Source organism: Streptomyces sp. NPDC002994 (assembly GCF_040611155.1).
Lineage (GTDB): Bacteria > Actinomycetota > Actinomycetes > Streptomycetales > Streptomycetaceae > Streptomyces.
On record NZ_JBEXNQ010000036.1, the window covers coordinates 1 to 57,335 of the forward strand.

Here is a 57,335-nt window from a genome sequence, read left to right on the forward strand (position 1 = left end):
GCTGTGGTACCCGCTCCGCGGGTACCACAGCGCTGCGCGCTGTGCAAGCGAAACGCTTCGCTTCGCTCAGCAGAAGCGAATTGCTTCGCAATTCGTTAAGGCGCTTCGCGCCTCAATTCCCTTGCTCCGCAAGGGAATTCGGAATTACGCTTCGCTTAAATTCCGAAAAGCAGGAATCTCCGCTTCGCTCCAATTCCCGATTCGCGCACAGCGCGAATGGCTGGCTATAGAGAAGGTGGGTGCATCGCTGCGGGCCTGTGTAGGATCCCGAAGAACAAGCCACCCCCAGGTACTGACAGACCATCACCCCGAACGAGCGGCCGGCCCTCGAAGCTGAAGGGCTCGAACTCCGCTTCGCTCCATCCGACCCCTGACGCACACTCACCCCCTATAGGGGGTGCAGCACATGAACGAGTCTACGCGAAAACCGCCACGAACGCAGCCCGTTGCGCTAGAGTGAGACCCTCGCATCATCATGGCAAAGCTGTATCAGGTGCCATGCGATGCGCTGTGTAGCATCCCGAGCGAACCGCTACCCCCTCCGCCAGGGCTGACCGCCCCCTCTCGCGACTTCTGGAGTCCGGAATGCCGAATGCCGATGAGACCCGTCTGTTTCCGCATCAGATCGAGGCGGTTGACGCGGTGGTGCGTGGTCTCGATATCCCTCCAGGGAAGCGGATTCCGCGTAATGGGCTGCGGGCCACGGTGGTGGCTGCGTGCGGTACGGGAAAGACTTTCATTGCCGCGCATTCTGCGTTGCGGCTGGCGCGGAATGGCCGGGTCTTGGTGTTGCTCCCGACCTTGGATCTGCTGACCCAGACGGTGCGGGAATGGCGTTCTGTCGGGCATACAGGTCCGGCGGTGGCGGTGTGTTCGCTGGATGATGACCCGCATCTGTGGAATCTCGATGTACGCTCCACGACGAGCCCGCCGCAACTGGCGTTGTGGCACGGCCGCGGGCCGGTGACCGTCTATGCCACTTACGCGTCTCTGCCCGTGCTGGCTGAAGCTCACGAGGGGGCGTACGGGCTTCCCATGGACGTTTTCGACCTCGTGGTGGTCGATGAAGCCCACCGCACAAGTGGCTCGATGGGGAAGGCCTGGGCGGCGATCCACGACCAGGACGTCATTCCGGCGATGCGCCGGCTGTATATGACGGCGACGCCGCGGATTTGGAAGGAGCGACCGCCCCGGAAAGTCGAGAGGGCTGTGTCGGAGAGCGGGGAGCCGTTCGAGGGGTGGGACCGGCTGCCGCGTGAGCTGGCCTGTTCCATGGACGATCCGAAGATCTACGGCCCCGTGGTCTACGAGCTGTCGCTGGCATCAGCGGTCTCGCGGGGGCTTTTGGCGCGGTATCAGATCGTGGTGGTCGAGCTGACCGACCCGGTGGTCACCCCAGCCCGCCTGGCCGGCCAGGAGAAACGGGAGGAAGAGGTACGCGGCCAGCGGATGGGCGCCTTGCAGGCCGCGCTGCTGGAGACGATGGCGGTGCACCAGCTCCAGACCACCATCACCTTCCACCACCGGACCATAGAGGCCAGCGCGTTCGCGAAGGGCCTGCCGCGGGTCGCGAAGCGCCTGCGCGCGTCGGATCCGGAGCGGTACCCCGCGCGGGTGTGGGCCGACTGGCTGTGCGGTGAGCACGAGGCCGATCACCGCCGTGCAGTGCTCTCCGACTTCGGGCGCAGGGCCGGGCGGGCGGTGCTTTCAAATTGCCGTGTCCTAGGTGAGGGCGTCGATATTAGGGCGGTGGATTCCGTAGCCCTCTTGGACCCGAAGGGGTCTGCGGTAGATATCGTGCAGGCCATCGGGCGGGCGTTGCGTCAGAAGCCGAATCAAGGCAAGATTGCGACGCTGATCGTGCCCGTATTTTTGGCCCCTGATGAGCAGCCAGAAGACATGTTCACTTCTGCTTCGTATCGCCCCTTGGTGAAGGTCCTTGAAGGTCTTCGGGCGCATGATGAGCGTGCCGTGGAAATGCTCGCTATTCCGCAGGAGAACCAGAAGCACGTTGTTGATCCGTCGGAAAGCATCGGTGAGGAGCCGGAGGAAGGTGAGGAGGAGTCGCGGCTGCTGCTGCGGTTCGCCGCCCCGAGGGATCCGGTGATGGTCGCCAAGTGGATCAAGTTCCAGATCTTGGACACCGAACGCCAGGACTGGACCCGCGGCTACGACGCCGCCCGCCGCTACCGCGACCGGGAAGACAGTCTCGATGTGCCCTACGAGCACCAGGAAGGCGCGTACCCGCTGGGCAGGTGGCTGTCCGATCAGCGGCGGGCGTACCGGGCCGGGACCATGCCCAGCACCCGGGCGGACGAGCTGGACGAACTCGGCATGATCTGGGACACCGCCGATGCCCAGTTCGAGGAGAACCTCGCCGCGGCCCGCGCGTACTACGCGGAGGCCGGCACCCTGGCCGCGCCCCGCCACGCCACCATGCTGGACAAGCCCGTGGGGCAATGGCTCACCAACCTCCGCCGCCCCGGAGGGCTCGGGAAGGACCCCGAGCGCGCAGCACGGCGTGCCGAGCAGCTCGCGGCAATCGATCCGGACTGGAACCCCGGCGCCCTGGGATGGACCGTCGACTGGCAGCGCCACTACGTCGGCCTGCGTGCCCTCCTGGAAGCCGGCGGGACGCTGGAGGAGCTCCTGCCCGGCGTCACCTACCGGGGCGACGACATCGGACGCTGGCTCGCCCGGCAGGTCCGGGACTGGGCGCGGCTGAACGAGGAGCAGCAGCGGCGGCTGGGTGAGCTTCGTGTGAAACCGGCTGAGCGGCCCCACAAAGCTTCGGCGCGAACCAGCGCGAAGGCTGGGGCAGCGAAGGGCTCCGACGCGTTCACGCGGGGTGTAGCAGCCCTCACGCAGTACATCGCCCGGGAAGCCCGCACCGTCGTACCCAGGGCGCACACCGAACACCTCGAAGACGGCACCCCCGTACGGCTCGGGGTATGGCTCTCCAACCAGAAAAACCGACGCGACCGGCTGAGCGAACAGCAACTGGCCACGCTCGCCGAACTCGGACTCGACTGGGCATAGATCCCGGTGGTTTCGGGTGGGGACTGTTGCAGATCGGTTGCGTACAAGGGGGGTTGCGGAGCGGAGGCCTTCGGGATGATGCCGGTATGACGCTGTGGCAGGTTTTGCGCTGGGTGGGTGCCGCTGTCGGTTTGGTCGCTTTGATCGTGTTCCTGTCCGGCCCGTGAATTCCAGCCAGAAACTTGAAATGCCCCGAACGATTACGCGCCCGGGGCATCTCAAATCGCTGGGCTTTTAAGGGCCGGTCCTTGATTCGGCCGGGATGCCAGGCCTCGAGGTCGCCTCGGACAGTGGACTCCCTGGGCCAGAGGTCGGCTGCTGCGAGCTGTCGATGCCTCCTCCAAGGAGGAGAAGGAGGGCCGTGATCACGGCGACAGCGGAGACGATGGCGCCCACCACGTCCCCCTTGGTGGCCGGGCCGGGCGTGCCCTTGGTGTGCGCGAAGACGAGGTAGCCCACAAAGCAGCCGACCACAAGGATCGCGGCTCCGAGGGCGCTGATGTGTACGGTCATAACGGGCCTCCAGGTCCTCCGGGGGCCTGTCCGTCTGCGACCGCCAGATCCGACGGACAGGCCCCTGTCCGGGCCCGCCGCGGATACGGGAGCCCTGCACCCCTTCTGAGGAGTCACAGAGCCCCGGACAGCAAAAAGGCCCCAACTCTCCTTAAGGAGTTCGGGCCTTACTCGCGGGACGACTTTCAAGACGCTGGCACCAGCGCCTAACCCTTGTCAAAAGGCCCCCGACCTGCAAAAATCCACAGTTTCCGCAGGTCAGAGCCCCTTTCGCCGCACATACTCTTGTGACCCATGTCACTATCGGAGTGTTGTGGCTGGTCAGACGGCCGGGCGGGCGGCCGGGCGGCCAGGCGCGGCACACACTCGCCGCCGCACACGAGGCGGTCCTCCAGGCCGCCGTCGACACACAGCAACGCCCAGCGCAGCGCCGGCCGATCCCTCCGTGCGCCGCGCACCTCTGCCCCAACCCACCACCCACCACCAGGGCCAGGGCAGGGAAGCAGCGTACGGAGGGATGTCGGCATTCTTACCAACCTGCTCTAGGGGCTGTGACCTGCACAGATAAGGCGGCACTACAGGGAGTGATGCAGCCCCTGGTGCAGTCGGTAGTACAGGGCGTACCGCAGGGCATAGCGCAGCCACGGCGGCGGCCACCGGCCGACGCTCCACCACCCGTTGAACACCGAGCAGCAGCGGCGCCTGGGCGTGCTGGGTGTGAACCCGGCTGTACGGCCGCAGAAGGCCACCGTGCGAACCAGCGCGAAGGCTGGGGCGGCGAAGGGCTCTGACGCGTTCACGCGGGGCGTGGCGGCCCTCGCGCAGTACATCCAGCGCGAAGCCCGGAAAATCGTGGATGGCACCCCCGTACGGCTCGGCATCTGGCTCTCCAACCAGAAAAACCGACGCGACCGGCTCGACGAACAGCAACTGGCGGCGCTCGCCGAACTCGGACTCGACTGGGCGTGAGGAGCTGACTCTCATTCCGGCGACCCGGGCATTCTCAACGGCATGTATGGATGCTTCCCACACCGTGCCAGCCGAGTTCCAGGTCAGCCCTGACCGAAGCCGACATCGAAATGAGATGAAACCAGGGCAGCGGAGCGAGAGTCAGCACGTGCCGCTGCCGCCGGAGCAGGAAGCGCCCGCGAAGCCGTCCAAGGCGGCCTCTGGGGCCTTCGAACGGGGCGTTGCGGCCCTGGGGGCCCAGTACAAGGCCCGCACGGGCACTGTGACCGTCCCCAGGGCCCACGTAGAACGGCTGGAGGACGGGACAGAGGTCAAGCTCGGAGTGTTCCTGTCGAACAGCAAGAGCAGGCGCGCGAAGCTCACCGCCGTAAAGCTCCAGCAGCTCGCCCACCTCGGACTCGAATGGGCGTAGCGCCGCGGGAAGGAAGGCCGCGCCGGTGAGCCTGTGTTCGGATGGGTGGCCACCGAGTACCCCTGCTCCACGGCCCCGGAAGGTGCCGGCCCGCGGCCAGCGCCGGGCCGACCCTGGCGAGTCACGCGGGTCCAGGGTGAGCCGACTCGGATACGCGGTGCGAAGTTCGTAGCATGGCAGTATGGCTGTCTTGTCACAGATGGTGCCCCTGGGTACGCCCGCGCCGGGCTTCGCGCTTCCCGATCTGGTCGGCCGGACTGTCCGCCGTGACGACTTTGCCACCGCTCCTGGGCTGTTGGTCGCATTTTTGTGCAACCACTGCCCCTACGTGCGCCATGTCGAGGCCGGGCTCGGCAGGCTGCTTGCCCGGTACCCGAACCTGGCGGTGGTGGGCGTCTGCGCCAATGACGCCGACGCCTATCCGGACGACCGGCCCGAACGCCTGGCTGAGCAGGCCGGGCGGGCTGGCTGGCTGGCTGGACCTTCCCGTACCTGGTGGATGCCGACCAGACCGTCGCCCGGGCTTACCAGGCTGCCTGCACGCCGGACTTCTTCCTGTACGACACCCAGCGCCGGTTGGCCTACCGCGGAGCGATGGACGAGTCCACACCGAGAAGTGGCAAGCCGGTCACCGGTGAACTGCTGGACGCCGCGATCACTCACGTCCTGGCCGGTGAACCGGTCCCTGAACCCCACCGACCAAGCATGGGCTGCTCCATCAAGTGGCGACAGTGATCACCGCTCTCTTCGAGGAGACGCCCAGGGGACATCGTCACCATGGGAAACGCCCGCTCGACCCACCGAGTGAGGTGGACTCGCGGGCCTCACAGCTGCAGTCCCGCGGAGCAGGCAATTCGCAGGCCGAGCCGGCCATCCGTGACAGGAAGAGACTCAAAGGTGGGCGGGCTTCATCACTGCCCACACCGCCCACCTCATCGGCGCTGGTCCAGAGGGGGTCTCAGGAGCGGACCAAGCGCCTCCCAACGGGCGCCCGGACACCGACACCGCTACCTATCAACGATCAGCAGAACTGATCAGCCCAGGCCACGCTCGCAGGCCCGATCACACCCACTGATACTGGACAGCAGCACGGCGTGCCGAACAGCTCGCGGCAATCGATCTGGACTGGAACCCCGGGCAACGGGGCTGGACCGTCGACTGGCAACGCCACTACGTCGGCCTGCGCGCCCTCCTGAAAGCCGACGGGACGCTGGAGGAGATCCAGCCCGGCGTCACCTACCGGGGCGACGACATCGGACGCTGGCTCGCCCGGCAACAGCGGGACTGGGCACGCCAGAACACCGAGCAGCAGCGACGCCTGGGCGTACTGGGCGTGAAACCGGCTGTACGGCCGCAGAAGGCCACCGTGCGAACCAGCGCGAAGGCTGGGGCGGCGAAGGGCTCCGACGCGTTCACCCGGGGCGTGGCAGCCCTGCGGCAGTACATCGCACGGGAAGCCCGGACCGTCGTACCCAGGGGGCACACCGAACACCTCGAAGACGGCACCCCCGTACAACTCGGCATCTAGCTCTCCAACCAGAAAAACCGACGCGACCGGCTCGACGAACAGCAGCTGGCAGCACTCGCCCAACTCGGATACCACTGGGCGGCGTGACTGTGTGGGAAGTACTCGGTGTTGCCCGCTTTACGGGCGTGGCAGGGGCAGGGCGTTGCAGGTGAGGGAAGGCGTCACGGTGCTGCGCCGTCCGCTGGTACAGCCGCACGTTTGCGGCTGTACCAGCGTTTCTCTTACGCCGCCGTGTCAGGCCTGGCCCGACAACTCTTCGACAAGGTGGTAGCCGCCCGCCAGGTCCATGTCGGTGTGCTCTCTGAGGAGTTTGATAGCGGACGTATTTTCGTCGTTGTCCAGGAGCGTCAACATCTCGTCGACCAGCCCTGGGGAGAGCGACCTCAGGGTGTCCAGCGCCTGCTGGTAGGACGTGGGCAAGGAGTTACCCTCGTTCAGCAGGTCCAGTGCCGCCGAGGCGGTGTGGAGCCCGAGTCCCGAATCCTTACGCAGACGTGACACTGCCTTGGACGCGCGGCCAGCCTGGGCCAGTGCCTTCGCGTCGTTCTGAGCTTCTTGCTCCACCGGTGTGATCAGCGCTGTCAGACGCGCCTTACTCGTGGTCACCCTGTTGGCCCCTCTCTTTTCAGCGGCAGTTCTTCTGGATCATGTCGATCCCAAGAATGACGGAGGCCAGGCCACCGAGGGTGGCGCCCAGCTCGCTGATCTTTTCCTCGCCCTTGGCCACGCGGATCAGGAGGGAGGCGGCCTTCTTCACTGAGCCCACCTTGCTGATGAATGCCTTCAGCTTGAGGATCTTGGCCACAGGTACGGCCCCACCCGCGATCGCTGCCGTGATGGCCGCCCCGCACTTCAGCTTCTGCATCCAGCCGAAGGCCTGGACACCGGCCGGCGCCGGCAGATTCTCCTTCAGGTATGCCTGCACAGCAGCGTCTCCCTGCGCGACCACGCCGTCCGGCATCGCTTCGATGACGCTCAAGGTCTGGATGAGCTGCTGCTCGTCCGAAGAGACGGCAGTGTCGACCGCCGCCGTGCGCTCTGTGCCGGAGCTTTCCGATGCCATAGCAGTACCGGAAAGGCCCGTGCTGAATATCGCAGCTGTGGCAAGAGCAGCGGTCAGCGTGGTGAACTTGGTGATCTTCAAGAGGTTCCCCCAACAACTTCGGTCGTACCCGGCTGGTCGAGCCGGGAGTCGGCCGTCGGTGCAGCTGGTCAGGCTGCGCATCGGCGACGGCAAAGTGATCTTCACAGTTAATGGGGTGAGGCCTCAATAGACTTGAGGATCTTCTGAGGTGAATGAGTTCTTAGAGGCTGGAAAGCACCAGCATGGCGGGAATCTGGTAATCCCGGGCGACATCGCAGGCTACTGAACTTGATTGGGTGATGTCGGGCTGTTTGCCTGACAGCGGCTGAGCCGGGTCGGTAGCTGTGTGGTGTGAGATACGCGCAGGGCGGCGGTTTGACGGCACGTACGTATTCACCAAGAAGTTCAAGATCATGGACTGCGCCACCAATCTTCCTCGCGACCCGGAGACTCTCTCCGGCGGTGAAACCTTCCAGACCTCCCTCGCTCTGGCACTGGCGCTCGTCGAGCTCAACAGCCGCAGCTGCGGCAACAGGCCGGAAACCCTGTTCCTGGATGAAGGATTCGGCTCCCTGGACTCCGAACGCCTGGAACAGACGCTCTCCGTCCTGCGCGGCCGCAAGACACCGGACAGCACGATCGCAGTCGTCAGCCACATGTATCCGGTGGCTGACGCGGTCGACGATGTTCTGTTCGTCAACAAGGCCACCGCGGGCTCTACGGCCGTCTGGCTCACGCCTGAGGACCGCACCCGAATCATCCACGACGGAATCCAGAGAATGCTGGAACACGTCTGAGTGGTAGCGGGGCCGGGCCAGCTGTGACACCGGGGGCCCTCCACCCGGGAAGATCAGGGATCTCTCCGGCCGCGGGCGGCACCCCTCTCCAGTGACCGTCCGGCCCCGCGCCCTTCTTTCAGTGCTCTTCCAGGACCCGCCGGATGCCGGCGGGCGGCTCTGACGTGCTCAGCCGGCCCCTCCGGGGCCGCAACACCTTCCATGTGCACCGGGGCCACAGTCGACAGCGCCTTCAATGCCCTCGCGCCGAACGCTTCACCAGACATCCCGGCCTTCCATGAGCGCCACCTGGCACGACGCTGCGTCACGCCCTGGCGAAGGCCGGTGATCACCCGGGGCGCCTGAACATCGCTTCACCCCCGCGCTCTTGCCCATTGCCTGCGTCCCCCTCGTCTCCAGAAAGAGCCCCTATGAGTGACTCCATGGATGGCACGTCCGGTGCCGACAGACCGCTCTTCACCGCGCATTCGGGGCGGCTGGCCGCCATGCCCCGGCTCATCGCGCTGGACCAACTCGGCGAGCTGAACAGTGCGCATGTGCGGCTGGTCGCCACGGCCGTGGGCCGTTCGGAGCGGGCGGTGTGGCGGTGGCTCGCCAAGGCGCGCGCCACCGGCCATGTCGACGCAGCACCCCGGACACGGTTCACCATCACACCGGAGATCCGGCAGCTGTTGGTGCTGTGGGGAGGCAATGCCTCTGCCGTGCACCGTGAGCTCGAACAACAAGCCCTGACGGACCCTCGACTGCCCAGGGCTCCATCACTCTCGGCACTGCACCGGGCGCTGCGACGGGACCTTGCGCCCGGGGACCGGGCCGGCCTCGCCCAGGGGGAAGCCGCCCGGCGGGCCTTCGACGTGTTCGGCAAGCGCCCTCCCGGGCACCGCAACGAAGCGTGGGAGGGGGACCACAAGTGCGTACCCGTGCGGGTGTGGGTCGAGGACGAACTCGTACAGCCCTGGCTGACCTGGTTCATCGACTGTGCCAGGAAGGTCGTCATGGGTCTGGCCGTGACGCCCCACGCGCCGAGCAGGGATGCGGTCCTGGCGGCCTTGCGGATGGCGTTGGACCGCGGCGATCCCTTCGGCCCGGCCGGCGGACTGCCCGGTCTGATCCGCGTGGACCGCGGCAAAGAGTTCCTGTGTGACACCGTGGCCTCGGCCCTGGGTGCTTTCGCTGTGCCGGTCGTCGATCTCCCGGCCTACAGCCCCTACCTGAAGGGCACTATCGAGGCGCTCAACGACGCGGTCGAGCAGATGCTGTTCGTCTCGATGCCGCGCTACGTCCACCAGCAGACGCTCACCGGCGGGCGGACGGCGGATCCGGATGAACCAGCGCTCACGTTCGAGGCGTTCGTGGACCTGCTACTGAAGTGGGTCCACTGGTGGAACAACGAGCACAAGCCGAAGGCGCTGGGCGGCCTCACCCCGACGGAGGCGTGGCGGGCCGACCCCACACCCCTGTACGACGCTCCCGCCCAGCAGTTGGCCCACTTCGGGCTCGAGGACGACGGGAAGACCCGGACCATCACCACCCGGGGTGTGCAGTGGCGCAACCGCCACTACATCGGCCCTTGGATGGTCGGTCAAGGCGGCGTCCGGGTCGCGGTGCGCTACCTCCCCCACCACGACGCGACCATCGAGGTCTTCGGCCTTGACGGCGCCTACCTGGGCAGCGCCGTCCTTTCCCAGGCAGCCAGCGAGGAACAGATCCGCGCCGTGCGCAACGCCCGCAAAGCCAAAGCGCGCCGGCTTCGTGCCGACATGAAGGCCGCCGCTCGGTTGCGCCGTGGCCGCTTCGAGGCTGTCACCTCGGCGACCCCGCCCCAGCGCCTTGGCTCTCTGACCGAGGCGGAAGCCGAAGCAGAACTCGTCGAATCGGTCACCACAGACCTCCGGCGCGCCGATCCCCACTACATCCCGCACCAACCGGTCCCCGACGGCTGGGCACGGCCGATCCCGACGACAACGCCCCCGCCGGAGAACAACGCCCCCGAGGAGAACAAGTGAGCGACGACATGGACTACGGCACCCTCCCTCCGGAGAAGGACGACCACTTCCACCGGCTGGACGCGCATCTGGTGGCCACCGGCACGCTCATGGCGACGCTGGACAACATCCAGGCGACGATCGAGGCCAAAGGCATGATGGTCGCCTACGGAGCGGCCGGCTGCGGCAAGACGATGTCGGTCAACTCGGCGCTGCGGAACGTAGCCCCCGACATCACCTACCGCCTCGAGCTGCGTTCGGGCCCCACACCCCGCGACATCCGCCACGGACTGTTCCGTGCCCTGGGACTGCCCGGAGAACCGCCCACCCGCCCCGTCGAGTTCGACACTCTCTTGAAGGACGCGCTGTCCCAGTCATTTCGGGTGCTGGTGTGTGACGAGGCCCAGTGGATGGGGCGCAGCTCGTTCGAGTACTGGCGTCACCTGTGGGACGACCGGCACACCGACATGGCGGTGATCTTCGCCGGCGGGGACAACTGCTACAGGGTCCTCAAGCGCGAGCCGATGCTGGCCTCACGGATCTACATCTGGCAGAGGTTCACGCGCATGCCCGAGGACGAAGTCGTCGCCACGCTGCCCGCGTTCCACTCCCTGTGGGCCGGGGTTGACCAGAAGATGATCCTCGACATCGACCGGGCTGCGGCGCACGGCAACTTCCGTAACTGGGCCACCATCACCAAACACCTGCTCAAAGGCATGCAGCAGAAAGGACTGACCGAGATCAACCAGGACCTCATCAACTGGGTGTACAGCAAGCTGGGCGGCATGTAGCAGCGGCCCCACGCGCGGCGGCCCCCACCCAGGGACAGGCAGCCGTCGGTAGTCACGCATGACCGAGCGCCAGGCCCGTCCGTGACCGGATGGTCAACCGGCCGGCAGCAGGAACGAGGGCGAGATGGCAGCAGCGGCATACGGCGACGTGACAGTCGTGGTGGATGAGCGCGACGACCTGTTCTACACCCGGGCGGCGTTGCGGGCGCACCGGCCCGCGGAAGGCCGCATCACCGTGCAGCCGACGCCTGCAAGCGGCAGCCCGGCCGCGCTGGCGCACGACATGCTGTACGCGCTGGGGAAGCGGTTGGCCTCTGGTCCCGGTTCTCCCGATGTGTGGCTGGACTCGGTGAACGCGGCGTGGCTCTCTGCGGCTGCCTGGGGCGTCGCGGCCGGGGTTCGCCACGTCGTGGTACCCCGTGCCCATTTACTGACCATCCGGCGGCTCGACCAACTGCTCGCCGGCGCACGACGACGGGAGCCCAGCTGACACTGCTGTGGCAGAGGGCCCCACGGGGGCTGCCGCCGGCGCTGGCGGCAGTGGAGCGCCGTATCACCGCCGGGGACCAGTTCGAAGCGCTCCTCGCCGAGCCGGGGCCGATCCCCGCACGACCCTTCTCCTCCTCCACTCCCCCATCGATGACCGGAGCGGCGGTTCCGGCACCGTCGCCGCCCGCCCAACCGGTGGGAAGTACCCGGTCGGCGTCGATGAGGCCAGGGCGTCGGGCTCATCCTTGCACCGGCGCAACGGCCACATTGCATCGGGCCCAGGCCGCCTCTGCGCTCGAGATCGATCCCGAGGACTCCGCTGCTCTGGCCGCTCTGGCCCATCCCCTCATCGCCGGAGCGCTGAGCGTGTTGGCCTTCACCCGGGCCGGCCTGGGCAGCCTGCGCTTCACCCGCGACCTCGACATCACCGGCGACGTCTCCGCCATCAAGCTCCACGGGGTCAGCCATCGGTACTGCCCTCTCCACGCTGTCCCCACCTGGGCACGCCCACTCCTGGCTGGCGCCCGCGCCCACCACCGTCTGACGCCCCACCCGCCCGGGGACGGCATGTTCGCCCCCCTGATGCTCGCCGAAGCTCGCCATCTGCGCGCACACGCCAGACGTCTCTCCCCCCGGCTCGGCCTGACCCTGCCCGCCAGCATCCTTGTCCCATGATCTGTGCGTAGCGAAGCGCCCGCCCTGCGCTGCAGAGGCACAGCAGCGTTGATGCCGCGTCTGCAGCAGGCCACCACCCGGAGCCGAAAGGCCGGGAGCGGTGGAGGACGGCCCAGCCCGAGCCGACCGCTCTGCCCGCTTCTTCGAGGTCAGAAGCTGCCAGGCACGTGCACGGCTTGCAGAAGACCCCGGAGTGCGGGGAGGACTTCGTCGTAAAACAGTGCCTCGCCGAGAGCCGGGCGGTGCTCCACGAGGGCAACAACAGCCATTTCAGGTCCACGCTCGTGGTCCTCGCCCGACGCGCGCCGATGCACCCGCGAACGGGGCGATGCCCGGGCGCGGGCGTCGAAGCGCTCTGGGGCATACCCGTGAGCACCGTGGTGACCATCGCACCGGCGGAGACTCCGAGCAACGCGAGGCCCAGGGAACTGACGGAGGCGGTCTGTTCCTTGAGGGCGGGGATACGGACGCTTCATCCTGCGAAGACGAACTTATCGAAGGCGAGGAAAGCGGTGAGGGCGATGCGGAGCCGGGTGGGGACGTTGCCTGGCACAACGCTCCCCGAACGCATTTTGTTTGTTAACGGCCTAAACTGAGGCCAGTCGGGATGCGGGGGCCGAGTAAGGGAGTTGGGGCCACGGACGACTGCTGATCATGACAGGATGGTGCTCATGGGGGACGTGAATCTCACTTTCGATGACGGCTCGGTGGTGCGCCTGCACCTCACTCCGGCGCTCAAGGACTTCTCTGCGATGCCCGAGCCGGGCACCAGCCAGCGCGAAACCGACGCGAGCGAACCTCTCGGCCTTCCGGCGGACTTCGGCTCCGCCCAGCCCGTGAGCGTGAACGAGCGTGCGGCGCAGGCCCTCACCCGAGGCGGCGAAGCGCTCGCCGACGCGCTGCGTCCGTTGGGCGGCGTGCTCGACGGGATCCACCAGTCGTTCACCGAGTCCGCCCGGCGACCGAACGAGGTCACCGTCGAGTTCGGCGTCACCCTGGGGAGCGATTTCAGCCTTGGGGTCTTCTCGGGAAAGGGCGAGGCGAGTTTCACCGTCTCCGCCACTTGGAACTTCACCGACTCACCGGACGGCGTGCGTGTCCCGGAAGAGCCGCATGCCTTGAACAGGGCGGCTGCGAACGGGGCGGCTTCTCCCACCGCGTCGTGACGGAAGGCTGTACCAGGTGATCCCTTCCACTCACAGTGACGCGACACTTCGCCGGTCGTTCGTGTCCGTCCTAGGGCAGACCGAGTTCATCGGCGCCGGCGTTCTGATCTCTGACTCCCTGGTTCTCACCTGTGCCCATGTCGTCAACAGCGCGTTGGGACGACACCGCTTCGAAGACTCCGTACCGGCGCAGGGGAACGTCGTCCGGTTACGGATGCCCCATGTGGCCCCAGACCGGGAGTTGGTCGGCCGTGTCGAACAGGCGATGTGGCGTCCGCCGCGGGCACATCCTTCATCCCACAGCAGTGCCGCGGGGACCACGGGCAAGTTTCCGTTTCCCTATTTCGGCGACCTGGCTGTGCTCAGACTCGCCGAACCCCCTCCCGACGGTGCGGAGCCGGCGCCCTTTCTTCCAGAGCGGGACGGGCACCCCGTCATCGCGCTGTGGGCCAGCGGCCATCCCGCGATGACCATTGTCGCGTCGCCACGTGCGGTGGCTGAGCCCTGGATCGTGCTGGACGTCGACGCAGGCGAGGCCCGGGAGGGACACAGCGGTGGGCCGCTGTGGGACCGGGATCGGGAGGCCGTGGTCGGGATCGTGGTCGCCACACACGTGGACGCGCCCGGCAAGAGCCCGGCGGCACGACGCCCGTTGTACGCGATCGGCCTGCCCGCCATCGAGGCCGAGCTGCCGGACCTTCCGCCGGTCGAGGTGCCCACAGCAGGACATGGCCAGCAGCGGACGCTGGCTGCCTTGGAAAGACTTTTGCCGGGCACACAGGCTGTCCTGAAGTGTGAGGTCAGGCTGGCCGCCAAGCTTGGCAGGGAGTCCATCCATCAGGCGGCGGATCATCACCGGTTGCTTGCTCTCGCCGTCGGCGTGCGACGCGGCGTGCCGGAACTGTTGGAAGTGGTCCGGGAGTACCTGGTGGACACCGGCGCCCTCGGCTTCTCGGACGAAAGGGCCGCCTGGGACCGGCTCCTGCGCGCGGCACGTGTGGTCAGCCCGAGGGAGACGCTCACGACGCGACAGCGGCGGGAACTGGTCGGCCTTCTCGCCCAGTGCCGTGAGACCGACCCCGAGGATCTGCTGCGTGCCGTACTCCCGTACGTCGACGAGTTGCCGTTGGTCTCTGGACTGGTGGACGTCACCGACCTCCTCGAGGGGTACCCGTCTGACAACCGGTTGATGCCGCCGCTCCTCCAGTCGGTTGTCCGGATCGGCCTTGTGGAGCACTCCGTTGGGAATCCTCTGTCGGAGGAACTGGACGCCTGGGTCGACAGGGTGGCACCGCGGCTGGGAATATCTGAGGCCGCCGTCGACCAGTTCCGCGAGGACATCCGCCCGACTCCCTGCGGCGGTCCCGCTGAGACCGCCGCAGCGCCTCCCCGCATCCAGGTCGAGTTGCTGCCCATCGACCCGGGGCATCGCTTCACCTATCAGATATGGGTCTGTAGCGGTGACGACCGGCACGAGCTCGTCCTGGTGCAGGACTCTGAGGTATCCAGCGAGCAGGTAGTCGAGGGCGTCAGAGCAGTGCTGCGCACCGAGGTGCACGAGCACACGGATCAGGCTCTGGTGGAGTTCTTCCTGGCACCTCCTTGGCTGCGGCTCGACGTGGACACCTGGCATCTGAGGGGAAACGAGGAAGACGGCGACTTCTTCCTGGGCATCACCCGTCGGGTCGTCCTGCGCAGTTCCGGGCGGACGCGGGACACCTACGCCGGGTGGAAGCGGCGTACCAAAGCGCTCCCATTGTCCCGGCCCATCGTCCTCGACCAGCGCTCGGCGCGCCCGGGCGTTGCCCAGGCACAGCTTGAGGCGGTTCCGGACGCCGGCGTCGTCATCATGTGCTGCGAGCGGCAGCACCAGAACCAGGTGCTCCGGCAATGTCTCCAGGCGGGTGTGCACACCGTCCTGTGGCACCGGCAGGACCACGACACCGAGACGGCCAAGCGGCTGCTCGACCTGGTGGAAGGCATCAGCCACACAGACCTGCCGGAGACGGTGCGGTTGGAACGGGCCAGAGCCCTGGCCGACCCCGACTGCCCGACCCACCACGGGCGTCGACTGTCACTCCTGTACGACGGGCCGGACCACAGACCGCCACCGTTTGCTCCCGATGCCTGGGCCCTCACCCAGCCCTGAACCCACCATGCCAAGGAGAGCGACCGTGTCGCACAACCCAGTGCCCGATCACGACCCCAGCGCGGCAGCCGAGGACTGGTGGGTGTTCCGTGGACCGGCCGACCTGCCCGCTCCGCCACCGTGGCGGAGCCTCGCCGGATCGCCGCGGACTCCGACGGCCCAGCAGTACCTCATGGGCCCGGAACACGTCGCAGTCGTCAACGCCGCACTCCACCTGCGCCGCCCTCTACTGGTAACTGGGCGTCCCGGTACCGGCAAGAGTTCCCTCGCCCACGCCATCGCCGAGGATTTGGAACTGGATGACGTACTCCGCTGGCCGGTCAACAGCCGCTCGACGCTGACGGACGCCCTCTACCGCTACGACGCGGTGGGCCGACTGCGCGAGGCGACGCTGGAACGCGAGACACGAGCCACACGCGGCGCTTCCAGGAAACTGGGGCATCGTCCCAGGGGCCGCCGGTCGGGCATCGGCGACTTCCTGCGACTCGGCCCGCTGGGCACGGCACTCGCTGCCACGGATCGCCCCCGAGTACTGCTCATCGACGAGCTGGACAAGGCCGACATCGATCTGCCGAACGACCTCCTCGTAGTACTGGAGGAGGGAGCGTTCGAGATTCCCGAACTCGCGCGGCTTCCCGAGGACCAGCAGAGTGCCGACGTGCTGGTCACCGGCAGCAGGAAACGTGCCAAGGTTCACCGCGGAACCGTGTCGTGCAGCCACTTTCCGATCGTGGTCATGACCAGCAACGGAGAACGGGACTTCCCCCCGGCCTTCCTCCGTCGCTGTGTGCGCCTCGATCTGCCGGACCCGGACGAGGAGAAGCTCCGCGACATCGTCCGCCTCCACCTTGGAGCCGAGGCGCTTGCCGACGCTGAGGACCTCATCCAGAACTTCCTGCAGAGAGCGACCGTGCAGACCCTTGCCACCGATCAGCTCCTGGCCGCGGTTCACCTGCGCGTCACGGGAGCCGATCTGAGCCGCGAGCAGCTGATCAACGCCGTCATGCATCGTCTCGACGAGGCTTTCCCGGCGTGATCGACCGACTGCGGCGGGTCCTGGACGGCCTCGGTTACCCGCTCGGCGGCGAGGAGCTCCTAGACGTCCTCCTCCTGGCCCGTGTCATGGAAGGGGCCCGGACAGGAGCGGGCGACGCGACGGCGCCGGATCCGGCGGAGGCAGAAGAGGCCGGACCTCCGGCCGACGATGTCGGGCAGACTGACACCGATGAGCAGGGCTTCGACCCGACGGGTTCCGGACCTGCCCCTACGAGCCCGACGGAAGAACCGGTAACCGGGCGGCGCCGGTTCCTCTTCACCGACAGCAGGACAGCCCGACCCGCCACCGGAACGGCCGCTCGTGCCGTGCGTGTCCCGGGTCCGCGAGCCCTGCCCGGAGCGCACAACCTGGCCCGATCGCTCCGGCCCCTGCGCCGGCACCGGGATCACCCGCATCGGAAGGTCGTTGATGTGGAGGCCACCGTCAGGCTCACCGCGGAATCGGGCACCCTCGACGTGGTGCTGCGCCCCGAGCGAGAGCTGTGGCACGCAGCCGTACTCCTGGTCGACGACTCTCCGTCCATGCGCGTGTGGCGGTCACTGGTGCCGGAACTCGGCGCCCTGCTGGAACGCAGCGGCAATTTCCGCACCGTCCACGTCAGCAGATTCACCCCGCAGAAGCTGAGTCCGCGGCACCACAGGACCGGTGCCGGGGCATCGGTCACCTTCCTGCTGACGGACGGCGTTCATCCGGCCTGGACAAGCCCTGTCACAGCCGACGCCGTCGCAGCCTGGGGGGCACGTGGGCCCGTCGCCGTTCTCAACCCGCTGCCTCAGCGCCTGTGGCGCGCCACGAGGTTCCAGCCGCAGCCGCACCTGCTCAGGGCCACCCAGCGCTTCCCGGCGGCGGACCAGGTTCTGATGCTTGACCCCTTGACAGGTGAACGGGCGGAGCTCGTTTCGGGCCGACTGTCTCTACCGGTGCTCGCCCTGTCGCCGTCCTCGCTGGCGTCATGGGCGCAGCTGCTGACCGGACCCGCCGCCCCCCACCTCGTCGAGGCAACCGCGCTGGAGGCTCCCAACGCCGGGGCGGCGGAGGAGGGCCCTGGCCCCGCCACCGTGCCGCCGGACCGGCTGATCGCCGTGTTCCGGGGATCCTTTTCCCCGCAGGCCTACCGTCTGGCAGTTCGGCTTTCCGCGATCAGGCCTCTCAGCCCGCTCTTGATACAACTCGTCCGCGGTGCCACCCTTCCCGAGGCCACCTCGGCACACGTCGCCGAGGTGCTGCTCGGGGGACTGCTGGAGCGACTCGACGACGACCAAACGCTCGAAGGGTTCCCGGAATCGCTGTGCAGAGACGGCCTCTACGACTTCCGGCCCGGTGTACGGGAACTCCTGTCCAGTGCACTGAGCAGGACACAGGCCCAGGAGATCACCGAGGCCGTGGGCCGAGCCCTCGAGCCGTACCTCGGCCGGCTGCCGGACTTCTCCGCGCTCATGGCCGATGCCTCGGGAACGATCAGGCTGCCGGACGGGGCTTCGCCCTTCGCGGCGGTGGCCGACCCCACCACCCAGGACGGAACCCACGGCAGGCCGCCCTCCGACGGTGCAAGCACACCTGCCAGTGTCCGGGAGATGTCCGCGACATTCGGCGGAGCCCTGCTGCGGGCGTCCGCGGGAGCGGTCGCCGCAGACGCACAGGACGGTTCGCTGCTCCTACTCCTCAACGACCGCTACGTCCGTGCATTCGGACACAGGCCAGCTTCTGCGCAGGTCCAAGCCTGGGAGAGAGGTCTTCCCGCACTGGCGGGATGCCTGATCGACGCCGGACTCTCCGAGGTCGAGATGCTCGTTGAGGTCACCCTGCCGATGAACAGCAGACGAGTAGACGTGATCCTGTCCGGCCTGGACCCCGTCCGCTCGGCTCCGTCGTATGTGCTCATCGAGTTGAAACAGTGGACCGTGGCCAGACCGGACACCAACGATCCGGCTCTGTGCTCTGTCGGCACCGACACGTTCCTCGTCCTCAACCCCATCGACCAGGTACAGCGCTACCGCGAGTACCTGGTCAAATTCAACAGCCTGCTGGCAAGACACCCGGAACGCGTCAGCGGAGCCGTCTACCTGCCCAACGCCACCGAGGCCGGAGTGGACGGGCTTCGGGACATCGAATACGAGGGCGGAAGCCGGCTGTTCACCGGTGAGCACCGGGCAGAGTTCCTCACGTACCTGCGTGGGCGGTTCAACGGCGGCCGTTCGGGAGCAGAAGCCGCCGACCAACTCCTCCGGGGCAAGCTCCTCCCCCCGAGCAAGCTGACGGCTGTCGCGGCCCAGGAAGTGAAGGAAGGGCAGTTCATCCTCCTGGACGAACAACAGATCGCCTATCGCACGGTTCTCAACGCAGTACGGAAGGCACAACACTCCGCTCACAAGGAAGTCGTCGTCATCACCGGGGGCCCCGGGACCGGCAAGAGCGTGATCGCACTCCACCTGCTGGGCGAGCTGTACCGGCACGGCGTACCAGCCCTGCATGCCACCGGCTCGCAGTCGCTCACCAAAACCCTGCGCAAGGTCGCAGGCAGCCGCAAACGTGAAGTGCAGGACCTCTTCAAGTACTTCAACAGTTTCATGACGACCCCGGAGAACTCCCTCGACGTTCTGATCTGCGACGAGGCCCACCGAATCCGCGAGACCTCCGCCAACCGCTACACCCAGGCCTCTTTGCGCACCGGACGCCCGCAGATCGATGAACTCATCGACGTGGCACGTGTCCCCGTCTTTCTCCTCGACGAGCACCAAGTGGTGCGCCCCGGCGAGATGGGCACTGTGGCGGAGATCGTGGGGTCGGCCGGGAGGAAGGGGCTGCCGTTCCGGGTCGTAGCGCTGGACAGCCAGTTCCGCTGCGGCGGCAGCGACGTCTACCTGAACTGGGTGGTGCGTCTCCTCGGGCTGGAGGCGGGCGGGCCCACGCTCTGGGAACCGGACGGCCGGATGCAACTCCTCGTTGCCGACAGCCCGGAGGGGATGGAGGCATTCCTGGAGGACCGCCGAAGCGAAGGGTACGGTGCCCGCATGACCGCGGGCTATTGCTGGCCCTGGTCGCCGGAGCCCAGGCCGGGCGACCCCCTCCCCCTGGACGTGGTGATCGGTGACTGGGCCCGCCCTTGGAATCTGCGCGGTGACCGTTCGGTGTCCGAGGCGCCTCCTGCCGCGCTGTGGGCCACCGATCCGGCCGGATCCGGTCAGGTGGGCACCATCTACACGGCGCAAGGCTTCGAGTTCGACTGGAGCGGAGTCGTCATCGGACCCGACATGGTTTGGCGAGGCGATCGATTCGTCACTGACCGGAAGTCTTCCAAGGACCCGGCGCTCAGGGGCGCGTCGGACGAGGAGACGGACCGACTGATCCGCAACGTGTACAAGGTTCTGCTGACACGGGGCATGGCGGGGACTGTCGTCTACTCGACGGATGCGGAGACGCGTGCGAAGTTGCTCGAGCTGGGCGGTCGGGCGCTTGGCGCGCACAGTCGCCGGACCGAGAAATTCGAGCAGCTCAAGACCGTTCGGCCGGAACAGGGCGAGTGGCGGACCACCCGTACGGACGGTACCGCCCCCTTCACCCCGGCCCCGCGTCCCGACTGGGGTGCGTACCCCGCACTCAGCGATCTCTTCCCCTGGGGAAGCCAAGGCGTGGCCACCCACCGGGCATGGGCCGTGTCGCCGGGCAAGCAGATCCTGGAGCAGCGCTGGAACCAGCTCGTCAGCGAAGAGGATCCCGCGGTCAAAGCCGAGCTGTTCAAGGAGACGAGGGACCGATCCACGGACAGAATCCGGGGCGGGCTGCCCGGCCGTTCCTCGCACGGCGTGCCGATCAGCCAAGAGACCTCCACGCTCGCGGAAGTCGTGCGCATCGGCATGCGCAGCTTCGACCGGCAATGGCTGGTCGCCGACGATCGTGTCATCGACCAGCAGCGCCCAGGGCTCTGGGCGGCATTGCAGCCAGGTCAGGTCTTCCTCAACCAGCCATGGGGGCATCCGATCGAATCCGGGCCTGCTGTCGTCGCCACCAGCCTCCTCCCGGACATGCACCATTTCAACGGGCGAGGTGGCCGGGTGCACCCCCTCCTGTACCCGGACGGCACCAGTAACGTCCCGCCGCGGCTGCTGCCGGTCCTCTCGGCCCACCTGAATCACAGCCAGGTGAGCGCCCAGGATGTGGCCGCGTACGTCATGGCGGTGGCTGCGCACCCCGGCTTCACCGAGCACTTCCAGGAAGAGTTCCTCACTCCGGGCGTGCGAGTACCTCTGACCCGCAACCCGAGGCTTTGGGAAGCGGCCGTGCGCCTCGGCGAGGAGGTGCTGTGGGCCTCCACCTACGGCGAGGTGTGCTTCGACTCAGCTTCGGGACGCCACCACGCCTCCGTCTCCTACGAGCCCGGTGACGCCCGGAGGGTCAGGTGTCTGGCACCCGTCGGTGACAACGTCCCGGGCGAGATGCGCTATGACGCGGACACACAGACCCTTCACGTCGGTCACGGTGCCTTCGGGCCGGTACCTGCCGAGGTGTGGTCCTATGACGTGGGCGGAATGAACGTCCTCAAGAAATGGTTCGGTTACCGCAAGGCGCGGCCGGACAACAGGAAGACGAGCCCGCTGGACGACATCCACATGAGGCGGTGGCCCGACGAGTGGGGCCTCGAACTCATCGACCTGCTCACAGTGCTCCGCCGACTGATGGAGCTCGCCTACACGCAGAGGGCGCTGCTCCACCGCATCCTTGCGGAGGCCATGGTGACGGACGCGGACCTCACCCAGGCAGGAGTCCTCCCTGTGGACGACGAGGTCCGCACGCCGCGCCAGCCAGTCTCCCCAGAGATGTTCGAGCCGGGCGGCGAGTAGTCGGCGACCCCGCCGGACGAAACCCTCGGCAACGTCCGAGCCCGGGACCGTTCTACGGCACCCCCAGGGCTCACCCGGCCCACTCAGAGCCACGAGGCGAGGTCGGGTCTCTCACCGGCGTACACCAGCACCTCGCGTCCTTCGGCCAGCTCGATGGCGAGAGTGCCGTCGTCCGTCACGTGGGCGCGGACCGGAATGCCGTCGTCGAAGACCGCGGTCACTGGGCTGCGCTCAAGCGGAACTGCTCGACAGTGCCGCAGCCGGAAGGGTTTTCACCGGCCTCGACGGTAGGGAGAAACCGTCCAACCCGGATGCCGGTCCGTTCACAACTACTTCCCGCGCATGCCCTCTGGTGCAAGGCATGCCCAGAGAACAGCGCAATAGCCACACCTACCATACCGGTCTGCGCAATTGTGACCAGAGCCTTCGTCACCGGTGACGGACACAGTGCCGCTTCGGGGTTACGCCTTTACAAAGAGCCCGCCGGCTCACTCATGGCTCTGTACGTCCGCCAGCGGGTGAGGAGGGTCTCGTCGGTATCGGGGCGCAGGTCGGGGAAGGCGCACGCCGAGAGCCTTCCTCACCTCGACGTGGCTGTGCTTGCCAGAGCCCTCGTTCCTTGAGCGGAAGATGCACGTCGAGGGTGCGCCGCGCTTTGTCAAATCCCCCTGGTGTTAGGGGAGGTGTCGTCTAGCGTCTGGTCTGACGGGGAGGGACGGAGGCGGTGTTGATGAGCGGGGGCGGCGGGAAGCGGAGCCGTCTTTCATCCAAGGCGGTTCTCGCCGTGTGGGTGCGCAGTGGAGGCAGGTGCATGCTGTGCAATGCATATCTGCTGGAGGGGGCGATGTCGGGACGGACGCTGCCTTTGGGGGAAGTCGCGCACATTGTCGGGCAGAGCACTGATCCACGCTCGCCGCGCGGTGGGCATCCGTTGGAGAAGGCGCTGCGGGACGAGGCGGACAATCTGATGCTGCTGTGTGCCCAGCAGCATATGGAGATCGATGCGAAGGCCGCGCTGGACGTCTTCACCGTCGAGTGGCTGCGCTGCGTGAAGCAGGAGCACGAGGACCGTGTCAGACACCTGACCGCGCTGGGGCCGGAGAGGGCCACCACGGTGGTGCGGATGGTGGGGTCGGTGCACGGAAATGCGGTGGAGCTGTCGCGGGAGACCGCTGCGAACGCTGTGACGGCGGGCCGCCGGTTTCCTTTGTACTTGGAGTCCTACACCCGGCACGGTGTGGAGATCGATCTGCGGCACACTCCCGGCGAGCAGGCAGCCGCTGCCTGGGACGCGGAGTCTGCCGCCGAGGCCAGCCGTCACTACTACCAGCAGGCTACAAAGGTCATCGATGACGTGGTCCGGAATCGGCTGCGGCCGGGGATAGAGCGGGACTCCGTGCAGCACGTGAGCGTGTTCGGGTTCGCGCGTCTGCCGTTGCTGGTCTACCTGGGGTCGCTCTTGGACGACACTGTGCCGACGGACATCTACCAGCGTCACCGGCACGAGCAGTCCTGGGTGTGGCCCGCCGAGAGCGGCCCGGTCACCGAATTCGCCGCGCATCCGGTTCAGGCTGGGCCGGACGGGGATGAGGCTGTCGTCGTGGTGAATGTCTCGGGGGTCATCGCCCCTTATGAGATTCCGCGGGAGCTTTCGTCTCTGCGCCGCTACGAGGTCAGTCCGGTGGGCGCGCAGGCCGGTCCGGACGTACTGCGGTGCCGGGCGTCACTGCGGCGGCTGGAGGAAACGCTGCGGATGCTTCTCGCGCGGCTGGAAAGGGAGGCGAAGTCGCTGCGCCGCCTGCATGTCCTGCCTGCCGTTCCCCTCTCCGCGGCTGTCGCCCTGGGCCGTGCTCACCATCCGCAGGTGCACCCGCAGCTGGTGATCTACGAGCGTCTGGCGGGCAGCTATGTGCCCACCTTGGAGGTGGGGCAGGTTCCCGGCTGACTCGGGGGCGGCGGCCCGCCGTGCAGCACCTTCTCTTCAGGTCTTGGAGGTATGTGGCCGCAGCGGGATGTACGGGGTCCTGCCGGAGCTGCGGTGGGGGTGCGGCCCAGGTTCGCGCGGCCTGTTGTCGACGTCCGGCAGCTCATAGGGGCTGGCGGCCCTGCCGGGGGATGTAGGGCCGCCGGTTCAGTGACGCGGGGACTACTCGTTACGCGGTTGTGTGGGGGATGAAGCGTTGTGCCGGGGCTGTCCCGGTGTGGGGCTGGGCGCACAGGTGGGTCCCGGATATGGGGTGGCGCATCTGGGTTCCTAGCAGGTTGACCAGGGTGGCGGTGGTTGCCATCAGGTCGGCGGCGGAGCCGTGGAATGTGGGAGTGGAGCAGCCTCTTGTGGGGCGCAGTTCGTCGCCCGGGGCGGGTTCGGCCCACAGTGCGTGGTACGCCTCGAGGCTCGGGTCGTTAAGGACGTGGCCGCCGGCGGTGTGGTCGATGGTGGACAGGGGGGTGTGGGTGCCGGGGGCGGCGATGTTGAGGATTCCCAGGCTGGCGGTGAGGCTGTCCGTGGCGAGCTGGGCCAGGACGGCTTTGCGGTGGGGCTGCTGGGCGAGGAGGTCGAGGAAGCGTCCGGCAGTGATGCTGACGGTGGCGTCGATGATGAGGTCGGCTTGGTCCCCGGCGGTCAGGAGGGCGGGGTCGGGGGGGCGTGGTGGTGGTGTCGATGCGGATGTCGCCGCGGATGGTGCGCAGGTGTGAGGCCAGAGCTGTCGCCTTGGTCATGCCGATGTGGTGTTCGGTGTAGTTCTGCCGCACCAGCAGGCCGCCGGTGACACGGCCGGGGTCGCTGAGGGTGAGATGTGAGGCGCCGGCCCGGGCCACTATTTCGGCTGCCCAGGAGCCGATGCCGCCGCAGCCCCAGATGTGGATGTGGCAGTCCTGGAAGGCGCGGACGGGGCGGAGGGTGTCACGGCGGGTGGTTACTTCGGGGCGTTCGTCGGAGAGGTAGCACCATTCGATGGAGGCGTGGCGCAGGTCGTCGGGCAGGCTGCCCAGGCGGCTGGGGGTCGCGCGGCGTGCGAGGCGGCGCAGCGTGTCGCAGGCCTGGGGCTGCAGGCGGCCGGCGAGGAGGAAGAGGGGTGCTGCGGGTGTGGCGGGGTGCCGGACGGCCAGGACGAAGTGCTGGGCGGTGCCTTCGGGGGCGCTGGCGGCGAGTGCGGTCAGCAGCGCCGGGGATGCGGCATCGGCCGGTTGCGGGTCGTGGGCGGTGGTGGAGTGGGTGAGGGTGAGGAGTTCGGCCAGGGTGCTGCCGGCGCCCAGGGGCAGTGTGTCCACTGGCAGGATCGGGGTGCGGTGGCTGTGGGAGTCTGCGGGGGCGCTGGTCAGGTCGAGCCGGTCGGCGGTGCGCTGGGTGAGCCAGGCTGTGGTCGGCCGGTGGGAGATGGGTTCTCGTACAACGACGGTGGGAGTTCCCGGGGTGTGGTGCAGGACGCCGCCGACGGGGTGGTAGAGGGCGGTGGCGGGGTCGAAGGTGCCGGCTGCGGCGTCTGTGAGCCACTGCCACAGGCGGTTGACGATGGGGGTGATTCCGGCGGCGGGGTCCCATTCGCGGGCCGGGTCGAGGTAGAGGCACAGCCGGTTGCCCTGCAGGACGTGCGGGGTGCCGGCGAACCGGATGTGGGGGGTGCGCACCTGGGGCGGAATCATCGGCGTGGCGGGGAGAGTGAGGAGGAAGTCCTCACTCTCCTTGAGCTGCAGGCCTCCGTGAGCGTGCGGCATGCCGCCGGTGCGGACGCTGATGGGGACGGTGACCAGGCCGTCGGCGTCGGTACGGGGGCGGCCGGTGATGCGCAGGTCCGGATCGTGTGCGGCTGCCAGTGCGGTGAGCTGGTCCAGGAGGCGGCGCTGGGAGGGGCTGGGGCGGGCCGCGGGCGGCTTGTGCTTGCTCATCCGGCACGCCCGGTGCGGGAGGTTGTGGTGACCAGCAGTGGGGTGGCGAACTTGGCCGCCGTGGGGGTGAGGGAGGCGGTGGTACGCGGCTGGTCGGGGAAGGCGTCGCCGAACAGGTTGCGCCACAGCCGCACGCTCCGGTCGTAGTCTGGCTCGTCGTAGGCCTCGCGGATCTGGCGGGCGTGGGTGTGGATGCGGGCCCGGAAGTAGCTGTAGGTCGTCTGGTCCCAGCGGTGGTCGAAGGTGACGCCCGATCCGGAGGGGCCGGGGATGGAGGGCTTGTAGGGGCGCTCCTGCAGCCATCGGTCGAGGTCCTCGATGATGGTGAGCAAGGTGGTGGGCACGTCGCTGTAGCAGCCGGGGTCCGTGAGCGCCTTGATCTCCTCGACGCGCTCGCCGAGCAGGGTGGTGAGGATGATGGAGCGGGTGCCGGTGAAGGAGCCGCGGTGGTTGCGCAGGTACTTCATCAGGCGGATGACCTTGCGGAGGTTGTTGTTGGCGGTGCCGTCCTTCTTCTGCATCCAGACCGTGAAACCGGCCGGGTTGGTCTGCTCCCACGTGTTGGCATCGCGGTTGACGATCACCTCGCGGCCGTCGGCCAGCTGAAGGTAGGGGACGATGTCGACGTGCATGGAGTTGGCGTAGCTGAGCTGCACGCAACGGCACTTGCGGGTGTGGGGCATGCGTCCGTAGATGCTGTGGCGGTGGAGCGCGGCGTAGACCTTGTCGATGTAGGTCTTGGGGCTGTCGGCCCACTCGGCGTTCTCGGCGAAGTGGAGCATGAAGTCGGCGTCGAACTCGCTGTCGCCGACGGGGTTGATAATGGTGCGCTGCGCCCAGGAGCCCTGGGGCTTCTTGCCGCAGATGAGCGGGCCGAGTTCGGGGTCGGCTTTGAGGGCCTTGTAGATGGCCTCGACGCGGACGTCGAGGAGGGTGAGCTTGGCCTGGCTGAGGTTCACGGTGTTCTTGAGGAAGGTCTCGAAGTTCTTGCGGCACTGCATGGTGAGGGTTCCTTTCTGCGGCGAGCCGACTCGGGACTCGGGGTGACGGGAAAGCGTGGGGGCATGCCGACGGGAGACGTGGCGGCATAGGGCATGGAAGGGACCGGGAGGGCACGTGGCCTTGTCTGTGAGGCGGGCGCACGGGTACGAACATGGGTGTGCATGCGCGAGGGGCCTGGTGTGGGCTCGCGGAGGGGACCGGCCATGGCACTGGGCAGAGGGTCGGCCGATGCGCGGCATCAGCGGATGGCCGTGGGTGACGGCTGGCCATCGAAGGAGCCGGTGCGGTCCGGTCGACGCTACCGGCCATCATGGCCAGGCACGCGTACGTGGTACCGCCCGGGGTGGCCTGTCCCGTCGGCCTCACGCCGAGCAGGGACCACCCGTTATGCACAGAGACCGCTCACTCTCTGCGGTAACTAGTGCACCACACAGAGCGATACTCACGCAAGACACTTTTTGAGAGTCAGTCTGGCTGACGTCTCTTCAGTGTTGGTCAGGGAGAAGCTGGTTCGGCTGCTCCCCCCACCACCCTCAGGCAGCCGGGGCGGGAGAGGTGAAGGCGGCACGGGGCCAGAGCGGGCGTGGCAGGTGGCGTCAGGAACGCGCATCGTGAGGCAGGGGCCGGGCCGGCAGTCTGGCCGGGTGGCGTCAGTGAGCGGGGCCAGAGACGATGCCGAGGTTCATCAGGCGGTAGGTCATGGCCATCTCGCTCAGCTGGAAACGTTTGGCCAGGACCCGCACAAGATCGTCCGTCGTGCGGAAGCTGATGTGCTGTGCCGCCCGGCGGACCATGTCCTCCGGGGCCAGCAGCGCCGCGGCGAATCGGTTGGCGTCGATTTCCTCGCGGTCCGTGGCCATGCTAGAGACCGCGTTGCGGTAGTTCACGCGTGCGTCGGTGTCCAGGATCAGCGGGCGGCCTTCATGTAGGCGCAGGTGTCCCAGTTCGTGCGCCACCGTGAAGCGTTGCCGTTCGAAGGAGTGCGCCTGATTTACGCCGATGACGCAGGCTCCGTCTTTGCGCAGGAGCATGCCGGAGACGTCGTCGTCCAGGTGCTGCGGGACGACCAGGACACCGAGGTGTTCTGCCAGGCCGAAGGGGTCGACCGGTGGCGCGTCGATCCGGAGTTCTCGCAGCAGCCCGCGGGCCGCCAGGTCAGCCTTCGCCACGGACGCCCCTCCTCTTCGAAGCCTGCGCCCACACCGCGGCGACATCGGCGGCGTGACGCGCGGCAAGTCCAGACGCTTCGTCAAGGTGGAGCGATGGAAGCAGGTCGGCAGGTTCCGCGTTGACCGCTGCGGCGATCAGGGCAAGCCGATAAAGGGGCGGGGTCTGGGTTCCGGACTCGATGTTCGTGATCGAACCGCGCGTCAGCCCCGCCTGCCGCCCTACGTACTCCTGTGTCATCCCAGCACGCATCCGCGCCTCACGGATCAGCCGGGCAACGGTCTCGTTGAACTCCCGCTCTTCCATATATCCCCCAAGCGCTGCCAGTCTCCCTGACAACCTAGTTCCCTGCTCTGCACCCGACCAGCCCTGGGCGGTGACACGCTGACCGGACCGGTCTGCTTCGCCAGAGGGCAGGGTTCACCGGCGCACGGCAGGATGCCGCCACTCGGCGGACGCCGCTTTCTGCCTCGCTTCACGTCCCGCAACCGCTGAGCCGGCCCTGGCGAAGACGGCGGAGCGTGGTGAAACGTCACAGACCATCGCCCACGAGCGGCAAAGTCCGCTTCGACGCCACTCGCGGATCGAAGCTCCTGCTCCTGCTCCTGCTCCTGCTCCCAAGGGCCGTAGCCGCAAAGTGCGCGGAGGCGTGACCGGGCCTCCTGACCTCAAGGCAAAAGTACGGCGCCCGGTCTCAGCCGAAACGGCAGTAGGCACGGCCGGTTCCTTCATCGCATCCCACTGACCGATGACTGTTCTTTGCCAGTTCGTCAGGTTGCTGGGCGGCCTTGCCCCGGGTCCGGCTGCGCTGAATCGACTATGGCGGGCCAAGGGCATTGCCAAAAGCGGATCATCTGGTGGGCCGAGCGCCCCTACGTAATGCAGCACTCACCGATCCCATCCTCCGCCCGCTCTGGTGACCCTGGCCCGGCCAGCAGAAGGTCTTTCGTATGAGGATCGCTGCGCCCGGCCCCACGCCTCTTCGTAATGGGGCGACAGCCTGCAGGTGCTAGAGAAATCCTTACCGTATGGCATGGGAAATCAGGCAGATGATCAGTGACCAGGAGTACGTGGCGAGGATTCGTCGCCATCGGCCAAGTGCACTCATGCCGCTCATCGCGCAGACTTCGGCGACATACAGCCTAGGCGCATACAAGAACAGCAGGAGCACCCTCAAGTACACGCCTTGGGCGCTGGCCGACGCTGCCCGCGTATCCCTGGCGTGCGGCAACGAGTTCCGAAAGGACGCGTCTGAGAAGGATCTGGACAGAATCCTGGAGCTGTACACGCAACTGGATGACCACTTCGTCCGGGATGATGCCGATGCGGACTCCCTAGAGCAGTTCTTGCTGCGCGCGTCCGGTGAGCAACTGACCTTGCAGGAGTCGCCCTACCAGAACCTGGCCCGCACTGCGGCCGTAATGACACAAACCAGCAAAATTAACGCATCCCGGTGCCTGCATCCCGGCTGGGACGACGATATGTTCGGAACGAGTCTGTCGAACTACGTCGGGATCACACAGCTCCTATGGGGGTCTGCAATCAAGCATGGCGGCAGGTTCGACCCTGCCTGGCTGGACACACCCGGCATGGCCCCGGTACTCGATGTCATCCCAGCCGCAACCTTCACCACCGTCACCAAGACTCACTTCCTAACCGACGCCAGCACATTCATGAAAGAGAACGCGGCAGCCCGACTGACGTCTGATCCGCTGCGGCGGCGGTTCGAGTTCAACCCCCTGCGCAGCAAGCCCTTCCTGCGTGGGTTCGGGCCGGGGTACCTGGCTCCAGTGTCGGATCTCATCCCGGACAAGGGCAGCCTGATCGGCATCTATTACACCGGCGTTGCCCGCCACGGCAGCGCATTCGCTCAAGATCTTGGCGATTTGTTCGAGGCATACGTTGGCCGGCAGCTCGCCTTGTGGCCGCAGGCCGAGGTCGTCCCCGAGATCACGTATGGCAGGGGTAATCAACGCAGCGTCGATTGGATCGTCATCACGGATGAGCTCGTGCTGCTGGTAGAGGTGAAGTCCGTTCGGCCGACCCAGCATCTGCGCCTGGCCACCGACAAGCGTGTCGAGGAAGCCCGCCGGATGCTCGGCCGGGCCTACGAGCAGATCGACAACACCGCCGCCCTCATCGCGAGGCGGCAAAAGGAGTTCACATCAATTCCTGCCGACCGTCCCATCCAGGGATTGATCGTTACCATGGAGCCGTTCCACATCGCAAACGCCCCCTTCCAACGTGCCCGGCAGCCCAACGCGGCCGTCCCGGTGTCCGTGTGCAGCGCTGGCGACCTGGAGAACCTGGTCACCATCACCGACGCCCCCGTCGGCCGCCTCCTGGTCGATCGTGTCAAAGATCCGCAGCGCTCCACCTACGCGTTGCGCGAAGCCTTCGCAGGACACGCGCGCACCCGGAACCTCGTGCTGGATGAAGGCTGGAGCAGCTACCCCTGGCGCCGTTCAGCAGACCAGTCTTCTCCTTAAAGCGGATTACAGAAAGCCGCGAAGTCAACGGCACCCTCGTCCCGGTCCGTGACTGCTGCTCGACGGCGAGCCCTGCTGCTTCCTGCGGGGAACGCCGCTGCGACGGCTCCAGCCGGGCCGCCACCGCCTCGACCGAGATGCCGAGCGTGGCCGCCACACGCTGCTGCGGCATCCCCGAACTGTAAAGGCGTACCACCTGGGTACGCAGCGCCTTCTCGTACGGCTCCCCCGACCGGTTGCGCTGCCGCTGCCGCGCCGCTGCCGCCGCATCCCGCCGCTCCTCCACCGGCACGTGACGCTGCACGGTGGCCTTCGACACCCTCAACTCCTTAGCCACCACTGCGATGCTCGCACCCTCGCGATACCGGCGTCAGATCACCGCCGACAGCACCTTCACGTCCCTCATCACTCCGCCTGCTCCCTGCTGCTCCTCCAGGTCAACGCCCCCAGCGGAAGATGCGTCGATGTCCGGGCGCACCGCCTCGGCCTTCGGCAGGACCAGGAAAGCGGCCTGCGGCCGCCTGGACCGCCACAAGCATCTGGACTACCGGCCTTTGCGGCTCCTTCCCGGCCTCGTCGGCGGACTTGAGCACCGCTTCCCCCGGAACCGCCTGCCTCACGGCCATATAGATCGGTCGAGTCAGCCGTCCACGAACCGGCTCTATGGAGCATGCGGTTTCCCTGACCATCACGGTACCGTCAGCACTCATGCGGAACGGCCGAAAAGGCTTTTCCCCCCCGGCCCCGCCGAGTACGGCCCACAAAACAACACACTCTGGCCTGTCATGACTCTCAACTTCGGCGGCGCGGCAGGGCGGTCTGTCACGGCGTGCGGCGCTCGGGGAGCAGACCCAGTTCACGTGCGGCAGCGAGGTCCTCGTACGCCGTGGTCCGTTCGACATGAGTACTGGGGCAGACGAGTGTCTCGATCACTTGCCGCATGGACCGGTCGGAAGGCGCATCACAGACGATCTGCGCAGTCTCCTCAATGCGGGGCAGGTAGGTGCGCCGCCAGTTGGGCCTCGTGCGACGCCGCAGCTCCTTCACGAGGGCGATCTGGGGACCGGGCATGGCATCGCAGAGCTTTCGAAGGGGCAACCCCCACCTATGAGCGGTCCATTCCCAGCCCTCTTCGGTGCTGCTGAAAGGGCCGTAGGGAATCATGGACAGAGCAAGTGGCAGGGCGAGCTTGCGAGCGGAAGCGCGGATCCGGTCCTTCTCTTGGTCCGAAGGCGTGCCGCTGATCGTGGTGGCGTTCTCTTGCTCGACGAATCCTCCGTCTTCGACCTGGAGTGCGATACACATGTCCACGCCGGTGGCGTGGCAGCTCAGCCAGATGCGGAGCGGGGCGGGAAGAGATGGCCGGCCACCTGTACCGGGCGGTCCTTGAACCAGACCTCGTCTCCGTCGTGAAGGCTGGAAGGCTGGACGATCAGACCTTCTGTCCAGTAGCGGTTCACTCGGCACCCCCGCCACGGTTGTTGCGGAGCGCGCCGATCAGCAGCAGGCCGAGGGTTGTCGTTCCGGCGAACGCTACGGCGGCATCCCGGAGTGCCTTTGTGGCCGGTTCGGAGTCGGCCTGGGCAAGGATCACGGCTACGGCAACTGCGAGCAGTCCGATCAGGATCGCCACCAGTACGCGGTAGTGAGTAGGTTGCACGGCTCCACTCTCGGGGCATCGATCCCGGCAATCCAGCGTTCCTCGGTCCGCAGAACACGAGACGGAAAAGCGGACAACCTCTGACCTGCAAAGATGATCCTCCGGCGTTGCACCTGCACGGGCGTCTCGGGAGCTGCCGTGCAGGCCGCGGGGCTCGTAGGGGTGCGGTGGAGCGGCGTACAGGACCGCCGCCCCTTCCACGGCTGGCGCCAGTCCCCCAGCATCCCCCGAGTGGGGCCCGACGCCCTCCGGTTGACGGTCCGAAGCGTGCAGGTGAGCGTAAGGGCCTTCTCGGTGCTGCCACGCTCGGCGGCGATCTCGCCGTCGGAATGCTTCCTCGTCTCGGCGCGTGTGATGCATCGGTCTCGATGACGGCAGGGCGTACTCGGCCTGGCCCGGCGCCCCCGCCGACCGGCGCGCCGATGAACTCGCAGCGGTCAACTGGTCGGTGTCCTTAACCTCGCACAGGGGCGGACCACCACGCGGTGAATCTTGGCCGCCTGACGCAGGTGCCGCCGACGTCTGCCTCTGAGCATCGACGGGCCCCTGCTCTACGTCACCGGTCGTTTCGGTCGCGGCCGAGCAACAGGGCCAGGACCATGCGGGCCTCCTTACGGCGCTGGGCGGACGGGTCGAGAACCGCCATCAGGGCGACGGTGGCAACTGTCAGGCCGTAAGTGGCGATGACGGTGGCGGTGATGGGCTCGTTGATCAGTTCGATCAGGGTGAGCACGGTTGGTCTCCTCACGAGTCTGCCCCGCCGTTCGTGGCGGGGTGTGGTGAGGTGATTCGGCCTCGTCCGGGGAGTTTCCGGCGACGTGCGCTCGCGCCATCGGTGAGCGTCTACGCTGCTCAGGGCCCGCATGACAGGTTTTCCGGCAGTGTGCGTCCGGATGAGGTGGTGGTGGATGGAGGGGCGGACGGCGGTCCAGGAGTTCGCGGGCGTGCTTGGTGCTCTCCACCTGAAGGCGGGCAAGCCGACTCTCGATGCGCTGGTCCGTGCTGGGCGGCAGCAGGTTCCGGCTGTTTCGCTGAGCACGTCTTCGCTGGGTGACTGGCTGAAGGGAGGAAGCGTTCCTTCGAACCGGGCAGCCGTGGGGTTCCTCTTCGGACACCTCACGGCACTGGCCCGCAGGAGAGGTGAGCCGGTTCCCGACGTCTCGTGGACCAAGCTGTGGGAGGAGGCCCGCGCGGAGAAGCGGGCTTTGCGCGGCGGGCGTCCGCCTCGCCCCCGTGTGGTGACAGCCGAGTCCCTGGCCGCCCCTGCGGGACGGGGAACGCTCGTTTCGGCTCTTCAGGCTGCCGACGCGTGCAGCGAGTGGGAAGTACACCCCTCGGCAGTGGCGGCTTCCAACAGAGGAGGAGCACTGCCGTTGTACGTGCGCAGGGCGCACGACGCCGCGGTGCGGCAGGTAGTGGCGCAGGCTGGGGCCGGGTCAAGCGGGATGGTGGTTCTAGTCGGGAGTTCGTCGTCCGGCAAGACCCGGGCATGCTGGGAGGCGGTGCAGGAGCTTCCGGCAGGGTGGCGGTTGTGGCACCCGCTCGACCCGACTCCTGCCAAGGCGCTGGCCGACGCCCTGGAAGAAGGTGTTGCGCCGCGCACTGCGATCTGGCTCAACGAGCTCCAGCGGTACGTCGGGGAAAGCGCCGGCGAGGAAGCGGAGCGGGTGGCAGCGGGGCTGCGCGCGCTGCTTCAGGATCCAGAGCGTGGTCCTGTCCTTGTCCTGGCGACCGTCTGGCCGGAGTACTGGACCGCGATGGCCGACCGTCCCTTCATGGGTGCTGACCGCTATCCGCAGGCGCGTGAGCTGCTTGCGGGCCGGGCCGTCCACGTGCCTTCTTCCTTCGACCAGGCCGTAAGCGACGACATACGTGCGGTCGGTGCCCACGATCCGCGGCTGGCTGAGGCGATGGAGCGGGCGGCGGACGGCCAGATCACGCAGTATCTGGCCGGTGCTCCTGCTTTGACCGACCGGTATCGCACGGCTCCGCCTGGTGCGGCCGCGCTGGTCCGGGCCGCCATGGACCTCTCCCGCCTCGGTGGGGTGTCGCGGATACCGCCGGGTTTCCTGGAGGCAGCCGCGGACGGGTACCTGAGCGACAGCGAGTACGACGCTCTGGGCGAGGACTGGTTCGAGCAGGCCCTTACCTACGCGCTTACGCCGTTCCGCGGCGTGCGGGGCATGCTCAGCCCGGTCCGCACCCGCCCTGGCGCCTCCGACAGCACACCCCGGTTCCTGCTGGCCGACTATCTGGACCAGACGGGTCGCAAGGAGCGCCGGTACGCCGCTCCCCCGGCATCGTTCTGGCAGGCGGCACGCCGGCATCTGGTCGATCCCCAGGCACTGATGTCGCTGGCCACGGCTGCTGAAGCACGATGGCGTGATCAGGAGGCGGCGCTGCTCTATCAGCAGGTCCTCGACAGCGGTGACACGCATTCCGCTCTGAGCCTGGAGTGGCTGTGGAAGGAGCGCGGTCGAACCGAGGAAGCTACGCGAGTCCGCCGGCAGGCAGCCCTCGCAGGCCATGTGCCGGCTCTTGAGGAACACTTGCGGGAGTTGGTGGACGCAGCGGACCTGGCAGGGGCTGAGCAGGTGCTGCGAGAGGCAGCGGACAAGGGTGTGTCGGCCGCTCAGCTCATCCTGGCCAGGGCGTTGGCGGAAGACGACCAGCTTGACGAGGCTGCCCGCTGGTATGACGAGGTGGCCCGATGCGGTGATACCGAGGTGCTGCACGCGTATGCAAGTGACCTTCGGTCCAGCGGTGACCTTGACCGCGCCCGCCACATTTTGCAAGCGGCAGGAGACCGCAAAGCTGCACGCGAACTCGCCTTTCTCGCGGCCGAGTCCGGTTCCGCGGAGGAAGCCGAGAAGGCTGCCATGGAGGCATTCGCGTACGGTGAGACGCGGCCTCTGCACCTGCTCGCCCAGAAGGCAGCCACCGAGGCGCGGTCCGCGGACGGAGTCCGGTACTACCGTCATGCCGTGACCGTCATGGAACGCCGGCGCCAGCTCCGTTCCACGCAGAGCGGTCTCATCGATCTCCTGGCCGGTCCAAGGCCGCTGACGGACTTCATCAACCCCAGCAAGCTGCCGATGCCTTCGGGCGAGACGTGGGCTCTGCGTGAACTGGTGGTCCTCCTGGACGAGGTTGAGGGGCAGCAGGCAGGCGACGAGGCGCTGCGCAGCGCCGCTGATGGCGAAAACCGGTGGGCCCTGGAGATGCTCATCCGCCGCCTGCACGAGCGGGGAGCAGGGCAGGACGGTGAGGCGCTGGTCATGGAAAAGGCGGCCGAGGGCGAGCTGTGGGCTCTGTGGACACTGGCCCACCGTGTCCGCCATGATGCGACCGCCGACAGGGCCCAGGCGCAGGCCCTGCTGAAGAGCGCGGCTGCCGCGGGCATCGCGCAGGCGTATGCGGCCATGGTCGAGGACGCGGAGAACGCCGGCCTTACGGAAGAAGCCGACCAGTGGGCCCTGCGTGCCGCAGCCGGCAACTACACACAGCCGCTGTGGAACCTGATCAGAGGACGGGAGAAGACCGGCAGCTTCGAGAAAGCCGAACAGCTGGCCTGGCGCGCGGCTGCTTCCCTCGGGACCTCGGTCGTGCGGCAGCTGGCAGCGAAGCGCAGCGACGAGGCGGCGCTGCCACTGCTGTGGCGCGCCCACGAAGCGGGCATGCCCTGGGCTCCCGGCATGCTCGCCATGCGTCTGGAAGCCGCCGGAGAACACACGCAGGCCGAATTCCTCGCCCGGATCGCCGCTGACACAGGCGACAGAGGGCCTCTTGAGGTTTTGGCCGAGAAACGGGCATGTGACGATCCCGGCGGCAGCTGGAGGGCACTGCTGGCCAACGGCCTGACAGCGCAGGGAACAGCCGCACCCCCCTGGTGAGATGAGAGGACCGGCAGCCGCGGGTTCGTGCACGCCGCCAGCCTGCCGCGCCTCGCTGTGGACCTCTTCGGTGAGAACTTCAGCGTCGCGGTTGAGTTCGGCCGACTGCTCGGGTCAGTCGGCTGGCATCGGGGTGGCCCCGGCCAGAAAGACACGAGGCTGGAAGACCAGACGCCACTGGCCTGGCATCGGCTCGGGACATGGACGGGCCCGGGCGTTCTTCCTGACCCATCGCAGCTCGGCGCTGACGCGCTCCCAGCAACTGCTTGAGGCGCCAGAAGCAGCGTTCGACGACGTTGCGGGCCTTGCAGCCTTGGATGTCGAAAGTGGGTGGCCGTCCGCCGACGGAACCGCGCCGCTTCCGGTTGGCGATCTGGTCGGCGCGTTCGGGGATGACGGCCCGGATACCCCGCCCGCGCAGTCCGGTGCGGCTCGCGCGGCTGGGAGCGAGTGCCACTGAGCGGTGACCAGATATCTGTGCGGGCGATCCGGTGCGGTTGCGATAATGAGGAACGAACAGCAGATGCGGCCGTGGGAGCAGCAGACGCACCCGGCCCGCCTGACAGGAACATGCGATCCGGGGGACCGTGCCGAAGAAACGCAACGCTGCCCAGCGCATTGGGGCGATCGGAGAGGACCGGTTCCGGCTCTCCTGCCAGGAGAACTTCATCATCCCCAACAAGGTCGAACACGACTTCGGGTTCGACTTCCTGTGCCAGCCGGACATGGCCGCGGGTTTCGGCCAGACTGGACCGGTATCCGGAGTTTTCGTCGGCTTCAGCGTCCGCGCGACGGATCGGGACGACGGGCGGATCAGGCTGAACCGGGCGGATGCCGAGTGCCTGCTAGCAGCCCAGTTCCCGACCGGTCTCGCCCTGGTGAAGCTGAACGGGCCGAAGTCCGCGGCCGTCTATTTCCGGATGATGGACGCCGCCTTCATCGTGGAGCTGTCCCATTTTCTGGCGTCTGCCAAAAAAGCTAAGCACTTCACCCCCAAGGACATGCGACCCGTGGCGGAGATCCGGGACGCGATCGGGGAGGTCAGCGCCCCCGGCTACCTTGAGCAGGTGCGTGCCGACGCTGCCCGGAAGATCGCCGAACCGATCACCGGACCAGTCCAGATCCAGATCCACCGCGATGCCGATAGCCAGGCAACCCTCATCACATCCTTGGACCTGTACGCATGGTTCGAGCAAGGAACACCCGCTGAGCAGGAGGCGCTCTACCTGGCCACCTTCGGTGAACCGGTGCGACGTGACCAGAGGATGCGCAAACTCGCGCTGAGTGGAAAGGCCATGGGGGGCCTGGCGCACCTGCCCCAGCCGTATGTGCTGGCCGGTTTCGTCATGGACCATCCCACCAGGGTGTGCGTCCAGACTACTCCTGCCTCCGCGGAACTACCGGTGCTGCGTACTGCTAACGAGCACCACTTCGGTTATGTCTACCCTGCAGGCTTCGCCCTGACCGTTTCAGCCCGGGTCGAGAAGGACGGTCAGCACGTGCACCTGATGCGGGCGCTCGCCGACCCGGACAGCGACGCTCGCCTTGCTGACCATCCAGTCCTGCTTGATTTCCTCACCACCTGCCGCCCCGAGTCGGTCTTCCGTTTCGACAACGGCGACGGACTGACTCTCGATGTGACGTACTTCGACAGCTTGGGCGATCTGGCCCAGTGCGCGGCGTCCTACCGCGACGCCCAGAGCCTGGACGACTGGGACGCGGTGCCTGTCATGGTCAAAGACATAGCCAGTCCAGAATCCCGAAACTCCCTGATGTTCCTCGGCGCGGCAGCCGACCTGCAGACCCAGCCGATCCCCCGGGGACTCCTCCTGGCGGCGCGGGAGGTGGAGGAGAAGGACTGTGACACCGCGTCCGGGACCATTCACGTCCCGGTTGTCTGCAACCTGGCCGACTCCACCCTCGTCGTCTGGTTCTCCGGCCACGGATCCGTGCTGTTCCATGATGGTGATCTGTGCGGATTCAAGGTGCCCGCCTTCCGAGTGGACAACATCCAGGTGCTTCCCCGGGTGCCAAGCCGCTCCCTGTTCCCCCGAGTGCTGCTCGGGCCGCGGACGCTGATCTGGGACGAAGGACGGTGGCAGGAGAGCGACGCCGACACCGGGCTTTGGTCAGACGACGTTCGCCTTCGTTTCCAACTGGACTAGGTTCTGAGTGTTCAGACGTAGTGCCGGGGCCGGGCCGGGAGGGGACGCAGTGGGTACAGACGAGGAGAGTGCCTTCTTCTCTGCTTTGCGGCGGCTCGGCGCGATACATGGCAACTACCTCTCCCAGCGCGTGAGCCTCCGGGCTCTTTCTCGGGGTGCCGGGCGTGCGGCGACCACGATCGGGGCATGGCTGGACGGCAGCCGGTTTCCTCAGCAGGTAGATTCGCTGGTCAAGGTGGTGGAGCAGTTACGTGCTGCGGCTTCTGCCGAGCGGTTCGAGTTGGCTGTCTGTGAAGCGCATCTCTTCGATCCATCGTGGTGGCGCCGGCAGCACGAGATGGTTGCCCGTCACCGGGCTGAGTCGGTTCGGATCGGAGTGCAGCGTTCTCAGGCGAAGGCCACGCTTGGTGAACATCGGGCAGGGCAAGCGGTAGGTCGTCCTCTCTCGGAGTTGGACCCGTTCGATCTGGAAGTCCACCACAGCATCGATTACCCCTCCACCTGGCTGCCCGATGACTACACCTTTGCCTACGCCCATTTCGAAGAGGTCGGCGCCGGTACAGAGAGGGCGGCATCCTTGCCTGCTCTCACTCGGTACATCCCCCGGGCGCACTATGAGCGTCTGCGTGAGCTGGTCGACCGCGCCAAGGAGGGGTACAGCGGGATAGCGATGCTGGTGGGCAGCTCGTCCTGCGGCAAGACGCGCGCGTGCTGGGAAGCCGTTCAGATGCTGGGGGACGGCTGGCGGCTGTGGCACCCCTTCGACCCCACACGTCCTGAGGCCGCACTGGCCGACATCCAGAAGGTCGGTCCGAGAACGGTGGTGTGGCTGAATGAGGCACAGCACTACCTGATGCCCTCAACTGGCGCGCTGGGCGAACGTGTTGTCGCTGGCATGAGGGCGCTGTTGCAGGATGAGGCGCGTCGCCCTGTCCTGATCCTGGGCACCATGTGGCCCGAGTACTGGGACACGCTCACTGCACTACCTCGCGTGCAGTCGCCCGACGTGCACGAGCAGGCCAGAAAGCTCTTGGCAGGCACCAACATCCCGGTGGCCTCGTCCTTCTCCCCGGCTGAACTGGAGGCTGCCCAGCGTGACGGGTTTCATGATCCCCGGTTGTTCTACGCCGCTCTGCGCGCCGCAGACGGCCAGGTGACTCAGTACCTGGCGGGTGGCCCGTCCTTGCTGGAGCGGTTCCGCAACGCTCCTCCCGTAGCACGAGCCGTACTGCGCGCAGCTATAGATGCCCGCAGGATGGGCAACGGCCTGGCCATTCCTGAGCCTCTCCTGAGGGAAGCCGCTCCGGGATACCTCACCGACCAGGAGTGGGATCAGAGCAGTGATGACTGGTTCGAAGAGGCGATGGCATACGGCGCGCGGCCCTGTCATGGGGCACGCGGGGCACTGACCCGGATCAAGCCCCGGCCGGGGCAGCAGGCTTCCGCTACTGCGCACTACCGGCTCGCCGACTACCTCGAACAGCACGGCCGCGCAGCTTATAGCCGGACGGACCCTCCAGGCACGTCATGGGAAGCAGCCCTTCAACACGCAAAAAACGAGGATCTTTTCACCTTCGCCCGCTCAGCCCGCAGGCAAACGAACGTGGACCATCTGGCGTTTGCTCTGAAGGCAGCCAGGGCCGGCGACCACGCGGCAGCTTGGGATGCTGCCGAGACACTGAACAGCTCAGAAGACTTCGAAGAAGCCCTTGAGATGTATCAGGCTGCGGCAGCGAACCGTGCCTACGTCTTCGCCCGAAGGAAGGCAGCCGAACTGTTGCAGCGCCTGGGGCGCTTCGGCGAGGCACTCGCCGAATACCGGGAAGCCGCCCTGCAAGGCCACCTCCCCTCCGTTTACACCACCGTGGACATACTGCTTGAGCGTGATCAACCCCAGGCAGCCGACTGGATCAAGCAACTGGTGGAGAATACGGATCTCGACATCCTCGATCTTGCGATTCCCCTCCTGCAGGGCATGGATGAGGGTGCCGCCATCGACATCATCGGTTGGCTGAAGGAGCTGGCTGATCGTGGACGCCCCGGAGCTCTGGGCCGTGCGACCGACTTGATGCAGCAGGCAGGCCAGATCGAAGAGGCTGTGACCTGGCTCAGAAATCTGGCCAGAAAGAACTATCTGGGAGCTGAACTCCTGCTGGCCGAGGTCCTGGAAGAGGACGGCCGGATCGAGGAAGCCACCCAGTGGTACCGGCAGGCAGCCAAGTCCGGCTATCCCGGCGCCCGCAGTGCGCTCAGGCGACTCACGCCCACTTCACGCGTTTCTGGATGAGCTGCTAGAGCGGGGATCTTCGCGGTGTTGATGGTTGGATCCTGTCACCGGTAGGCGGCAACTGCGGCCAGGTAGATGCCCAGGCCGGTAGCGGCTGCGCCAGCGCCGGTGAGAAGCGCTTGGGGAACGCCGGCACCCGCGCGGTGGGCCAGCAGGCCGGCTGTGATGGCGATGTTGAGGGCGGTGGACATCGCGAGCAGTAGGGACAGGATCTGCACAGGGCTCATCGCGAGAACTCTCCATCCTTGTGCCGGCCCCGGTTGGGCCAGGCGGAATGAGTCCGAAGGTGGCTGTCCAGAGCGCTGTCCCGCAGGAGTTCACCGCCGGGTTGGACACGTCGACTTCATGAGAGCTGGTCGATGCCGGTGCTCGATGCGCGACATGGTGTGTGCGGGCAGAGGTGTCCAGCGGCTGTGTGGACACTTGCAGGGCGCTGTCTGGGGCATCGGCCCGTTCCCGCCGCGGCGGCCGGCGGAAGCGGCCGAAGGGAAGAGATCTTGGCTATCGACCACCGTGTGTGCTGCGGTCAGGCAGAGCAGGGTGTCCACGGCCAGGGGCGAAAAATGGTGCGCCGAACTACAAACGTGAGAAGGATCCTTCTTATGCGTGCTGACCCGGGGGTGGCCAGTGTGGGCAGGAGTCCGGGGGAAAGGACGGCAGCGTGAGAATCATGCTCGACAACAACATCTGGTCCTACCTGGGGGATGAGCGGGCAGGGAAGCAGTTCAGGGCGCTCACCCATTCCCTTGGGCACCGTGTGGTGACTGCTCCGAGCGTCCTGCTGGAGGTGCTGCAGCATCCCCGCTCGGACATGCGGGCGGCCATCGTCGAGGCGATCACGACGGCGACGGACGAGCGGTTGCGCAGCGAGGCCGACCGGGAGGGCGCCGAGGTCGTCTCCGAGGTGCGGCGCCTGCACCCGGATTGGCTGCGGGCAGTGCCCGACACCGGACGCGAGGCGACGTGGCGCACGTATTGGACCAAGAGAGTCTGGCGGGAGGCTGTGGAGCAGCACGAACGATTTCGCGACGCGGAGCCGGCCCGGCGAACCGCGCGCACGGTGCAGTTCCTCGTAGACAACCAAAAGGAGCAGCAAGAGGTTTGGCGCGAAGCCAAGTTCAATCTGCGCGACCTCTCCCTGATCACGATGTCCCCGAGTGAGGAGACGACGGCGGAGCAGCAGGCCGGATGGGCACCCGGCGAGAAGATTGCGGCATGGCGGCCGTACAACCAGGAGGTGTACTGGCGTGCTTTCTGGACGGGCCGTCGAGCCGTGCTCACGCACGAGGACACCACCTACGCCGACTGGGTCGGCGCACGGGTGGACCTGCACGCAATGTGCGCCTCACGGGAGGCGTTCAATCGCTTCTGGTTGTACGAGGTGGAAGCAACCCACATGCCGCGCAATTGGCTCCGGTGGGCTGTCGACACCGTGCAGGCGGACATGAAGATCACCAACGGCAACCCAATCGATGTCCAGCACGCCGCCTACCTGCCGGACTGCGAGGTGTTCCTCACCGCCGACAAGAACTTCGTGCGAGTGCTCGACCGCGTCGCGGAGCAGGCCCCGATCCCCGTAGGGAGAGCTCACCGGGTCGCACCGGCAGCCCACGGCGGCATCGTAGAGGCGATCGAAGCCACACTGCACGCCCTTTGAGGACGCTCCCTACGCAGCAATCCGCATAGAGCGACGTCTCAGTGTGCTCGTGCACGATCGACAGCCCGAGCTCCTTAGCTCAGGGCCGCGTCCGTGCTGCTCCTGTCCGGACGCTCCGCATTTACCTGCGGCGCTCATTCGGTAGCGTCGAGGCAACAACTACATGGGGGGGGAAGTTCAGGCATGGTGCACCGCTTGGGTCGGCTCGGGGCGTGGTGGCGGGAAACCGCCGGGAGCGTCCGGCGGACGGTATACGTGTGCGGCCGTCGGGCTTAGTGGGCGTAGCCCTGGGAGTGTACGGAGACGGGCACGGCTGGTGGGACAACATGGGGTTCCTCACGAACCTCACATCCAGCTTCACCAGCGTATTGTTCGGTGTACCGACAGCTCTACTGATCCTCAGTCACCTGGGCAGTGCGCAGGCCGAGGTGCTGGAACGACGACAGGTTCGCCGCAGGGCTGTCCGCGAGCTCGAGACCTTCCGCGCACTTCTCCTGAGCGTGTTCCATGCGACGGACATCCAGGAACTCCGCGCGCGGATCGACGCCCTGGCAGGGCCGGCTGAGGACATCCAGCGATCGATCGAAACAGCTCACGATGCGCGTGCTACGCACGAGCGCGCCGCGGCCCTGGAACCGTTGTCCTCCCACGTTGCCGCGTACGTTCAAGCGCTCAGCCAATTAATTGCTGACGATGATCCGGCACGCTGGGGGCTCTGGCTTGACGAATTCACTGCCGGATGGGAGGTCATCGACCAAGAGGTCCGACCGCGTCTCTCGGAGTTGGGTGAGCCATGGCTGTCGCCGAACATCAACATCATGATGCGTAGATGGACGAGCGAACTCCGGTCCAGAGGGCTGCGTATCGACGCGCCGCAGTTTCTTGACATGGTTGAAACAGAGTTCGGACGCGATCTGATCGCAGGAGGGGTCCGTTGCCAGGAGACATGAGCAGCCGAACCAGGTGGCTCCAGTCCATGCAGCATGTCCTAGACGCAGTCTCGACCTTGTCCCGTCTGTACTGAGATCCCCCAGCTTGCGGTTGGCAGCCCGCCCTGGCTGGCCGGTCTTGGATGACAGCGGCTCGACCGCCGTGCCGCCTGAGGGCTGACCCACGATTGATCACGGGGGCAGCCGGGACGTGACGAAGCCGCGACGCCGATCGAAGCGTGTAGTGCGCATCTCATCCGTTTGATCGAGGTTTCGGCGCTTCCTTCAGCATGAGGCCGCGTTCCACGGCCAGGCGACGCAAGCCCCAATGACCACTTTCACTGCGCCCCCGGCCCCGTGAGGAGACCGACCATGTAGACCCCGTCCTGCGAGCCTCACAGTCTGAAGCCGACGTCATCGCTTTCGCGGGCTGTCGGCCACGCCCCGCATGGCCGCAGTGAACCGGGGCCATGCCGTGCCGTGCCGTTCACAGCAAACCGACGATCGACAAACAGCGACCGCACGCCCCTGACCTGCATGAAATACACGGCTGCCATAGGAGTTGGCACGAAAACGACCTGGCCTTTCGTCACTACTGTCAGCGCTAATCCGTCACGACCTGACAGTGACAACTAGCAGGCCACCAGGGCTCCACCACTGATATCTAGATGACGACTCTCTACTGACACTCCTATACAGACCATCACCGGCTGCCGCGTGAGCTGGCCTGTTCCATGGACGACCCGAAAATCTACGGCCCCGTCGTCTACGAGCTGTCGCTGGCATCAGCGGTGTCGCGTGGTCTGCTGGCGCGCTATCAGATCGTGGTGGTCGAGTTGACCGACCCGGTGGTGACTCCTGCCCGCCTGGCAGGCGAGGAGAAGCGGGAGGAAGAGGTGCGCGGCCAGCGGATGGGGGCGTTGCAGGCGGCGTTGCTGGAGACGATGGCGGTGCACCAGCTTCAGACCACCATCACGTTCCATCACCGGACCATAGAGGCCAGCGCGTTCGCGAAGGGGCTGCCGAGGGTGGCGAAGCGGCTGCATGCGTCGGATCCGGAGCGGTATCCGGAGCGGGTGTGGGCCGACTGGCTGTGCGGTGAGCACGAGGCCGATCACCGCCGTGCAGTGCTCTCCGACTTCGGGCGCAGGGCCGGGCGGGCGGTGCTTTCAAATTGCCGTGTACTGGGTGAGGGCGTCGATATTAGGGCGGTGGATTCCGTAGCCCTCTTGGACCCGAAGGGGTCGGCCGTGGACATCGTGCAGGCCATTGGGCGAGCGCTGCGTCAGAAACCTAATCAGGGGAAGGTCGCGACGCTGATCGTGCCAGTGTTTTTGGCGCAGAACGAGCAGCCGGAAGACATGTTCACCTCTGCTTCGTACCGGCCTTTGGTGAAGGTCCTTGAAGGGCTTCGGGCGCATGATGAGCGTGCCGTGGAAATGCTCGCTATTCCGCAGGAGAACCAGAAGCACGTTGTTGATCCGTCGGAAAGCATCGGTGAGGAGCCGGAGGAAGGTGAGGAGGAGTCGCGGCTGCTGCTGCGGTTCGCCGCCCCGAGGGATCCGGTGATGGTCGCCAAGTGGGTCAAGTTCCAGATCTTGGACACCGAACGGCAGGACTGGACGCGCGGGTACGACGCCGCCCGGCGCTACCGGGACCGGGAGAGCAGTCTCGATGTGCCCTACGAGCACCAGGAGGGCTCCTACCCCCTTGGGGAGGTGGCTGTCCGATCAGCGGCGGGCGTACCGGGCCGGGACCATGCTCAGCACCCGGGCGGACGAGCTGGAGGAGCTCGGCATGATCTGGGACACCGCCGACGCGCAGTTCCAGGAGAACCTCGCCGCGGCCCGCGCGTACTACGCGGAGGCCGGCACCCTGGCCGCGCCCCGCCACGCCACCATGCTGGACAAGCCGGTGGGGCAATGGCTCACCAACCTCCGCCGCCCCGGAGGGCTCGGGAAGGACCCCGAGCGCGCAGCACGGCGTGCCGAGCAGCTCGCGGCAATCGATCCGGACTGGAACCCCGGGCAGCTGGGGTGGACCGTCGACTGGCAGCGCCACTACGTCGGCCTGTGTGCCGTCCTGGAAGCCGGCGGGACGCTGGAGGAGCTCCTGCCCGGCGTCACCTACCGGGGCGACGACATCGGGCGCTGGCTCGCCCGGCAGCAGCGGGATTGGGCACGCCTGAACACCGAGCAGCAGCGGCGCCTGGGCGTGCTGGGCGTGAAACCGGCTGTACGGCCGCAGAAGGCCACCGTGCGAACCAGCGCGAAGGCTGGGGCGGCGAAGGGCTCCGACGCGTTCACCCGGGGCGTGGCAGCCCTCACGCAGTACATCCGGCGCGAAGCCCGCACCGTCGTACCCCGCGGGCACACCGAAGTCGTGGATGGCACCCCTGTCCGACTGGGGGTATGGCTATCGAACATCAAAAATCGGCGCGACCGGTTGAGTGAGCAGCAGCTGGCGGCGCTCGCCCAACTCGGACTTGACTGGGCATGACAGGCACTTTTGCCCAATATATGCCTAATGATCATTTTAGCGGCATTTGCTGTGCTTTATGCATGTGGCTATGGCATATGTCTTCGGGTGGGCGTATAGCCAGTCATGCGGCAAATCGCCAACGAAGGAGACGTGATGGACTTTCCCTCGCTCGCCCGATCACTGGTATTGGCACGCGTGGACACTAAGCGGTGCTCTGACAGCCTCCACGACCGCCGGCGCAGTCGCCGCAAAGCGGCTTCCCGCACTCGTAAGGCAGCTCGGCAGGTGCTGACCTCGCTCGTGGCGGGGGCCACGCTGGCTGTCGCTCTGCCTGGTGTCGGCGGCTCTCCTGCGTACGCCGCCGAGGATTTCGGAGGCTACGGGGACGGGGCTTACAAGCGCCCGGCCGATCTGCCGGCGGACGGCCTCAAGCGCTATGTCGCGCTGCCCTTCTACCAGAAGGACAACCTCTACCTGGCGCCTGCAGGCACCACACAGCAGCTTGTGTCAGGTGCCTCTCAGGAACTCACCGTCGAGAACGTGAAGAGCACCTCTCAGACGATCACAACCTCAGGAGAGCCGTCGCTGGTCAGCCAGATCGGATCTGTCCTCGGCTACGCCGCGATGGCGTACAAGTTCATTTCCGGCGCTCTCTCCCAGGGCGGCGGCAACCAGGGGAAGGGCGACACGCTCAACATCACGATCCCCTCGAGCGCAGATCAGATCAGCAGGGGATCGACGGTGACGTTCTCCCAAAGCAACAAGATCAAGCTCGAACCTCTGCGGCCCATGTCAGCCCGCCCGGTCTACTACAAGTCCAAGACCGTGTCCGACCTATGGCGTAAAACTCCGGACGGCAACACCCATTACATCTTCGGGCACAACACCGCCGACATCGTCATCGCCCAGGGATGGCTGCTCGAATGCGGCGACCGGGCCTGCATCCCGGGCAAGGACTTCCGGCCCTTCGGCCAGAGCCTTGACACAGGAAACGTCAGCAGCCTGCCCGACGCATCACAGCATCTCCTGCCCACCCGATCCCCGGACCGCTGGGCCACCGCCGGAGCCGACGAGGGCAGGGACAGCCACCGCGGCAGGGTGAACATCGATCTGCCCTCCATGTGCACCGTCAGCGACACCGTGAACCCCAAGATCGGTGACGTGAAAGCGCACTGGGGCCAGATCAGGGTCAGCTGCCCACCGTCGGCCCCCTTCAAGGACTACCGGGTCCAGTACAGCGCCTGGGGCCCCAACTGGTACGGCTCTCGCGGCCTGCGCGGCATGGGAGTGATCTCCAGTCCCACATCGGGCAAGGAGTACCCCGGCACCGAAGCTCACAACTGGAGCGAGCAGTACCACCAAACCGGCATCCCCGCCGACGGGCAGACCCGCAACTACTGGATCTACCGAGGCGTCAGGCCCAGCCAACTCTGGACAGAAGGGCCGTGGCTCGGAATCCAGGTCATCCCCGTCAACGGCAAGTAGACACACCACCGCGTAGCCCGGCCCCGGCAAGCCATGCCCCCTGCGTGGCCCGACACCTTCCCGCCGGGCTACACGCGCATCACTCGCCGAGGAGCACGTCGCTTGGGGCCCTGCCCCCGCTGGGGCTGTCGCAGCGGGCGCTGCGCGAAGTACACGGCCGACTCGATGCTGACTCTCATTCCGGCGCCCCGGGGCGTTCTCAAGGGCATGTACGGATGCTTCTCACACCACGCCAGCCGAGGTCCAGGTCAGCCCTGGTCGATGCCGACACCGATACGAGTCGGAGCCAGGGCAACAGAGCGAGAGTCAGCACCCTAGCGCAGTACATCGCGCGGGAGGCCCGGACCGTCGTGCCGCGCGGGCACACCGAGCACCTCGAAGACGGCACTGCCGTACGGCTCGGGGCATGGCTCTCCAACCAGAAAAACCGCCGCGACCGGCTGGACGAGCAACAGCTGGCGGCGCTCGCCGATCTCGGACTCGACTGGGCTTGAGGAGCCGGTGACCGAGGGCAGCAGCCAGTCGTTGAACCGCCGTTGAGGCAAGCGGAAGCGACGTCCCGAACCACTGTCAAGGCCCCGGGACTTCGCACTCACAGCCCGGCTGGTACCGGATCGTCCGTGGTCTGGAGGAAGGCCGCCTGGACGCGCAGCAGATGGGTTTCGGGGTGGGTTTCCTCGTAGCGTTGCAGGACCTGCTCGAACCGGCCGGTGGCGAACAGTTCGGTGGCCTGTTCGTCCTCGTCCATGCCGCACGCCATGGCGAGCTTGGCGTCTTCGTGCAGAGCGGTCTTCTTCGAGGGGCTCACCCAGACGTCCAGGCGACCCGATCCGCTGTAGCCGCGGTGCGCCAGCGTCCACACCGCCGGATCCTTCGTCGTCTCCACCGTGCCGTCCGGACGGTACAGCTTCGAGGAGATCAGCTGCTTGATGAAACGGGCGTAAGCGATCACCTTCGGGAGGCTACCCACACCACCGTCCGTGTGGACTGATCCGGCGAAAGCCCGCCTGCCGTGGGCAGCGCAGTGGGGCACCAGCAGCGCGAGCGCGGAACAAACTAGCGGGAACACGTCTCGGGGCCGGCCGCCAACCACTGCGGCCGGCCCTTGGAGGCCATGTCCTCACCACTCACTCATCAAGCGTCTGCCCACACGGCACGGCTCCTATGAGCGACGCATGACAAGTCGGTTTGGAAGGGTGTCGTGCCTGCGCGGCTTGGCAACGCGGCCAAGGTGCCCGAAGCGTTCCAGCGGGGCGTAACCCCATCCCCCAGCGTGGGCAGTGAAATGGGGGTGGCAGTCGGAACCGGATTGAGGTTGAGTCGACACCTCAAGTGATCAAAGGTTCGACGGGAGTTGCAGTGAAGACAGACATACGGGGAACGGCTCTGGCCGTGGTGCTCCTGGCGGCACTGACCGCATGCGGAGGCGGGAGCACGGGCGACGGAATGGCCGGCCGTCAGAACGGCGATTCCCTGGAAGGGCATGAAGACAACGCCCCAATCCTGCTGACCGCGGAGCAGGTGCGGACGGTGCTCCCCAGCAACAACAGCCTTCCCAAGGGGTGGCATAACGGCGGGCGCGGCGACGACGTGGAGGTGGGCGAGAAAGCTGCGAGTTCCTGCGCCATCGACACCGGAACAAGCTGCGCCGGGCTGACGGCCCATGCCCTGAGGATGGTCGAGGGCCCCCAGACCGTGGTGGAGATGCAGGAGGGGCAGGATGGGCAGGACGTGTTCATCGACGTCTACGCCTTCGATACGGCCGAGAACGCAGCCGTAGCCATCAAGGGCATAGTGGCCAAGGCGCACCGGGTACCTGCGGGCTACGAGACCCCCAAGCCGCTGAAGATATCGGCAGGGGCGGAGGAAACCGATGCTGTCTTCGGAGAGCGTGCCGACGAATACAGCACCGAGGTGATGATGCGGATCGGGGGAGTCGTCGTCCACCTCAAGGGGTACAACCTGAAGAACACCAACGTCATGCAACCGCTCGCGAAGCTCCAGATCGACCGGATCGTCAAAACAGCCAAGGGCAAAAACCCCGACGCAGGCTAAACGTCCCGAAGAACACTCCGGCCCGTGACCCGGAGCCCGCCGACGCCGTTGAATCGGCGACGCGTGCATAAATCCGTCCCCCACGGGTGCGCGCTCCGCGGGGGGCCTGACACCGTGCCCGGCTCAGGGCCCCACCCCTCTGCCGCACACCCGGCCGAACCGGTGGCCGCGTGCAGGACCGGCAGAGCTCCGGTGCTTCCCCGTCGCAAGAAGCCCAAGATGCCGTTCACCCTCGGCACGCATCCACTCCCGCCTTGCCTGTGCTTCTCGCGCCCTCTGCTCAGCCGCACCCGCCCGGGGCACCATGGAGACATGGCGTCGATGAGGGAGCCGGAGCAGGGCGGGTCGCTGGAACCGGCCGGCCGGGATGATGCGTTGCGGCTGACCAAGCAGCTGCGTGCGGCGATCGACGACGCGCGGCGGGCCGCGATGGTCCTGGCCCAGCGGGTGCGGGACGCGCACCGGGCGCGGGTATGGGTTGCGCTCGGATACAGCGGGTGGGGTGAGTACGCGCAGGTAGAGCTGGGGATCAGCCGGGCGCAGGCGTACCGGCTGATCGACATCGCACAGTCGGCTGGTGCGTTGGACCGGGCGATCGGCGCGGCCGGTGTCCTGGCCGATGTGTCACCCGCGGGAGACACGAACGCGGCCGGGCTGGTGGACATGGGTCTGTCGCAGCGGGCGCTGCGCGAAGTCCACGGCCGGCTCGATGAACTCACCGCCGTCGTCACCGAGCGGCTCACTGCCGCTGCCCAGGCCGGGCAGCTCGAGTGGACAGCGGTCCGCGCCATCGTGGGCCAGGCCGTCGACGAACTCCGCCGCGAACCGCTCCCCGCCGCCGGCGACACCGCCGAAGACTACGACCGGGGCTTGGAGCGGGCGCTCACCGACGCCGAGCAGCACCCCGCTGACACGAACGCGGTACGGCGCCTGGTCGACGAGATGGCTGCGGCCGGCGGACGCCTGGGACAGATCGCACTCGAACTCGCCCCGCCGTACTGGTCCGAGCAGGAAGCCCTCGACCACATCCTCACCCGGTTCGCCCACGACATCGGCTGCGACACCGAGACCATCCTCGCCGTACGCCGCTACGCGCTCACCGGCGACCGCCGCGCCCTCGAAGGCACCTTGCTCTAACCACTGGCAGCCCGCTGGGTGAAGGCGGCGTCGCGTGCGTGACCCGACCGGCGCCCGCTCGGTTGCCCGGTGGCGTATGAAATCCGCCCCCACGGATGCACGCACCGTGGGGTCCTGACCACCGGGCCAGGGCCCCATCCCTCCGGTACACCGCGCCCAACGGGTGGCGGTGTGCACGACCGGCAGAGCTCCGGTGTGTCAGCGGCGGAGGAAGCCGAAGATGCCGTTCTCCTTGCGCCACGCATCCGCTTCCGCCTTCGCCTGAGCCTCTTCAGCCGCCCGTTCCTCGGCCTTCTGGCGCTCACCCTCCTTGGCGGAGGTGCACACGGTGCAGTCACTGCCCGGTGGTACGGATTGCCAGGCATCGCTCGGGTAGACGTCACGGCCGCGGGTCAGACACGCCCACGCGGCGGCCTTCTGTAGCTGCTTGGTCTCTTCCCGCTCGCGCTGCTCTCGCTCCTGTTGGGCGCGGTGCTCGGCCCGGCGTTCCTCTTCCCGGGCGTGGAAGGCGCGATGGACGTCTGGGCTGACGACCCGCACCTGGTGGCCCGCGTTCTGCAATGCCCATGCCAGTGGCGTGATGGGATGCAGATGCGCTGTGGCCGGGAATACCGCGAACAAGACCCGCATGGGTGGCTCCAATTCACATGGGCGGGCAGGCACTCCTGCCCCGGGAGATGTCCCGGAAGCGGTCCGGGACAGTGGTCAGGGCGTCGTGCCGGCCGAGCGCAGTGCCCTCTCGTACGTCTTCTCCGGCTGCGCCCCGGTCAGCGGGGGCCCGTCGTTGAAGGAGATCCGCGGCACCGAGCGGATGCCGCCGGCGCGGATGCGGGAGAGCTCGGCGCGCAGCTCGGCGGCGGATGCGTCATTGGCCGCGACACCGGTCTCGGCGGCCAGCCGGTCCAGGACGGGGGCCTCGGCGATGTTCAGGCCGTCGGTGAAGTGGGCCCGGAACAGCCGCTCGACCATGGGCTCGGCCAGGCCGCGTGCCGCCGCGGAGGCGATGAGGCGGTGCGCCTCGAAGGTGTCGGCCGCCAGCGCCCGCCCGTAGTCGAGCGTCACGCCGTCGTGCACCGCGTCTGCGGCCGCCTGCTCGGTCTCCGCCACGACGTGCCCGCCGAACCCCTCGGCGAGTACCTCAAGGAGCGGCTCCCCGGCGAAGCCCGCGTCGGGGGCAAGTTGGAAGGGACGGAAGACGACCTCCACCTCGCCCCCCTCGGCCCGCACTCGCCGAATCGCGCGCTCCAGCCGCACGTACGCGACGTACGACGCCGCGCAGATGACGTCGAGAACGACCTCGACCCTGGTGGTCCTGCCGTCCGGGCGGTTCATGGTGTGTGCCTCCAGCTGTCGTGGGAGGCGCGGCGGGGCGTTGGTTCGCCCCGCCGCGCCGATGGTCTTCGGATGGTTGGCCTTCGGTGGCTCAGGCGTCGGCTGCGACCTCGCGCGCGCCCTGGGGGGCAGACGGCGGTGTCACGGCGTTCGGGCCGCTGTCCCCGGCCTCTTCGTGGCCGGCTCCCGGCTTGACCTCTCGCAGCAGAGCCGCTGCCAGGACCGCGAGGAGAACGGCCACCCCGGCACTGACCAGTGCCGTCACCTGCAGCCCGAGGACGAAGGCTTCGCGGGCGGCGGTGAGCAGCTCCGTACCGGCCTGTCCGGAGAGTTTCCCGGCCGCCGCCACGGCGCCACCGAGCGACTCGAGCGCCGCCTCGTCGTGTACTCCGGCCGGCATGGTGTCGCCGATCTCGCTGCGGTAGACACCGAAGCCGATGCTGCCGAGGACCGCGATTCCCAGCCCGGAACCCAGCTCGGTGCTGGTCTCTGAGATCGCCGAGGCCGCACCGGCACGCTCGGGCGGAGCCGCGCCGACGATCAGGTCGGTGCCGAGGGCCGCCATCGGCCCGATGCCCGCACCCATCAGGGCCGATGCCGTCACCAGGATCCCCAGGCCGGCGTCCGCGCTGACCAGAGTGAGCATCGCCAGGCCGAAGGCCGCGACGATCAGGCCTCCCGCGATGACGAAGCCGGGACGGATCTTTGCCGCGAGAGCCGGTGCCGTCATGGCGCCGGCCATCAGCCCGGCCGCGTTGGGCAGCGACCAGAGGCCGGCCTGCAGCGGGGAGAGTCCATGGACCAGCTGGAGGTATTGCAGCGTGAAGAGCTGTGAGCCGGCCATCACGAGAATGCCGACGGTGAGAAGGACGGCCGAGACGCTGAACGTGCGCTCGCGGAACAGTTCGAGGTCGACCAGCGGGTCGGCAAGTGTCTTTTGCCGACGGATGAAGATGACCCCGACGATCAGGCCGAGCACCATGAACGCGGCGCTCTGCAGGCCAACGCCGTGTTCGGCTACCAGCTTGAGGCTGTAGACGACCGCCAGCACGGCGATCAGGGACAGCAGGGCGCTGACGAGGTCCAGCCGGCCGGCGTCGCTGTCACGGTGCTCCGGCAGCAGTACCGGACCGAGTACCAGAAGAATCACCATGATCGGGACACCGATCAGGAACGCCGAGCCCCACCAGAAGTGGTCGAGCAGGAACCCGCCGAGCAGCGGGCCGAGGGCGCCGCCCACCGCGAAGCAGGTCATCCAGATGCTGATGGCGACCGTGCGCTGTGCCGCGTCGTGGAACATGTTGCGGATCAGCGAAAGGGTGGAAGGCATCAGCGTCGCGCCGGCGACACCGAGCAGTGCCCGGGTCACTACGAGCATCTCGGCGCTGGTGGAAAACGCGGCGAGCACCGAGGCCACGCCGAAGGCGGCGGCACCGGCCAGCAGCAGCTTCCGTCGTCCGATCCGGTCGCCGAGTGTTCCCATGGTGATCAGCAGACCGGCGACGAGGAAGCCGTAGATGTCCAGGATCCACAGCATCTGCGAGGTGCTCGGCTGCAAGTCCGCTGTGAGCGCAGGCACCGCCAGGTGCAGGACGGTCATGTCCATCGCGATCAGCAGTGTCGGCATCGCCAGCACTGCTAATCCGGTCCACTCTTTTCGGCTCGCGCGGGGCGCGGCTACGGAGGTCATGAGGTTCCCTGTCTCTGGGGCGGATAACTGGCCTGCTGTGCCATGGACGCTAAAATATGAACCGCACTTGAGGTCAATCCCTGGCCTGGGTCACAGTCCGAAGAGCGGCATGCCGTCCGTACCCGCGAGAGCGAGGCCGGACGGAGGGGGGTCACGGGAGGCCTTCGGGCGGGGCCTCGTTCATGTCGGCCGAGGGAGTTTCCTGGAGGGGTTGCGTGCGCGCGTGCGGCTCCGAGCCGAACCACACCGACGGAGAGTTTTCACGCCGGCCAGGACAGCGGAGCCTGGCCACAGGCCTCTTCGCTCGCAAGGAACATCTCAAGGGCTGCCGCTTCAGACCTGTGTCAAGTTCCGTCAAATGAGTGCGGATGACACTGGGTGAGGGTGCTGCGGAGCGTGTGCACCGCCGTAACCCCTGGCCATGCGCACTGCTGGGACGACCCGGTTCTCCAGGTTTCCGTGTGGACGGGGCGCCTGTAGGCGTACGCGGCCAAGGCCGGCGCGCGGCGTCGCGCCCTGGGCCGCGGCTGCGGCGCTGCCCCGGTGTGCTCGGTCACTGCGGTAGTGGTCACGGTCGTGCGCGGCCCCCCACGAACTCCTTCACCGACGAGACGACATAGTCGAGCATCTCGTCGGTCAGTGCCGGGTAGACGCCGACCCAGAAGGTCTGCTCGGTGATGATGTCGCTGTTGGTCAGGTCCCCGACAACGCGGTGCGGCTGATCGATGTAGGCCGGGTGGCGGGTCAGGTTGCCGGCGAACAGCCGCCGGGTGCCGATCTTCCGGTCCTCCAGGAACTGCACCCGTTCCGCCCGCTTGAACGGTGCCTCGGGGTCCACTGTGAGCGCGAACCCGAACCAGCTCGGGTCGCTGCGTTCGGTGGCCCTGGGCAGAATCAGGTGCGGTACGCCCTCCAGGCCGTCGCGCAGCCGGCGCCAGTTGCGGCGGCGGGCGTCGCAGAACTCGTCGACCTTGTCGAGCTGGGTCAGTCCGAGGGCGGCCTGGATATCGGTCGCCTTCAGGTTGTAACCGACGTGCGAGAAGATGTACTTGTGGTCGTAGCCCTCGGGCAGCGTGCCCATCTGGTACTTGAACCGCTTGAGGCACTTGTCGGTCTCGCCCGGCTCGCACCAGCAGTCCCGGCCCCAGTCGCGCAGGGACTCCACGATCCGCGCGAGGGCCAGGTTCGAGGTCAGTACGCAGCCGCCCTCCCCCATGGTCAGATGGTGGGCCGGATAGAAGCTGACGGTCGTGATGTCACCGAAGGTGCCGGTCAGCTGCCCGTCATACGTCGAGCCGACCGCGTCGCAGTTGTCCTCGATCAGGAACAGGCTGTGTTCCTAGGCGAGTTGGTCGGCAAGGCCGGTCCACACCCTGCGGTGCCGCCCGGCCGACAGGTCCGCCTTCACGCGCCGCGCCTGCCCCTCGGGCGAATCGAGTGCCGCGAGGATGCCCGCACACAGCTCCTTGGCCCGTGCGGTGTCCAACGCCCCGCCCCGCAGGGCACATTGGGCGACCAGGCGCTCAGCCCTGATCACTGACGTGTCGTCGAACAGCGTGCCGGAGAAGTCGAAGAGGACGGCCTGCGTGCGGTGCTGTGCACGGCCGCGTGGTGCGGCCCTCGCGCTCACCGGCGCACCTCTTTGAGCAGCGGCAGCGAGGCCAGCAGGGTCACAGCGCCCAGCGTGAGGCACAGCAGGGGCAGTCCGCCGATGGTGAGCAGGGGGCCGGCAAGGCCGAGCGTCCCGGCGACCGCGCCCATACCCATGACCGATTCGCCGATCCCTTCCGCCCGGTGACGGCGCGCGCCGCGGCTGCGCTGGATCACCAGCGCGCTGCTACTGATGAGATGCAGATTCCAGCCCAGGCCCAGCAGCAGGAGTCCGGGCACGGCCATCCAGGTGCTGCCCGTTCCCGCGGGTGCGATGAGCGGCAGGGCCAGGAGCTGGACGACAGTGCCGAGCAGCGCCACGCTCCTGGCGCCGAAACGGTCGCACAGGCGCCCCGACACGGCCGAGGGGCCGAACATCGGCGCGACATGAGCGGCCACCAGCAGGCCGACCGAATCCAGGGGCCAGTCATGGGCGTGCAGGTGCACCGGTGTGACGCCCATCGCTGTCACCATGGTCAGATTCGCCACGCCCAGCAGCAGCAGCGCCAGGGCCGCCCCACCCCTTCGGCGGCCGTCCCAAACCGTGGGGCCGCCCCCCTGTCCGCCACGGCCTCGCGCCGGCGAACCACCGCCCGCGGCATGCTCGCCGGCCTGCGAGGCGGCGTTCCACAGCCGCAGGTCAAGCCGCAGGGTCAGTACGGCCGCGGCCGGGAAGGCGACAGCGGCCAGCAGGTACAGGCCCGCGGTCTCCGGCAGTCCCAGGGCCCGTGCCACCGCACCCGCGGGGCCCAAAAGCGCCGGGCCGGCGACCGCCCCGACGGTGACCGCGGTCATCGCGCTACTCATGGCACGTGCGGTATGTCCGGCAGGCGCACTGCTCGCGGCCACGTACCGGCCGAGCATCACGGCATTGTTGCCGGCGCCGAGCAGCAGACTGCGCCCAGCAGGAGCGCTGCGGGGCTGGCCACAGCAGCCGCGACAATCACCCCAGCGGCACCCGCGGTGGCCAGGGCGTATCCGGCGGCCAGTCCCGCGGCCCGCCCGCGGCGGCGCATCAACACCGTGAGCAGCGGCGCGGACAGAGCCGATCCCAGCACCAGCAGCCCCAGCGGCAGCGCCGTGAACGCCGCCGATCCCAGGACGTCCTCGGCCATCAGCGCTCCGGCCGTTCCTCCGGCTGCCAGTCCCAGCGCACCCACAGCCTGCGCGGCCAGCAGAACCCTGGGCACATACGGTGCCCGCGTACGGTCCGTGCTCCGTTCGGCGGCGGCGGCGGTCGGCGCGGCCGCGCCCGGCGGCCGCGCAGTGCCCGCCGGCCCGGCCCCCCCGGGACATCACACGACCTCCGCCGGCGTCTGCAAAGACTCCTCGTGCTTGCGCAGCAGGTCGTCGATCCTGAGGTGCTCGGGCGTCATGCGGGCACGGTACGGCCTTGTGATCCTGGTGATGCGACGCACCGAGCCCGGCGGCGCACCGGCGATCGCGTGGTTCAGCAGAGACCAGCCCAGCGTGTCGAAGACGCCACGTATCTCATCCTCGACGCTCGAGTGGGTACACAACCGGGACAGCCGCTCGAAGCCCGCACGCAGTTCCAAGGTCAGCTCTGGCCGGCCCGAGGCGCAGTCGACGTCGCCGCCGGGCAGCGGGTACGCGTTCGGCGCGCCTCCAGACTGTTGATCAGAGGGCTTACGTCACCGGAGTAGCGCGGATCGTAGAGACCGGGGTAAGGCTGCTCCTCATAACCGGGCTCGTATCCGACGACCTTGACGGGCACGGCCCTGCCCTGCTCGGCCACTGTTCCCAGCGCCAGGTCCAGCAGGCTCACCGGCCAGCCCAGGTCATGGATGGCATACAGCCGAAACTGCGCATCCAGCGGCGCCAGCGCCGCCGTGAGCAGCAACTGGGCCGACTCGCGCGCCGACTGCACGTAGAAAGAGGTGTCCCGGCCGTACCCGGCACAATCCCGCGCGCCGCCGCATCGGCGACCAGCCACTCCCCGGTGCGCTTGCTCTGGGCGTAGACATCGCTGGTGTAGGGCCGAAGAGCCTTTCCGGTGGACGCGTACACCAGTTGTCCGGTGCCGGCGGCGGCACACGCCTCGATGACATGGGCCGTGCCGAGCACATTGGTGGTGATGGTCAGCGCGGCCTCGCGCTCCGCCAGGCCCGGGTCGCGCTGTGCCGCCAGATGAAAGACGAGATCGGGCCGCACCTGACGCAGCAGCGCGGTCAGCCCGGGGCCGTCGCGGATATCGAGGCAGTGGTACTGGGTTGCATCCGGCAGACGGGGCTGCTCCTCCAACCCCACACCGACGATGCGTGCCGGGGCGTAGGAATGCAGTTCACGCAGCAACGCCCGCCCGATACAGCCTGCCGCTCCGGTCACCAGGACGGTACGGCTGCCGATGCGCCGGCGCGCGGCCTGATCAGGCAGTCGGATCGTCCGGTGGCGTACGGCCAGATAGTCCCGGAAGGCGGACAGGCTTTGCGGGGACACGGTCTCAGGATCCACCGGGTCCAGCCGGCCACCCGCGGAATCGACCATGGGGTCCATGCGGCACCTCGCGTCTGTGGGGAGCTGTGCTCCGAACGCAGGTGAGCGTAAGCGCGGCGCGAACCGGCCGCCATCGACCTTTCCAGGTCCTGAAGGTCTGGGCCCCATCTCTGATGAATCCTTATCACTCCTCTGTCAACTCGCCCTGCCAGAAGGCCTGTTGCACCTGCATACACTTTCCCCTCCCCCCCGGCGAAGAGTCGCCACCACCGCAGTACGCAGCGTGGCCAGCGGCCGGAGGGAACCTAAACCGGAGGGAAAACTCCCAGACGATGGACACCACACAGCAGGGCCGTGCCGAGCTGGTGATCGCCTCCAACCGCGGCCCGGTCGAACGGCGCACCGGCGCCGACGGACACGTG

At 67.4% G+C, this 57,335-nt stretch carries 50 protein-coding genes and 6 pseudogenes; 28 read left to right on the forward strand and 28 right to left on the reverse strand.

The annotated features are described in order from the left end of the window. The first annotated feature begins 585 nt into the window (after nucleotides 1-585). Nucleotides 586-3,039: a Helicase associated domain protein gene (locus ABZX79_RS33460; RefSeq protein WP_355266316.1), complete on the forward strand. Its 2,454-nt coding sequence runs from the start codon at nucleotides 586-588 to the stop codon at nucleotides 3,037-3,039. A gap of 234 nt (nucleotides 3,040-3,273) precedes the next feature. Here ABZX79_RS33460 and ABZX79_RS33465 read toward each other — a convergent pair whose 3' ends face one another. Beyond that, complete coding sequence (locus ABZX79_RS33465) at nucleotides 3,274-3,552, reverse strand: hypothetical protein (RefSeq protein WP_355266319.1); 279 nt, start codon at nucleotides 3,550-3,552, stop codon at nucleotides 3,274-3,276. A gap of 678 nt (nucleotides 3,553-4,230) precedes the next feature. On the opposite strand from ABZX79_RS33465, the gene ABZX79_RS33470 reads away from it, so the two are divergent. The 4 genes and pseudogenes from ABZX79_RS33470 to ABZX79_RS33485 all read left to right on the forward strand — a co-directional run bounded on the left by ABZX79_RS33470 (nucleotide 4,231) and on the right by ABZX79_RS33485 (nucleotide 6,461). Further along, nucleotides 4,231-4,521 (forward strand): helicase associated domain-containing protein, encoded by a 291-nt coding sequence (locus ABZX79_RS33470; protein ID WP_355266322.1) that lies wholly within the window; start codon nucleotides 4,231-4,233, stop codon nucleotides 4,519-4,521. Nucleotides 4,522-4,672: 151 nt separating this feature from the next. Further along, nucleotides 4,673-4,933: pseudogene (locus ABZX79_RS33475) on the forward strand (helicase associated domain-containing protein); the annotation flags it as partial. 495 nt (nucleotides 4,934-5,428) lie between these two features. After that, entirely contained in the window at nucleotides 5,429-5,668 is a 240-nt protein-coding gene (locus tag ABZX79_RS33480) for a hypothetical protein (RefSeq protein WP_355266325.1), read from the forward strand. A gap of 631 nt (nucleotides 5,669-6,299) precedes the next feature. Continuing rightward, entirely contained in the window at nucleotides 6,300-6,461 is a 162-nt protein-coding gene (locus tag ABZX79_RS33485) for a hypothetical protein (RefSeq protein ID WP_355266328.1), read from the forward strand. A gap of 234 nt (nucleotides 6,462-6,695) precedes the next feature. Here the strand turns inward: ABZX79_RS33485 and ABZX79_RS33490 are convergent, their stop codons facing one another. Together ABZX79_RS33490 and ABZX79_RS33495 are read right to left on the reverse strand one after the other, a co-directional pair. Further along, nucleotides 6,696-7,067: a hypothetical protein gene (locus ABZX79_RS33490; protein ID WP_355266331.1), complete on the reverse strand. Its 372-nt coding sequence runs from the start codon at nucleotides 7,065-7,067 to the stop codon at nucleotides 6,696-6,698. 19 nt (nucleotides 7,068-7,086) lie between these two features. Beyond that, entirely contained in the window at nucleotides 7,087-7,605 is a 519-nt protein-coding gene (locus ABZX79_RS33495) for a hypothetical protein (RefSeq protein ID WP_355266334.1), read from the reverse strand. 353 nt (nucleotides 7,606-7,958) lie between these two features. On the opposite strand from ABZX79_RS33495, the gene ABZX79_RS33500 reads away from it, so the two are divergent. The 5 genes from ABZX79_RS33500 (at nucleotide 7,959) to ABZX79_RS33520 (ending at nucleotide 12,282) form a co-directional block, all read left to right on the forward strand. Further along, entirely contained in the window at nucleotides 7,959-8,342 is a 384-nt protein-coding gene (locus tag ABZX79_RS33500; RefSeq protein ID WP_355266337.1) for an SbcC/MukB-like Walker B domain-containing protein, read from the forward strand. Nucleotides 8,343-8,752: 410 nt separating this feature from the next. Then, a complete protein-coding gene (locus ABZX79_RS33505) occupies nucleotides 8,753-10,348 on the forward strand; it encodes a Mu transposase C-terminal domain-containing protein (protein WP_355266340.1) in 1,596 nt (531 codons plus the stop codon). Then, nucleotides 10,345-11,118, forward strand: coding sequence for an ATP-binding protein (locus ABZX79_RS33510; RefSeq protein ID WP_355266343.1), 774 nt, complete (start codon nucleotides 10,345-10,347; stop codon nucleotides 11,116-11,118). The genes ABZX79_RS33505 and ABZX79_RS33510 overlap by 4 nt, the downstream gene beginning before the upstream one ends. 124 nt (nucleotides 11,119-11,242) lie before the next feature. Further along, nucleotides 11,243-11,608, forward strand: coding sequence for a hypothetical protein (locus ABZX79_RS33515; protein ID WP_355266346.1), 366 nt, complete (start codon nucleotides 11,243-11,245; stop codon nucleotides 11,606-11,608). Between the two features lie 365 nt (nucleotides 11,609-11,973). Next, entirely contained in the window at nucleotides 11,974-12,282 is a 309-nt protein-coding gene (locus ABZX79_RS33520) for a hypothetical protein (protein ID WP_355266499.1), read from the forward strand. 364 nt (nucleotides 12,283-12,646) lie between these two features. Here ABZX79_RS33520 and ABZX79_RS33525 read toward each other — a convergent pair. After that, nucleotides 12,647-12,853 (reverse strand): annotated as a pseudogene (locus tag ABZX79_RS33525) (MFS transporter); the annotation flags it as partial. 100 nt (nucleotides 12,854-12,953) lie between these two features. On the opposite strand from ABZX79_RS33525, the gene ABZX79_RS33530 reads away from it, so the two are divergent. The 4 genes from ABZX79_RS33530 (at nucleotide 12,954) to ABZX79_RS33545 (ending at nucleotide 21,492) form a co-directional block, all read left to right on the forward strand. Beyond that, nucleotides 12,954-13,448 carry a CU044_2847 family protein gene (locus tag ABZX79_RS33530; RefSeq protein ID WP_355266349.1) on the forward strand — a complete coding sequence of 165 codons (495 nt, stop codon included), beginning with the start codon at nucleotides 12,954-12,956 and terminating at the stop codon, nucleotides 13,446-13,448. A 61-nt stretch (nucleotides 13,449-13,509) separates the two neighbouring features. Further along, nucleotides 13,510-15,597 (forward strand): trypsin-like peptidase domain-containing protein, encoded by a 2,088-nt coding sequence (locus tag ABZX79_RS33535; protein ID WP_355266351.1) that lies wholly within the window; start codon nucleotides 13,510-13,512, stop codon nucleotides 15,595-15,597. Between the two features lie 25 nt (nucleotides 15,598-15,622). Next, nucleotides 15,623-16,633 (forward strand): MoxR family ATPase, encoded by a 1,011-nt coding sequence (locus tag ABZX79_RS33540; RefSeq protein WP_355266354.1) that lies wholly within the window; start codon nucleotides 15,623-15,625, stop codon nucleotides 16,631-16,633. After that, complete coding sequence (locus ABZX79_RS33545) at nucleotides 16,630-21,492, forward strand: SAV_2336 N-terminal domain-related protein (protein ID WP_355266357.1); 4,863 nt, start codon at nucleotides 16,630-16,632, stop codon at nucleotides 21,490-21,492. Before ABZX79_RS33540 ends, ABZX79_RS33545 begins: the two co-directional genes overlap by 4 nt. A gap of 83 nt (nucleotides 21,493-21,575) precedes the next feature. Here the strand turns inward: ABZX79_RS33545 and ABZX79_RS33550 are convergent, their stop codons facing one another. After that, entirely contained in the window at nucleotides 21,576-21,713 is a 138-nt protein-coding gene (locus ABZX79_RS33550; RefSeq protein WP_355266360.1) for a hypothetical protein, read from the reverse strand. A 590-nt stretch (nucleotides 21,714-22,303) separates the two neighbouring features. On the opposite strand from ABZX79_RS33550, the gene ABZX79_RS33555 reads away from it, so the two are divergent. Then, nucleotides 22,304-23,437, forward strand: coding sequence for an SAVED domain-containing protein (locus ABZX79_RS33555; RefSeq protein WP_355266363.1), 1,134 nt, complete (start codon nucleotides 22,304-22,306; stop codon nucleotides 23,435-23,437). A 458-nt stretch (nucleotides 23,438-23,895) separates the two neighbouring features. On the opposite strand, the gene ABZX79_RS33560 is transcribed toward ABZX79_RS33555, so the two are convergent. The 4 genes from ABZX79_RS33560 to ABZX79_RS33575 form a co-directional block, all read right to left on the reverse strand. Continuing rightward, complete coding sequence (locus ABZX79_RS33560) at nucleotides 23,896-25,380, reverse strand: ThiF family adenylyltransferase (RefSeq protein ID WP_355266365.1); 1,485 nt, start codon at nucleotides 25,378-25,380, stop codon at nucleotides 23,896-23,898. Then, nucleotides 25,377-26,381 (reverse strand): cyclic GMP-AMP synthase DncV-like nucleotidyltransferase, encoded by a 1,005-nt coding sequence (locus tag ABZX79_RS33565; RefSeq protein WP_355266368.1) that lies wholly within the window; start codon nucleotides 26,379-26,381, stop codon nucleotides 25,377-25,379. Before ABZX79_RS33565 ends, ABZX79_RS33560 begins: the two co-directional genes overlap by 4 nt. Before the next feature lie 651 nt (nucleotides 26,382-27,032). Continuing rightward, nucleotides 27,033-27,551, reverse strand: coding sequence for an ImmA/IrrE family metallo-endopeptidase (locus tag ABZX79_RS33570; protein WP_355266371.1), 519 nt, complete (start codon nucleotides 27,549-27,551; stop codon nucleotides 27,033-27,035). Further along, nucleotides 27,538-27,855, reverse strand: a complete 318-nt coding sequence (locus tag ABZX79_RS33575; protein WP_355266374.1) for a helix-turn-helix transcriptional regulator — start codon at nucleotides 27,853-27,855, stop codon at nucleotides 27,538-27,540. Before ABZX79_RS33575 ends, ABZX79_RS33570 begins: the two co-directional genes overlap by 14 nt. 722 nt (nucleotides 27,856-28,577) lie before the next feature. Here ABZX79_RS33575 and ABZX79_RS33580 point away from each other — a divergent pair. Next, entirely contained in the window at nucleotides 28,578-30,038 is a 1,461-nt protein-coding gene (locus ABZX79_RS33580; RefSeq protein WP_355266377.1) for a hypothetical protein, read from the forward strand. A gap of 370 nt (nucleotides 30,039-30,408) precedes the next feature. On the opposite strand, the gene ABZX79_RS33585 is transcribed toward ABZX79_RS33580, so the two are convergent. The 4 genes from ABZX79_RS33585 to ABZX79_RS33600 form a co-directional block, all read right to left on the reverse strand. Next, nucleotides 30,409-30,573, reverse strand: coding sequence for a hypothetical protein (locus tag ABZX79_RS33585; protein ID WP_355266380.1), 165 nt, complete (start codon nucleotides 30,571-30,573; stop codon nucleotides 30,409-30,411). Nucleotides 30,574-30,860: 287 nt separating this feature from the next. Further along, nucleotides 30,861-31,343: a hypothetical protein gene (locus ABZX79_RS33590; protein ID WP_355266383.1), complete on the reverse strand. Its 483-nt coding sequence runs from the start codon at nucleotides 31,341-31,343 to the stop codon at nucleotides 30,861-30,863. Between the two features lie 151 nt (nucleotides 31,344-31,494). Beyond that, nucleotides 31,495-31,698, reverse strand: coding sequence for a hypothetical protein (locus ABZX79_RS33595; RefSeq protein ID WP_355266386.1), 204 nt, complete (start codon nucleotides 31,696-31,698; stop codon nucleotides 31,495-31,497). Nucleotides 31,699-32,254: 556 nt separating this feature from the next. Next, nucleotides 32,255-32,431: a hypothetical protein gene (locus ABZX79_RS33600; protein WP_355266389.1), complete on the reverse strand. Its 177-nt coding sequence runs from the start codon at nucleotides 32,429-32,431 to the stop codon at nucleotides 32,255-32,257. A gap of 175 nt (nucleotides 32,432-32,606) precedes the next feature. Here ABZX79_RS33600 and ABZX79_RS33605 point away from each other — a divergent pair, with 175 nt between their 5' ends. Further along, nucleotides 32,607-35,591 (forward strand): AAA family ATPase, encoded by a 2,985-nt coding sequence (locus ABZX79_RS33605; protein WP_355266392.1) that lies wholly within the window; start codon nucleotides 32,607-32,609, stop codon nucleotides 35,589-35,591. Nucleotides 35,592-35,853: 262 nt separating this feature from the next. Here the strand turns inward: ABZX79_RS33605 and ABZX79_RS33610 are convergent. Next, nucleotides 35,854-36,033, reverse strand: a pseudogene (locus tag ABZX79_RS33610) (IS5/IS1182 family transposase); the annotation flags it as partial. Between the two features lie 145 nt (nucleotides 36,034-36,178). On the opposite strand from ABZX79_RS33610, the gene ABZX79_RS33615 reads away from it, so the two are divergent. Beyond that, entirely contained in the window at nucleotides 36,179-37,756 is a 1,578-nt protein-coding gene (locus tag ABZX79_RS33615) for a hypothetical protein (RefSeq protein ID WP_355266395.1), read from the forward strand. Nucleotides 37,757-37,805: 49 nt separating this feature from the next. Beyond that, a complete protein-coding gene (locus tag ABZX79_RS33620; protein ID WP_355266398.1) occupies nucleotides 37,806-40,043 on the forward strand; it encodes a hypothetical protein in 2,238 nt (745 codons plus the stop codon). 44 nt (nucleotides 40,044-40,087) lie between these two features. On the opposite strand, the gene ABZX79_RS33625 is transcribed toward ABZX79_RS33620, so the two are convergent. Further along, nucleotides 40,088-40,270 carry a hypothetical protein gene (locus ABZX79_RS33625; protein ID WP_355266401.1) on the reverse strand — a complete coding sequence of 61 codons (183 nt, stop codon included), beginning with the start codon at nucleotides 40,268-40,270 and terminating at the stop codon, nucleotides 40,088-40,090. Between the two features lie 443 nt (nucleotides 40,271-40,713). Here ABZX79_RS33625 and ABZX79_RS33630 point away from each other — a divergent pair, with 443 nt between their 5' ends. Continuing rightward, nucleotides 40,714-41,700 (forward strand): hypothetical protein, encoded by a 987-nt coding sequence (locus tag ABZX79_RS33630; RefSeq protein ID WP_355266404.1) that lies wholly within the window; start codon nucleotides 40,714-40,716, stop codon nucleotides 41,698-41,700. A gap of 326 nt (nucleotides 41,701-42,026) precedes the next feature. Then, the gene (locus tag ABZX79_RS33635) at nucleotides 42,027-42,650 is read left to right on the forward strand and encodes a hypothetical protein (RefSeq protein ID WP_355266407.1); all 624 of its coding nucleotides are present in this window, start codon (nucleotides 42,027-42,029) and stop codon (nucleotides 42,648-42,650) included. Nucleotides 42,651-43,414: 764 nt separating this feature from the next. Here ABZX79_RS33635 and ABZX79_RS33640 read toward each other — a convergent pair. Further along, nucleotides 43,415-43,612, reverse strand: coding sequence for a hypothetical protein (locus ABZX79_RS33640; protein ID WP_355266410.1), 198 nt, complete (start codon nucleotides 43,610-43,612; stop codon nucleotides 43,415-43,417). On the opposite strand from ABZX79_RS33640, the pseudogene ABZX79_RS33645 reads away from it, so the two are divergent. Continuing rightward, nucleotides 43,574-43,858, forward strand: a pseudogene (locus ABZX79_RS33645) (helicase); the annotation flags it as partial. The gene ABZX79_RS33640 and the pseudogene ABZX79_RS33645 overlap by 39 nt on opposite strands. Here ABZX79_RS33645 and ABZX79_RS33650 read toward each other — a convergent pair. Beyond that, nucleotides 43,799-44,320: a hypothetical protein gene (locus ABZX79_RS33650; RefSeq protein ID WP_355266502.1), complete on the reverse strand. Its 522-nt coding sequence runs from the start codon at nucleotides 44,318-44,320 to the stop codon at nucleotides 43,799-43,801. The pseudogene ABZX79_RS33645 and the gene ABZX79_RS33650 overlap by 60 nt on opposite strands. On the opposite strand from ABZX79_RS33650, the pseudogene ABZX79_RS33655 reads away from it, so the two are divergent. From ABZX79_RS33655 to ABZX79_RS33670, 4 genes and pseudogenes are all read left to right on the forward strand, one after another. Continuing rightward, nucleotides 44,304-44,378 (forward strand): annotated as a pseudogene (locus tag ABZX79_RS33655) (hypothetical protein); the annotation flags it as partial. The gene ABZX79_RS33650 and the pseudogene ABZX79_RS33655 overlap by 17 nt on opposite strands. A gap of 9 nt (nucleotides 44,379-44,387) precedes the next feature. After that, nucleotides 44,388-45,128 (forward strand): helicase associated domain-containing protein, encoded by a 741-nt coding sequence (locus ABZX79_RS33660; RefSeq protein ID WP_355266496.1) that lies wholly within the window; start codon nucleotides 44,388-44,390, stop codon nucleotides 45,126-45,128. A 267-nt stretch (nucleotides 45,129-45,395) separates the two neighbouring features. Further along, nucleotides 45,396-46,595, forward strand: a complete 1,200-nt coding sequence (locus ABZX79_RS33665; RefSeq protein WP_355266413.1) for a hypothetical protein — start codon at nucleotides 45,396-45,398, stop codon at nucleotides 46,593-46,595. Between the two features lie 350 nt (nucleotides 46,596-46,945). Further along, nucleotides 46,946-47,089 carry a hypothetical protein gene (locus tag ABZX79_RS33670; RefSeq protein ID WP_355266416.1) on the forward strand — a complete coding sequence of 48 codons (144 nt, stop codon included), beginning with the start codon at nucleotides 46,946-46,948 and terminating at the stop codon, nucleotides 47,087-47,089. Nucleotides 47,090-47,187: 98 nt separating this feature from the next. Here ABZX79_RS33670 and ABZX79_RS33675 read toward each other — a convergent pair whose 3' ends face one another. Continuing rightward, entirely contained in the window at nucleotides 47,188-47,547 is a 360-nt protein-coding gene (locus tag ABZX79_RS33675; RefSeq protein ID WP_355266419.1) for a hypothetical protein, read from the reverse strand. A 494-nt stretch (nucleotides 47,548-48,041) separates the two neighbouring features. On the opposite strand from ABZX79_RS33675, the gene ABZX79_RS33680 reads away from it, so the two are divergent. Beyond that, nucleotides 48,042-48,650: a hypothetical protein gene (locus ABZX79_RS33680; RefSeq protein ID WP_355266422.1), complete on the forward strand. Its 609-nt coding sequence runs from the start codon at nucleotides 48,042-48,044 to the stop codon at nucleotides 48,648-48,650. Between the two features lie 312 nt (nucleotides 48,651-48,962). Then, nucleotides 48,963-49,787, forward strand: a complete 825-nt coding sequence (locus ABZX79_RS33685) for a hypothetical protein (protein WP_355266425.1) — start codon at nucleotides 48,963-48,965, stop codon at nucleotides 49,785-49,787. A 198-nt stretch (nucleotides 49,788-49,985) separates the two neighbouring features. On the opposite strand, the gene ABZX79_RS33690 is transcribed toward ABZX79_RS33685, so the two are convergent. The 10 genes and pseudogenes from ABZX79_RS33690 to ABZX79_RS33735 form a co-directional block, all read right to left on the reverse strand. Then, nucleotides 49,986-50,417 (reverse strand): hypothetical protein, encoded by a 432-nt coding sequence (locus tag ABZX79_RS33690; protein WP_355266428.1) that lies wholly within the window; start codon nucleotides 50,415-50,417, stop codon nucleotides 49,986-49,988. A 75-nt stretch (nucleotides 50,418-50,492) separates the two neighbouring features. Continuing rightward, on the reverse strand, nucleotides 50,493-51,119 hold the full coding sequence (locus ABZX79_RS33695) for a DsbA family oxidoreductase (RefSeq protein WP_355266431.1): 627 nt from the start codon (nucleotides 51,117-51,119) through the stop codon (nucleotides 50,493-50,495). A 91-nt stretch (nucleotides 51,120-51,210) separates the two neighbouring features. Next, nucleotides 51,211-52,809 carry an MFS transporter gene (locus tag ABZX79_RS33700; RefSeq protein ID WP_355266434.1) on the reverse strand — a complete coding sequence of 533 codons (1,599 nt, stop codon included), beginning with the start codon at nucleotides 52,807-52,809 and terminating at the stop codon, nucleotides 51,211-51,213. 568 nt (nucleotides 52,810-53,377) lie between these two features. Beyond that, nucleotides 53,378-54,160 (reverse strand): annotated as a pseudogene (gene rfbH / locus ABZX79_RS33705) (lipopolysaccharide biosynthesis protein RfbH); the annotation flags it as partial. Continuing rightward, nucleotides 54,149-54,439, reverse strand: coding sequence for a hypothetical protein (locus ABZX79_RS33710; protein WP_355266505.1), 291 nt, complete (start codon nucleotides 54,437-54,439; stop codon nucleotides 54,149-54,151). The gene ABZX79_RS33710 and the pseudogene rfbH, both read right to left, overlap by 12 nt. Continuing rightward, a complete protein-coding gene (locus ABZX79_RS33715) occupies nucleotides 54,436-55,266 on the reverse strand; it encodes an MFS transporter (protein WP_355266436.1) in 831 nt (276 codons plus the stop codon). Before ABZX79_RS33715 ends, ABZX79_RS33710 begins: the two co-directional genes overlap by 4 nt. Nucleotides 55,267-55,322: 56 nt before the next feature. Then, a complete protein-coding gene (locus tag ABZX79_RS33720; protein WP_355266438.1) occupies nucleotides 55,323-55,649 on the reverse strand; it encodes a hypothetical protein in 327 nt (108 codons plus the stop codon). Between the two features lie 105 nt (nucleotides 55,650-55,754). Beyond that, nucleotides 55,755-56,015 (reverse strand): hypothetical protein, encoded by a 261-nt coding sequence (locus ABZX79_RS33725; protein ID WP_355266441.1) that lies wholly within the window; start codon nucleotides 56,013-56,015, stop codon nucleotides 55,755-55,757. 2 nt (nucleotides 56,016-56,017) lie between these two features. After that, nucleotides 56,018-56,245, reverse strand: coding sequence for a hypothetical protein (locus ABZX79_RS33730; RefSeq protein WP_355266444.1), 228 nt, complete (start codon nucleotides 56,243-56,245; stop codon nucleotides 56,018-56,020). After that, entirely contained in the window at nucleotides 56,242-56,973 is a 732-nt protein-coding gene (locus ABZX79_RS33735) for an NAD-dependent epimerase/dehydratase family protein (protein WP_355266447.1), read from the reverse strand. Before ABZX79_RS33735 ends, ABZX79_RS33730 begins: the two co-directional genes overlap by 4 nt. Nucleotides 56,974-57,335: the final 362 nt, after the last annotated feature.

Bases quoted from the DNA above. Each gene is read 5' to 3' on its own strand.
- ABZX79_RS33565 (WP_355266368.1), bottom strand. From the start codon at position 26,381: ATGCAGTGCCGCAAGAACTTCGAGACCTTCCTCAAGAACACCGTGAAC.
- ABZX79_RS33660 (WP_355266496.1), top strand. From the start codon at position 44,388: ATGCTCAGCACCCGGGCGGACGAGCTGGAGGAGCTCGGCATGATCTGG.
- ABZX79_RS33735 (WP_355266447.1), bottom strand. From the start codon at position 56,973: ATGGACCCCATGGTCGATTCCGCGGGTGGCCGGCTGGACCCGGTGGAT.
- ABZX79_RS33500 (WP_355266337.1), top strand. From the start codon at position 7,959: ATGGACTGCGCCACCAATCTTCCTCGCGACCCGGAGACTCTCTCCGGC.
- ABZX79_RS33580 (WP_355266377.1), top strand. From the start codon at position 28,578: ATGGCATGGGAAATCAGGCAGATGATCAGTGACCAGGAGTACGTGGCG.
- ABZX79_RS33625 (WP_355266401.1), bottom strand. From the start codon at position 40,270: ATGAGCCCTGTGCAGATCCTGTCCCTACTGCTCGCGATGTCCACCGCC.
- ABZX79_RS33685 (WP_355266425.1), top strand. From the start codon at position 48,963: ATGGCGTCGATGAGGGAGCCGGAGCAGGGCGGGTCGCTGGAACCGGCC.
- ABZX79_RS33465 (WP_355266319.1), bottom strand. From the start codon at position 3,552: ATGACCGTACACATCAGCGCCCTCGGAGCCGCGATCCTTGTGGTCGGC.
- ABZX79_RS33460 (WP_355266316.1), top strand. From the start codon at position 586: ATGCCGAATGCCGATGAGACCCGTCTGTTTCCGCATCAGATCGAGGCG.
- ABZX79_RS33505 (WP_355266340.1), top strand. From the start codon at position 8,753: ATGAGTGACTCCATGGATGGCACGTCCGGTGCCGACAGACCGCTCTTC.
- ABZX79_RS33590 (WP_355266383.1), bottom strand. From the start codon at position 31,343: ATGTGTATCGCACTCCAGGTCGAAGACGGAGGATTCGTCGAGCAAGAG.
- ABZX79_RS33700 (WP_355266434.1), bottom strand. From the start codon at position 52,809: ATGACCTCCGTAGCCGCGCCCCGCGCGAGCCGAAAAGAGTGGACCGGA.
- ABZX79_RS33640 (WP_355266410.1), bottom strand. From the start codon at position 43,612: ATGGAACGTGATGGTGGTCTGAAGCTGGTGCACCGCCATCGTCTCCAG.
- ABZX79_RS33555 (WP_355266363.1), top strand. From the start codon at position 22,304: ATGCTGTGCAATGCATATCTGCTGGAGGGGGCGATGTCGGGACGGACG.
- ABZX79_RS33515 (WP_355266346.1), top strand. From the start codon at position 11,243: ATGGCAGCAGCGGCATACGGCGACGTGACAGTCGTGGTGGATGAGCGC.
- ABZX79_RS33690 (WP_355266428.1), bottom strand. From the start codon at position 50,417: ATGCGGGTCTTGTTCGCGGTATTCCCGGCCACAGCGCATCTGCATCCC.
- ABZX79_RS33630 (WP_355266404.1), top strand. From the start codon at position 40,714: ATGCTCGACAACAACATCTGGTCCTACCTGGGGGATGAGCGGGCAGGG.
- ABZX79_RS33695 (WP_355266431.1), bottom strand. From the start codon at position 51,119: ATGAACCGCCCGGACGGCAGGACCACCAGGGTCGAGGTCGTTCTCGAC.
- ABZX79_RS33680 (WP_355266422.1), top strand. From the start codon at position 48,042: ATGGCCGGCCGTCAGAACGGCGATTCCCTGGAAGGGCATGAAGACAAC.
- ABZX79_RS33560 (WP_355266365.1), bottom strand. From the start codon at position 25,380: ATGAGCAAGCACAAGCCGCCCGCGGCCCGCCCCAGCCCCTCCCAGCGC.
- ABZX79_RS33575 (WP_355266374.1), bottom strand. From the start codon at position 27,855: ATGGAAGAGCGGGAGTTCAACGAGACCGTTGCCCGGCTGATCCGTGAG.
- ABZX79_RS33530 (WP_355266349.1), top strand. From the start codon at position 12,954: ATGGGGGACGTGAATCTCACTTTCGATGACGGCTCGGTGGTGCGCCTG.
- ABZX79_RS33635 (WP_355266407.1), top strand. From the start codon at position 42,027: ATGGGGTTCCTCACGAACCTCACATCCAGCTTCACCAGCGTATTGTTC.
- ABZX79_RS33715 (WP_355266436.1), bottom strand. From the start codon at position 55,266: ATGAGTAGCGCGATGACCGCGGTCACCGTCGGGGCGGTCGCCGGCCCG.
- ABZX79_RS33605 (WP_355266392.1), top strand. From the start codon at position 32,607: ATGGAGGGGCGGACGGCGGTCCAGGAGTTCGCGGGCGTGCTTGGTGCT.